46 protein-coding genes (1 of these 46 only partly in view) are annotated in these 52,316 nt (G+C 69.9%); 21 read left to right on the top strand and 25 right to left on the bottom strand.

Annotation, left to right across the window (positions count from 1 at the left end):
* A protein-coding gene (locus Vqi01_RS15040; protein WP_204035410.1) for a glycosyltransferase crosses the window boundary here: on the top strand, positions 1–618 show its 3' portion. It extends 1,785 nt beyond the left edge of the window; the window shows 618 of its 2,403 coding nt (coding positions 1,786–2,403); its start codon lies off the left edge, out of view; its stop codon occupies positions 616–618.
* Between the two features lie 11 nt (positions 619–629).
* Here Vqi01_RS15040 and Vqi01_RS15045 read toward each other — a convergent pair whose 3' ends face one another.
* From Vqi01_RS15045 to Vqi01_RS15055, 3 genes are read right to left on the bottom strand one after another with little or no spacing between them, the layout of a single operon-like run.
* Positions 630–1,547: a dTDP-4-dehydrorhamnose reductase family protein gene (locus Vqi01_RS15045; protein WP_204035411.1), complete on the bottom strand. Its 918-nt coding sequence runs from the start codon at positions 1,545–1,547 to the stop codon at positions 630–632.
* A complete protein-coding gene (locus tag Vqi01_RS15050) occupies positions 1,544–2,836 on the bottom strand; it encodes a glycosyltransferase family 4 protein (RefSeq protein ID WP_204035412.1) in 1,293 nt (430 codons plus the stop codon). The genes Vqi01_RS15045 and Vqi01_RS15050 overlap by 4 nt, the downstream gene beginning before the upstream one ends.
* A complete protein-coding gene (locus tag Vqi01_RS15055; RefSeq protein ID WP_275408811.1) occupies positions 2,833–3,873 on the bottom strand; it encodes an SDR family NAD(P)-dependent oxidoreductase in 1,041 nt (346 codons plus the stop codon). The genes Vqi01_RS15050 and Vqi01_RS15055 overlap by 4 nt, the downstream gene beginning before the upstream one ends.
* A 227-nt stretch (positions 3,874–4,100) precedes the next feature.
* On the opposite strand from Vqi01_RS15055, the gene wecB reads away from it, so the two are divergent.
* Positions 4,101–5,225: a non-hydrolyzing UDP-N-acetylglucosamine 2-epimerase gene (wecB, locus tag Vqi01_RS15060; protein WP_204035413.1), complete on the top strand. Its 1,125-nt coding sequence runs from the start codon at positions 4,101–4,103 to the stop codon at positions 5,223–5,225.
* Positions 5,226–5,294: 69 nt separating this feature from the next.
* Here wecB and Vqi01_RS15065 read toward each other — a convergent pair whose 3' ends face one another.
* The 5 genes from Vqi01_RS15065 to Vqi01_RS15085 form a co-directional block, all read right to left on the bottom strand.
* Positions 5,295–5,966, bottom strand: coding sequence for a NeuD/PglB/VioB family sugar acetyltransferase (locus tag Vqi01_RS15065; protein ID WP_204035414.1), 672 nt, complete (start codon positions 5,964–5,966; stop codon positions 5,295–5,297).
* Positions 5,967–6,112: 146 nt separating this feature from the next.
* Positions 6,113–7,330, bottom strand: coding sequence for a GNAT family N-acetyltransferase (locus Vqi01_RS15070; protein WP_204035415.1), 1,218 nt, complete (start codon positions 7,328–7,330; stop codon positions 6,113–6,115).
* A gap of 228 nt (positions 7,331–7,558) precedes the next feature.
* On the bottom strand, positions 7,559–8,698 hold the full coding sequence (locus tag Vqi01_RS15075) for a DegT/DnrJ/EryC1/StrS family aminotransferase (RefSeq protein ID WP_204035416.1): 1,140 nt from the start codon (positions 8,696–8,698) through the stop codon (positions 7,559–7,561).
* Positions 8,699–8,847: 149 nt separating this feature from the next.
* Complete coding sequence (locus tag Vqi01_RS15080) at positions 8,848–9,276, bottom strand: hypothetical protein (RefSeq protein WP_204035417.1); 429 nt, start codon at positions 9,274–9,276, stop codon at positions 8,848–8,850.
* 89 nt (positions 9,277–9,365) lie between these two features.
* Entirely contained in the window at positions 9,366–11,783 is a 2,418-nt protein-coding gene (locus tag Vqi01_RS15085) for a Tex family protein (protein ID WP_204035418.1), read from the bottom strand.
* Between the two features lie 62 nt (positions 11,784–11,845).
* On the opposite strand from Vqi01_RS15085, the gene Vqi01_RS15090 reads away from it, so the two are divergent.
* Complete coding sequence (locus Vqi01_RS15090) at positions 11,846–13,357, top strand: deoxyguanosinetriphosphate triphosphohydrolase family protein (RefSeq protein ID WP_204035419.1); 1,512 nt, start codon at positions 11,846–11,848, stop codon at positions 13,355–13,357.
* A gap of 94 nt (positions 13,358–13,451) precedes the next feature.
* Here the strand turns inward: Vqi01_RS15090 and Vqi01_RS15095 are convergent, their stop codons facing one another.
* The 8 genes from Vqi01_RS15095 to Vqi01_RS15130 all read right to left on the bottom strand — a co-directional run bounded on the left by Vqi01_RS15095 (position 13,452) and on the right by Vqi01_RS15130 (position 22,134).
* Entirely contained in the window at positions 13,452–14,036 is a 585-nt protein-coding gene (locus Vqi01_RS15095) for a sugar transferase (RefSeq protein WP_504740170.1), read from the bottom strand.
* A 186-nt stretch (positions 14,037–14,222) separates the two neighbouring features.
* Positions 14,223–14,867 (bottom strand): NeuD/PglB/VioB family sugar acetyltransferase, encoded by a 645-nt coding sequence (locus Vqi01_RS15100; protein ID WP_204035421.1) that lies wholly within the window; start codon positions 14,865–14,867, stop codon positions 14,223–14,225.
* A 161-nt stretch (positions 14,868–15,028) separates the two neighbouring features.
* Positions 15,029–16,189, bottom strand: coding sequence for an MBL fold metallo-hydrolase (locus tag Vqi01_RS15105; protein WP_204035422.1), 1,161 nt, complete (start codon positions 16,187–16,189; stop codon positions 15,029–15,031).
* A gap of 39 nt (positions 16,190–16,228) precedes the next feature.
* Positions 16,229–17,290, bottom strand: coding sequence for a serine hydrolase (locus tag Vqi01_RS15110; RefSeq protein ID WP_239098412.1), 1,062 nt, complete (start codon positions 17,288–17,290; stop codon positions 16,229–16,231).
* A gap of 81 nt (positions 17,291–17,371) precedes the next feature.
* A complete protein-coding gene (locus Vqi01_RS15115) occupies positions 17,372–18,556 on the bottom strand; it encodes a zinc-dependent alcohol dehydrogenase (protein WP_204035423.1) in 1,185 nt (394 codons plus the stop codon).
* 187 nt (positions 18,557–18,743) lie between these two features.
* Entirely contained in the window at positions 18,744–19,505 is a 762-nt protein-coding gene (locus tag Vqi01_RS15120; RefSeq protein WP_204035424.1) for a succinate dehydrogenase/fumarate reductase iron-sulfur subunit, read from the bottom strand.
* Complete coding sequence (locus tag Vqi01_RS15125; RefSeq protein ID WP_204035425.1) at positions 19,502–21,439, bottom strand: fumarate reductase/succinate dehydrogenase flavoprotein subunit; 1,938 nt, start codon at positions 21,437–21,439, stop codon at positions 19,502–19,504. Before Vqi01_RS15125 ends, Vqi01_RS15120 begins: the two co-directional genes overlap by 4 nt.
* Before the next feature lie 2 nt (positions 21,440–21,441).
* Complete coding sequence (locus Vqi01_RS15130; RefSeq protein WP_275408812.1) at positions 21,442–22,134, bottom strand: succinate dehydrogenase cytochrome b subunit; 693 nt, start codon at positions 22,132–22,134, stop codon at positions 21,442–21,444.
* Positions 22,135–22,211: 77 nt separating this feature from the next.
* Between Vqi01_RS15130 and Vqi01_RS15135 the strand changes: the two genes are divergently transcribed.
* The gene (locus tag Vqi01_RS15135; RefSeq protein ID WP_204035426.1) at positions 22,212–23,156 is read left to right on the top strand and encodes a LysR family transcriptional regulator; all 945 of its coding nucleotides are present in this window, start codon (positions 22,212–22,214) and stop codon (positions 23,154–23,156) included.
* Positions 23,157–23,363: 207 nt separating this feature from the next.
* Positions 23,364–24,410, top strand: coding sequence for a dTDP-glucose 4,6-dehydratase (gene rfbB / locus Vqi01_RS15140; RefSeq protein WP_204035427.1), 1,047 nt, complete (start codon positions 23,364–23,366; stop codon positions 24,408–24,410).
* A 79-nt stretch (positions 24,411–24,489) separates the two neighbouring features.
* Here rfbB and hrpA read toward each other — a convergent pair whose 3' ends face one another.
* Entirely contained in the window at positions 24,490–28,533 is a 4,044-nt protein-coding gene (gene hrpA, locus Vqi01_RS15145) for an ATP-dependent RNA helicase HrpA (protein ID WP_204035428.1), read from the bottom strand.
* 109 nt (positions 28,534–28,642) lie between these two features.
* Between hrpA and Vqi01_RS15150 the strand changes: the two genes are divergently transcribed.
* A complete protein-coding gene (locus Vqi01_RS15150) occupies positions 28,643–29,059 on the top strand; it encodes a cytidine/deoxycytidylate deaminase family protein (RefSeq protein WP_204035429.1) in 417 nt (138 codons plus the stop codon).
* A 112-nt stretch (positions 29,060–29,171) separates the two neighbouring features.
* Here Vqi01_RS15150 and Vqi01_RS15155 read toward each other — a convergent pair whose 3' ends face one another.
* Positions 29,172–29,657 (bottom strand): MerR family transcriptional regulator, encoded by a 486-nt coding sequence (locus Vqi01_RS15155; protein ID WP_239098416.1) that lies wholly within the window; start codon positions 29,655–29,657, stop codon positions 29,172–29,174.
* On the opposite strand from Vqi01_RS15155, the gene Vqi01_RS15160 reads away from it, so the two are divergent.
* From Vqi01_RS15160 to Vqi01_RS15205, 10 genes are all read left to right on the top strand, one after another.
* Entirely contained in the window at positions 29,616–30,371 is a 756-nt protein-coding gene (locus Vqi01_RS15160) for an alpha/beta fold hydrolase (RefSeq protein WP_275408813.1), read from the top strand. The two genes, Vqi01_RS15155 and Vqi01_RS15160, sit on opposite strands and share 42 nt — an antisense overlap.
* A gap of 3 nt (positions 30,372–30,374) precedes the next feature.
* The gene (locus tag Vqi01_RS15165; RefSeq protein ID WP_204035431.1) at positions 30,375–31,244 is read left to right on the top strand and encodes an NADP-dependent oxidoreductase; all 870 of its coding nucleotides are present in this window, start codon (positions 30,375–30,377) and stop codon (positions 31,242–31,244) included.
* A gap of 9 nt (positions 31,245–31,253) precedes the next feature.
* The gene (locus Vqi01_RS15170) at positions 31,254–32,438 is read left to right on the top strand and encodes an MFS transporter (RefSeq protein WP_204035432.1); all 1,185 of its coding nucleotides are present in this window, start codon (positions 31,254–31,256) and stop codon (positions 32,436–32,438) included.
* A gap of 249 nt (positions 32,439–32,687) precedes the next feature.
* Complete coding sequence (locus Vqi01_RS15175; protein ID WP_204035433.1) at positions 32,688–33,890, top strand: sedoheptulose 7-phosphate cyclase; 1,203 nt, start codon at positions 32,688–32,690, stop codon at positions 33,888–33,890.
* Positions 33,883–34,575, top strand: coding sequence for a cupin domain-containing protein (locus Vqi01_RS15180; RefSeq protein ID WP_204035434.1), 693 nt, complete (start codon positions 33,883–33,885; stop codon positions 34,573–34,575). Before Vqi01_RS15175 ends, Vqi01_RS15180 begins: the two co-directional genes overlap by 8 nt.
* Positions 34,572–35,960, top strand: a complete 1,389-nt coding sequence (locus tag Vqi01_RS15185; protein ID WP_204035435.1) for an alcohol dehydrogenase catalytic domain-containing protein — start codon at positions 34,572–34,574, stop codon at positions 35,958–35,960. The genes Vqi01_RS15180 and Vqi01_RS15185 overlap by 4 nt, the downstream gene beginning before the upstream one ends.
* A gap of 1 nt (position 35,961) precedes the next feature.
* Positions 35,962–36,747, top strand: a complete 786-nt coding sequence (locus Vqi01_RS15190) for an SDR family oxidoreductase (RefSeq protein ID WP_204035436.1) — start codon at positions 35,962–35,964, stop codon at positions 36,745–36,747.
* A gap of 12 nt (positions 36,748–36,759) precedes the next feature.
* Positions 36,760–37,677 (top strand): VOC family protein, encoded by a 918-nt coding sequence (locus Vqi01_RS15195; RefSeq protein ID WP_204035437.1) that lies wholly within the window; start codon positions 36,760–36,762, stop codon positions 37,675–37,677.
* Positions 37,677–38,678: a ketoacyl-ACP synthase III family protein gene (locus Vqi01_RS15200; protein ID WP_204035438.1), complete on the top strand. Its 1,002-nt coding sequence runs from the start codon at positions 37,677–37,679 to the stop codon at positions 38,676–38,678. The genes Vqi01_RS15195 and Vqi01_RS15200 overlap by 1 nt, the downstream gene beginning before the upstream one ends.
* A gap of 1 nt (position 38,679) precedes the next feature.
* Complete coding sequence (locus Vqi01_RS15205; protein ID WP_239098413.1) at positions 38,680–40,296, top strand: FAD-binding oxidoreductase; 1,617 nt, start codon at positions 38,680–38,682, stop codon at positions 40,294–40,296.
* A gap of 139 nt (positions 40,297–40,435) precedes the next feature.
* On the opposite strand, the gene Vqi01_RS15210 is transcribed toward Vqi01_RS15205, so the two are convergent.
* The 3 genes from Vqi01_RS15210 to trmB form a co-directional block, all read right to left on the bottom strand.
* Positions 40,436–41,077 carry a hypothetical protein gene (locus tag Vqi01_RS15210; protein ID WP_204035439.1) on the bottom strand — a complete coding sequence of 214 codons (642 nt, stop codon included), beginning with the start codon at positions 41,075–41,077 and terminating at the stop codon, positions 40,436–40,438.
* A gap of 139 nt (positions 41,078–41,216) precedes the next feature.
* A complete protein-coding gene (locus Vqi01_RS15215) occupies positions 41,217–43,721 on the bottom strand; it encodes a DEAD/DEAH box helicase (RefSeq protein WP_204035440.1) in 2,505 nt (834 codons plus the stop codon).
* 107 nt (positions 43,722–43,828) lie between these two features.
* Positions 43,829–44,452 carry a tRNA (guanosine(46)-N7)-methyltransferase TrmB gene (gene trmB, locus Vqi01_RS15220; protein WP_239098417.1) on the bottom strand — a complete coding sequence of 208 codons (624 nt, stop codon included), beginning with the start codon at positions 44,450–44,452 and terminating at the stop codon, positions 43,829–43,831.
* 217 nt (positions 44,453–44,669) lie between these two features.
* On the opposite strand from trmB, the gene Vqi01_RS15225 reads away from it, so the two are divergent.
* Entirely contained in the window at positions 44,670–45,269 is a 600-nt protein-coding gene (locus Vqi01_RS15225; protein WP_372444363.1) for a hypothetical protein, read from the top strand.
* Between the two features lie 121 nt (positions 45,270–45,390).
* A complete protein-coding gene (locus tag Vqi01_RS15230; protein WP_239098414.1) occupies positions 45,391–46,116 on the top strand; it encodes a class F sortase in 726 nt (241 codons plus the stop codon).
* A 67-nt stretch (positions 46,117–46,183) separates the two neighbouring features.
* Here the strand turns inward: Vqi01_RS15230 and Vqi01_RS15235 are convergent, their stop codons facing one another.
* From Vqi01_RS15235 to Vqi01_RS15250, 3 genes are all read right to left on the bottom strand, one after another.
* Positions 46,184–46,495 carry an antibiotic biosynthesis monooxygenase family protein gene (locus Vqi01_RS15235; RefSeq protein WP_204035443.1) on the bottom strand — a complete coding sequence of 104 codons (312 nt, stop codon included), beginning with the start codon at positions 46,493–46,495 and terminating at the stop codon, positions 46,184–46,186.
* 395 nt (positions 46,496–46,890) lie between these two features.
* Positions 46,891–47,688 (bottom strand): exodeoxyribonuclease III, encoded by a 798-nt coding sequence (locus Vqi01_RS15245; RefSeq protein WP_204035445.1) that lies wholly within the window; start codon positions 47,686–47,688, stop codon positions 46,891–46,893.
* A gap of 111 nt (positions 47,689–47,799) precedes the next feature.
* Positions 47,800–48,711: a proteasome assembly chaperone family protein gene (locus Vqi01_RS15250; RefSeq protein ID WP_204035446.1), complete on the bottom strand. Its 912-nt coding sequence runs from the start codon at positions 48,709–48,711 to the stop codon at positions 47,800–47,802.
* A gap of 246 nt (positions 48,712–48,957) precedes the next feature.
* Between Vqi01_RS15250 and Vqi01_RS15255 the strand changes: the two genes are divergently transcribed.
* A complete protein-coding gene (locus Vqi01_RS15255) occupies positions 48,958–49,599 on the top strand; it encodes an EcsC family protein (RefSeq protein WP_239098418.1) in 642 nt (213 codons plus the stop codon).
* Between the two features lie 3 nt (positions 49,600–49,602).
* Here Vqi01_RS15255 and Vqi01_RS15260 read toward each other — a convergent pair whose 3' ends face one another.
* Positions 49,603–50,451 (bottom strand): GDSL-type esterase/lipase family protein, encoded by an 849-nt coding sequence (locus Vqi01_RS15260; RefSeq protein WP_204035448.1) that lies wholly within the window; start codon positions 50,449–50,451, stop codon positions 49,603–49,605.
* Between the two features lie 126 nt (positions 50,452–50,577).
* Between Vqi01_RS15260 and Vqi01_RS15265 the strand changes: the two genes are divergently transcribed.
* Both Vqi01_RS15265 and Vqi01_RS15270 read left to right on the top strand, forming a co-directional pair.
* A complete protein-coding gene (locus Vqi01_RS15265) occupies positions 50,578–50,841 on the top strand; it encodes a DUF6343 family protein (protein ID WP_204035449.1) in 264 nt (87 codons plus the stop codon).
* 14 nt (positions 50,842–50,855) lie between these two features.
* Positions 50,856–52,268, top strand: coding sequence for an NADP-dependent succinic semialdehyde dehydrogenase (locus tag Vqi01_RS15270; RefSeq protein WP_204035450.1), 1,413 nt, complete (start codon positions 50,856–50,858; stop codon positions 52,266–52,268).
* Positions 52,269–52,316 lie beyond the last annotated feature (48 nt).

Consider the following 52,316-nt stretch of genomic DNA (forward strand, 5'->3'; position numbering starts at 1 on the left):
TTTCCGTGGGCCCGGGTGCTGGTCGTCGGCAACCACGTCGACACAGCCGAGCCGCTGCCCCCGACCGGGCCGAACCCTGGGCCGTTGCGCCTCGTGTTCATCAGCCGCATCTCGGCATCGAAGAACCTGGCGCTCGTCCTGGCGGCACTGAGAGACGTCACCCAACCGATCGACTTCGACGTCTTCGGTCCCTTGCAGGACGCCCGATACTGGGCCACGTGCCAGGACCTGATGCGGCAACTGCCGTCCCACGTCCGGGTCCGGTACCTCGGTGCCCTGCCGCCCTCGGCCGTCGCCCCGACCTTCAGCCGGTACGACGCGTTCGTGTTTCCCACGATCGGCGAGAATTTCGGGCACGTCATCATTCAGAGCCTCGCCGCTTCCTGCCCGGTCATCTGCTCGGACCACACGCCCTGGAGCGAATTGATCGAGCGGGCGCGCGGCCTCGTGGTCCGGCCGTTGACCGCGACCAGCTTGGCGGCGAGTCTCGACCAGTTGGCCGGCATGTCACCGCAGGACCGGTTCCAGGCGAGACAGGAAGCGGGCGAGGCGTACCGGAAATGGCGGCTGCAGAACGCCAACCGCAACGTCCTCGACGAGGCGCGGAACTTCTGCTGAGGTGCTGGCCCTCAGACCCGGACGTCCTGCCGGGCCAACCGAACCGCGTCGCCGGTCGAGCGGTCGCGTACCGCCCGCATCGCGCCTATCATCTCCGGCCAGTCCGGCGGGCGGTAGCCGGTCGACGCCGCCAACGCATCCGCGCGCAACGACCGGTCACAGGCGAACTCGTCGCATGGCACCAGCTCACCACGCCAGCCGTACACGTCGGCGACCAGGCGGAGCAGTTCGTACTTCGAGATGGGGCGGGCGGCCACGTGGTAGAGCCCGGTCAGGTCCTCCCGGGGGAGGACGACCTCTCGTAGCAGTCGGGCGAACTCGACGGTCGTCACTCCGCTGTAGATGGCTCTGGTCCAGCCCCGTACCAGCCCTGACTGGCTGAGGAACCAGTCGACCAGCGAGCGGTTGGAGCTGAGCTCGTGCCCGACGATGGACGTACGGAGAGTCAGCGCGGGAGCCGCAACGGTTTCCCCCAGCAACTTCGACCGTCCGTAGAAGTCCGCCGGATCAGGCAGGTCGGTCTCGACGTAGCTGCCCCGGCCACCGGAGAACACACAGTCGGTGCTGATGTGGATCAGACGGCTTCCGATTCGGGCGCAAGCCTCCGCCAACAGGTGGGGGAAGAGCGCATTGATCGTCGCTGTCTGTACGGCGTCCTGCACGTCGGGGCGTTGTTTGATCACGCCGATGCAGTTGACGACCGCGTGCGGCCGGATGCTGTCGAGGATCTGCTGTACCTGTTCGAACCGAGCGGCGTCGACTCCCGGGGTGATCCGCGTGAGCAACCGGGCCGGATAGTGGTGGGCGTGCAGGGCGAGGTCCCGCGCGGTGCCGTGGACTTCGAGCCGTTCATCACTGCTCAGCTCACGCAGGAGCGTGTGACCGAGCATCCCGGTGACCCCGAGAACGAGGACGCGTTGGATCATCATGGCCTCTTGTTCCGGCGGGAAGTCCTGCCCCGCCGTGCCGCCTCGGTGAGCAGATCCGCGAGGATCCGCTCGTTGCTCGCCTCACTCATATGGGTCAGGTAGTACTGGCGGCCTGCTTGCCCCATGGCCCGTAGCTGATGCCGGGGTGTCGCCCTCGCCGATCGGATCACCGCCGCCAGGCCCGCTGGGTCCTCAGGCGGCGCCGCGAAGCCGGCTCGGGCGTCGTGGGTGATTCGTGCCGCGTCACCGGGCGCGCAGACGAGCATCGGTTGACCGCAGGCGAGGATCGACTGAATCTTGCTGGGCAAGGTGATCCGGAACAGTGGTTCGTCCGCCAGAGACACCAGGTGCAGATCGGCGGCGGCCATGCGGGCGGCCATCCGGTCCGGGGGAATCGGGTCGAGAAAATGTATGTTGCCCGGCCGATCTCGCATCGCCCGAGCCGTCAGATTGTCCTTCTCGACTCCGTCACCCACCAACAGCAGATGTACGTCTGGGAGGTCACGCAGCCAGCTCATGGCGTCGATCACGACATCGAGTCGCTGCGCCGCGCCGAGGTTGCCGCCGTACATCAGCAGGAAGTGCTCGTCGGTCAGACCCAACCGGGATCGCAGTCCGGGTTCTGGCTCGGTCGGCTGCATGATCTTCTCGTCAGCCCAGTTGTAGATCACCGAGACCTTGTCGGCCGGTACGCCCCGATCGATGATGATGTCCCGTAGCCCCGGAGCGGGCACCGTCACATGGTCGGCCCAGCGGTAGGACTGGTCGGTGAAGCGGCCCAGCGCCGCTTCCGCGAGGCGCCGGGTGAGGCCCTCGGTGAGGAACCCGGTCGCGAACACGTTGTCCGGCCACAAATCGAGGACCATCGTCACGTACGGTGTTCCCCAGCGCAGCCGGGCCGTCATGGCCGCGGCGGTCGCGGTCACCGGCGAGGAGTACACCAGGGCCACGTCCGCGTCGCGTAGCACGCGCCCGCCGAGCAGCGCGGAGGACGCGGCCCAGCTCACGTAGTTCACGGTCCGACCGAAAGCGGACCGGTCGTGGCTGGGGTAGAGCGGTGTGCGTACGACACGCATCCCGTCGTGTTTCTCGACGGTCCTGCGCCGGGCCGAGTAGCCCTCGTACACGACACCGCGGGGATAGTTCGGAACGCCGGTGAGCACCTCGACGGCGAAGCCTTGCCGGCGCAGCGATCCGGTGAAGCGTTTCGTGAGGGACGCGGGCTCCGGGGGGAACCACTGGCTGACCAGTGCGACCCGGTCCGCTCGTTCGCTGGCGCCGGTGTTCACGCCAGGGCCCCGACCGTGTGTGCATCAAGTTGGGCTCGGACCTCCGGCAGGGTCAACAGCAGTGCTTCGATCTCCGCAACGGTGAGACGTCGAGCGTTGTGCGAGTTGAAATCCGCCTGATCGCTTCGGTCGACATCACCCTCCTCGAAGTAGAGGGCGTAGTTGAGATCCCGGCTGTCCACCGGAATCCGAAGAAAATCCCCGCGGTCTTCGGCACGGGACATGTCCTCACGGCCGGCGAGCGTCTCGTAGAGCTTCTCGCCGTGCCGGATACCGAGAATGTTGAACTTGGCCGGCACGCCGAACAGGTTGCACAGGGCCGTTGCCAGATCCCCGATCGTGCAGGCGTCCGCCTTGCGAACGAAGATGTCCCCCGGGCGGCCGTTGTGGAACGCGTGCTCGACCAACCCCACCGACTGCTCCAACGACATCAGGAATCGGGTCATCTTCGGTTCGGTCACGGTTATCGGCACGCCGCGCCGGATCTGTTCGATGAACAGCGGTATCACCGAGCCGCGCGAATACATGACGTTGCCGTAGCGCACGATGCAGACCCGGGTCCGGGCGGTGGGATTGTTGCGAGCGTGCGCCTGGGCCACCTTCTCCATCAACGCCTTCGCCATGCCCATCGCATTGATCGGGTAGACGGCTTTGTCGGTGCTCAGCACCACCAGCGACTCGACGCCGTTGCGCTCGCAGGCGTCCACCACGTTCGCGCTGCCGAGCACATTGGTGCGGACCGCCTCTAGCGGAAAGAACTCGCAGGAGGGCACCTGTTTGAGGGCGGCGGCGTGGAAGACGAACTGGGTGCCCCTGCTGGCCTTGGCCACCGAGTCGTATTCGCGTACGTCGCCGACGTAGTAGCGGACGCGGTCGTCGCGGAGCTGGTGTCGCATGGTCTCCTGCTTGGACTCGTCCCGACTGAGGACCCGTACCTCCGCGGCGCCCGCCTGAAGGAGTCGGGAGACCATCGTCCGCCCGAAGGACCCCGTGCCGCCGGTGATCAGAAAACGCCGGCCCATGAGCGTGGACGTCACGGTAACTCCTGTTCTCCCCCAACTGCAAGGGGTAAGTGCGATCTCATCAAGCCAGACGATACGTCCGCATACATCCGCCGATGACGGAAAACGGGAAAACGGCGATAACCGATAGGAATGCGATCAGTTTTCATGCCACGCGCCGTTACCGGCGTTGATCATCCTCGTTTGGTCATGAGACAGCGCCCGTCGTCAGGCGGCGTCGGCTGCGGTGAAGGGGGCGGGCAATGACGCGGGTTATGACGGTGGTGGGCACGCGTCCGGAGATAATCCGGCTGTCCAGGATCATGAATCGACTCGACCGGACCGTGGAGCATGTCCTGGTGCACACCGGGCAGAACTGGGACCACTCGCTGTCCGATGTCTTCTTCACCGAACTGCGGCTACGGGAACCGGATCGATTTCTCAAGGTCGACACCTCGTCGCTCGGGCGGGTTCTCGGTGGCGTTCTCGTCGGTGTGGAGGAGGCGATCCGGGACGTGCGGCCGGACGCCCTGCTCGTCCTGGGCGACACCAACAGCAGCGTGGCCGCGGTGATGGCCCGTCGGATGCGGGTGCCGGTCTACCACATGGAGGCCGGGAACCGGTGCTTCGACCTCAACGTGCCGGAGGAGACCAACCGCCGGCTGGTTGACCACGTGTCGGACTTCAACCTGGTCTATTCCGAGCACGCACGGCGAAACCTGTTGGCCGAGGGCCTGCATCCGCGCCGGATCCTGCACACCGGCTCGCCGATGCGCGAGGTGCTCGATTTCTATCGCACGGACATCGAGTCATCGCGAATCCTGGAGCGCCTTGAGCTTGCGCCACGCGGCTATTTCGTGGTCAGCGCGCATCGGGAGGAGAATGTCGACAGCGTTGAGCGGCTGCGTCGACTGCTCGACTGCCTGTCCGCAGTCCGGCGGATGTGGCAGCTGCCGGTGCTGGTATCCACCCACCCGCGTACCCGTAAGCGGCTCGAGTCGCTGACCGGTGGGATGCTCGACCTCGACGGGATCGCCTTCCATGAACCATTCGGCCTCTTCGACTACGTGCGGCTGCAGACCCAGGCGCGCTGCGTGCTCTCGGACAGCGGCACCATCAGCGAGGAGGCCGCGATCCTCGGCTTTCCTGCCGTCACGCTGCGGGACTCGATGGAGCGGCCGGAAGCGCTCGACGCGGGCGGCATCATCATGACGGGTCTCGATCCGGAAGGGGTGGTCGACGCCGTCCGAGTGACGATCGACCAGGTCGCGGCAACTGGCGTGCCCTGCCCGGCGGACTACCAGGTCCCCGATACCTCTCGTCGCGTCGTCGGCTTCATTCTCTCCACCGTGCGCCGGCATCACGACTGGGCCGGCATCCGCAGATGATCGACGCCGGCCGCCGGCGTGATCGATGCCAGCCGTCGGCTGCCGGCCTGGGGCCGGCGTGCCGACGTCTCACCGGGCTGGCACGCCCTTGACCACCGCACCAGGGGGGACGTCCCGGGTCACGCACGCAGCCGCGCCCACCACGGCACCGCTGCCGACCGTCAGTTTCGGCAGGACGACCGCTGCGGAGCCGACCATGGCAGCCTCCTCCAAGCGGCAGTAGCCGGAAATCGCAGCGAGCGGGTTCACGGACACGAAGTCATCGAGCCGGTTGTCGTGGCCGACGGCGCAGTTCTGGTTGAGGTGCACGTGCCGTCCGAGGACGACGTTCGTGGTGACGCGCGCGCCGCCGGCGGCGACCAACCCCTCGGCGAAGACACAGTCCGCCCCGATCTCCGCGTTCGGATGCACGAGGCTGGCGGCGGCCAGCCCGTATCCCCGGATCGCCTCGTCCGTGCGTCGCCGCCGGCGTGGATCGCCCACACCCAGCGCGATGTACGTGTCAGACGGCAACTCCGCCAGCAGTCGGATCGGACCGAGAAGCCGGGCGCCCAGCCGATGTACCAGCTTCAGGTTGCTGTCAACGGGGTGGTCATCGACGAAGCCGAGGACGTGCCAGAACGAGCTTTCGCCGCCCCGGGCGTTGATCGCTCGTACTATTCCGAAGATCTCTCGGGCCATGCCTCCGGTGCCGACGATCACCAGATCGCTCGGTCGGGTGGTGGCCTCAGCAGTGGTCATCGTCGCTCCGATCGGATTCACCCCCAGGTGCCCGTCGACCATCTGGTTCATCAGCCCGCCGGTGTGCCAGAGGGCGACGGGGGCAGACTCAGTCGGGCGCCCACCAGGGCCGCGGTGAGGCGTGGTTGGAATCGATAAGACGGTCGTCATCCGACGGGGACCCTCGCCGGTGGCACCCCAACCTTCGCTCGCAACAAGGCCGCGAAGCGGGCTCGGGACAACGCCATGGTCAGGCGATGGTCGTCGATCGTGACCTGCTGGAACCCCAACGATTCGTAGATCCGGCGCGCGGCACGGTTGTCCTGGTGCACCGTCAGCGTGATCTCGTCGAGCGCGAGTCGGTCGAACGCCCATCGACAGACCATCGTGCTGGCCGCCCGGCCGACGTCTCGCCCGTACTGTTCGGGGTCGACGAACAGGTAGAACTCGGCCGTGCCCGGACCGGTCGGAATGAGCCCGGTCATGCCGACCGGCCGGCGGCCGAGCCCTTCGATGACCACCAGGTCGTGACGATCAGGGTTCTGGCGGACCTGATCGAACCACGCGCTGGTCGACGCCGGGGTGACTTCCTCGATCCGGGTGTGCAGCCGCGTGCGGGGGTCATTCATCCAACTCACCCGGCGGTCGAGGTCGCTGGTCCGCAGCCGCCTCAGGGTCAGCCCGTCGAGCGTCGGATAGGTCCGCTCGGAGTCCAGGGGTTCTCCCAGTTCGTCGGGGATGACGACGACATCCCGACGACGGATGACCCGAACCAGCGTGCGCCAGAGGATGAGCAGATCGGTGCGAAGCGAGGCGTTGGTGACGTACTCGACGTCGACGCGGAGATGCTCATCCCATCCCAGGTGGTTGCGCCCGCTGACCTGGGCCAGCCCGGTGATGCCCGGCCGCGCGACGTGACGCAGCCGTTCGCTCTCCCGGTAGTGGGGCAGGTAGCGGGTGAACAGCGGTCGAGGTCCGACCAGGGACATGTCTCCACGTAGCACGTTGACCAGTTGGGGCAGCTCATCCAGGCTGGTGGTGCGCAGGAATCGGCCCAGCGGAGTGAGGCGCTGCCGGTCGTTGCGCCCTGCGGATGGTCCGTCCTCGGCCGGCCGCATGGTGCGGAACTTGAGCAGATCGAAGGAAGCCTCGCGGTGCCCCAGGCGGGACTGCCGGTAGATCGCCGGTCGCCCGTCGGACAGCCAGATCGCCATGGAGATCGCGACGAAGACCGGAACGGCCAACAGCAGCAGTACGCTGCCGCAGAAGAGGTCGACACACCGCTTGACGGCATTGAGACGCCGGATGCGTCGTTGCTCCGCAGTGGAGAGCCGGTCGCTCTCGATCTGCGCGAGCGGTCTGGCGGGAATATTGTGCCTAATCAAGGCCAGCCCCCGGAACCATCGTGTTCCGATATCCAGCCGACGTCAGTAGGATGTTCATGAAAGCATCTCCGCTCTGTGCCGCTGACGGGCGATCAGCCCATTGGCCGAATCGGCCGTTCGGTCCTGTCCGGCGGGCCGGAACCCTGTTCTAGCAGGCGAAACCTGTTTTTGTTTATCAAACGGACAGAAAGCGCGCAAAGTGCGCCGGGATTATTCCTCGGCCCACAGTCAGGACCGCTGCCGCAGGAAATTCTCGACCTCGTCGGTGATCCGGGCGATTTGCTGCTCGTTCAGCGACGTTCCGCTCGGCAGGGTGAGCCCTCGGGCGAAGAGTTGGTCCGCGGCACCGGTCAGCCGGGCCTCGGCACCGGCGAACAGGGGCTGCCGATGCATCGGTTTCCACGCCGGCCGCGTCTCGATGTCGGCCTGGGCGAGGTGGCTGGCCAGGTCCGCAGCCTGCCAGCCGCTGAGGTGCGGGTCGACGGTGATCACCGTGAGCCAGCAGTTGGTGCCCGGGTCGCTGTCGGCCAGCACCTCGACGCCGTTCACCGGGGCGAACAGCTTCGTGTAGTGCTCTCGAATTCGACGTCGACGCGCGAGCAACTCGTCCAGCCGGGCGAGTTGGGCACGGCCGACCGCCGCCAGGATGTTGCTGAGCCGGTAGTTGAAGCCCATCTCGTCGTGCTCGTGGTGGGCCGCCGGGATGCGGGCCTGGTTGGCCCGATGGCGGGCCCGGGCGATCAGTTGCGCGTCGTGTGACAGCAGCATCCCGCCGCCCGAAGTGGTGATCATCTTGTTGTGGCTGAAGGAGAGCACCCCCGCGTCGCCGAAGGAGCCGGCACAGCGTCCCCGGTACGTCGAGCCCAGGGCCTCCGCCGAGTCCTCGATCACGGCCAGATCCGCCTCCCGACACAGGGCCAGCAGGGGGTCGTAGTCGACACACGAGCCGAACATGTCGACCGGCATCACCGCACCGATCCGCCGTCCGGCCCGGTGCAGGTCGGCGATGACCTCGCCCAACAGGCCGACGTCGACATTGCCGGTGGCCGGGTCGCAGTCCACGAAATAGGGAGTGGCACCGGCGTGGAGCACGGCGTTGGCGGTCGCCACGAAGGTCACGGTGGGCACCAGCACCAGCTGCCCCGGCCCCACACCGCAGGAGAGCAGCCCCAGGTGCAGGGCGGCGGTGCCCGAGTTGAGGGCGAGAGCGTACGGCACGCCGACCCGTCGGGCGATCTCCTGTTCGAAGGCGTCCACCTCCGGACCGAACGGCGTCGCCCAGCCGCTGCGTAGCGCACGCAGGACCGCAGCCTCCTCGGCCGGTCCCACGTCGGGTGCGGACAGGTGGATGGGCGCGCGCACAGGCATGGAAACTCCTCGCAGCGAATCGGTCGCCTACGCAGCACTAAACGACCCGACCACCAGGGAGTTTCGCCATTTTCGCGAGCAGCTGTCCATTTTGTCAGTGTTGCTCGTCGGCTTGGCTGGTCATGTCGACCGGACCGCCACCGCGATCACTACCAGTCGTCTCCTGCGGCCAACCGGTTGCTGAGCAACGTCGCCATCGGCAAGCTCTCTCCGTCCCGACCGCCTCGACCGACCACCAGGGGCGGTGGTGACGGCTCGGGCCGAGCGCCGAACAGCCGGGCAGCCAGGCTGGCGGGCACGGTCAGCAGGAAGTAGCGGCCCGCGATGTCCACCGCGCGGGTGTGGGCGCGGTCGATGTACCAGCCGGTGAGGTGGGTGCGGTAGCGACGGTGCCCGTCGTAGGACACCGCCACGAGCCGCCTGGTGCGCAGACCTCGCCGAAGGGCCTGCTCCGCGAACCGGGCCACCAACTCCGCCGCCTCAGCCTGCTCGACCGCGCGCTGTCGCGCCTCGGCCGCGGCGTGCGCCCGAACCGCATGCTGCCGTCGTTCCCGCCATGCTGGGCCGTCGTCCGTCACATGTGCCACGGTACTGGCAACCACGCCGCCCGCTGTCCGGACCGGCGCGGCCCGGTCAGCTGCGTCGATCCGTCAGCGGGCGGAGCTTCTCAGGCCAGGCCGGCGCGGCGTAGGGCCTCGGCCATCGCGTCGTTGACCGGGGCGCGCTCACCCTGGCCCTGCCGTCGGGGCTGCCCACCGCGCGAAACCCGGTCCGTCCCGCGTCCGCCCCGCTCGGCGCGCTGCCCGCCACCGGCCTGGCCACGCTGTCCACCCCTCGTGCCGCCACCGGCGTCGCGGTCGCGCCGAGCACCCGTCTCGGGCGTTCGGCCGCCGGCCGGGGCGTCGTCGTCCAGCCGCAGGGTCAGCGAGATGCGCTTACGCGGTACGTCCACGTCCAGCACCTTGACCTTCACCACGTCGCCGGACTTCACCACCTCGTGCGGGTCCTTGACGAAGGTGCGCGACATCGCCGACACGTGCACCAGTCCGTCCTGGTGCACCCCGACATCCACGAACGCGCCGAACGCGGCGACGTTGGTGACCACGCCTTCGAGGATCATCCCGGGCGTGAGATCGCTGATCTTCTCGACGCCCTCGACGAAGGTCGCCGTCTTGAACTCCGGCCGCGGATCGCGGCCCGGCTTCTCCAACTCGGCGAGAATGTCGGTGACGGTGGGCAGGCCGAAGGTGTCGTCGACGAAGTCGGTCGCGCGCAGCCCGCGCAGGATGCTGCTCTTGCCGATGATCGACCGCAGGTCCTGGCCGGTCGAGGCGAGGATGCGGCGCACCACCGGGTACGCCTCCGGGTGCACGCTGGAGGAGTCCAGCGGGTCGTCGCCGCCGGGGATGCGCAGGAAGCCCGCACACTGCTCGAACGCCTTCGGCCCGAGCCGGGTCACCTTCCGCAGGTCGGCCCGGGTGCGGAACGGCCCGTTGGCGTCCCGGTGCAGCACGATGTTCTCGGCCAGGCCGGCGCCGATGCCGGAGACCCGGGTGAGCAGGGGAGCCGACGCGGTGTTGACGTCCACACCGACGGCGTTGACGCAGTCCTCCACCACGGCGTCCAGCGACCGCGACAGCTTCACCTCAGACAGGTCGTGCTGGTACTGCCCGACGCCGATCGAGCGCGGGTCGATCTTGACCAGTTCGGCGAGCGGGTCCTGGAGGCGGCGGGCGATGGAGACCGCGCCGCGCAGCGACACGTCCAGTCCGGGCAGCTCCTGCGCCGCGTACGCGGAGGCGGAGTAGACCGAGGCGCCGGCCTCGGAAACCACGATCTTGGTCAGCTTCAGCTCGGGGTGCCGCTTGATCAGGTCGCCGGCCAGCTTGTCGGTCTCCCGGCTGGCGGTGCCGTTGCCGATGGCGATCAGCTCGACGCCGTGCGCCGCGGCCAGCGTGGCGAGGGTGTGCAGGGAGGCGTCCCACTGCCGGCGCGGCTCGTGCGGGTAGATGGTGTCGGTGGCGACCACCTTGCCGGTGGCGTCCACCACGGCCACCTTCACCCCGGTACGCAGGCCCGGGTCCAGCCCCATGGTGGGCCGGGCGCCGGCCGGCGCGGCGAGCAGCAAATCCCGCAGGTTGGTGGCGAAGACCCGGACCGCCTCCTCCTCGGCCGCCTGCCACAGCCGCATCCGCAGGTCCGCACCGAGATGGATGAGGATGCGGGTACGCCACGCCCAGCGCACCGTATCGGCGAGCCACTTGTCGGCGGGCCGCCCGGCGTCGCTGACCCCGAACCGGCCGGCGATGGCGGCCTCGTACCGGGTCGGGCCGGTGACCGGCGCGTCAACGTCGCCGTCGGGCTCCGGATCCATGGTCAGGTCGAGCACGCCCTCCTTCTCGCCCCGGAACATGGCCAGGATCCGGTGCGAGGGCAGTCTCGGGTACGGCTCGGCGAAGTCGAAGTAGTCGGCGAACTTCGCGCCGGCGCTCTCCTGTCCCTCGCGTACCCGGGACACCAGCCGGCCCCGCGACCACATCTGTTCGCGCAGCGTGCCGATCAGGTCGGCGTCCTCGGCGAACCGCTCGATCAGGATGGCCCGCGCCCCGTCCAGCGCGGCGGCGACGTCGGCCACCCCCTTGTCGGCGTCGACGTAGCCGGCGGCTGTCTCGCGCGGGTCGCGCGTCGGGTCGCCGAGCAGCGTGTCGGCGAGGGGCTCCAAACCGGCCTCGCGGGCGATCTGTGCCCGGGTCCGCCGCTTCGGCTTGTACGGCAGGTAGATGTCCTCCAGGCGGGACTTGGAGTCGGCCGCCATGATCTGCGCTTCCAGGGCCTCGTCCAGCTTGCCCTGGGAACGGATCGACTCCAGCACCGCCGCCCGACGCTCGTCCAGCTCGCGCAGGTAGCGCAGGCGCTCCTCCAGGGTGCGCAGCTGGGTGTCGTCGAGCAGCCCGGTGGCCTCCTTGCGGTAGCGCGCGATGAACGGCACGGTGGCGCCGCCGTCGAGTAGCTCCACGGCCGCGTGTACCTGGCGCTCGGCGATGCCGAGTTCCTCGGCGATGCGCTGATGAACAGTGAGGGTCACGTCTTCGCTCCGCCTTCTGATGTGGGTTACGTGGTGCATTCTGCCGGGCTACCGTGGCGATCATGGAAGCACCTGTGGAGCCGCGGGCACGGCGGCTCTTCGGCGGCAGCGCTCGGACCCTCGGCGATCTCGCGACCAGCCCGTTCCGCGCCGACCGGGACCGCATCGTCGGCTCGCCGTTCTTCACCCGGCTGGGCGGCGTCACCCAGGTGGTCAGTCCGGGCGGGTCCGGGCTGCTGGTGCACAACCGGCTCACGCACAGCCTGAAGGTAGCCCAGGTGGCTCGGGCGATCGCCGAACGGCTCACCGCCGACGGGTCGCAGCGCGACCTGATGGAGAAGCTGGGCGGCTGCGACCCGGACGTGGTGGAGGCCGCCGCGCTCGCCCACGATCTCGGCCATCCACCCTTCGGGCACCTGGGGGAGCGGGTGCTGGATCGGCTCGCCCGGCACCGGCTCGGCCTGGCCGACGGGTTCGAGGGCAACGCCCAGTCGTACCGCATCGTCACCTCGACCGAGATCCGTGGCGCGGCCACCACCGGCCTGGACCTGACCGCGGCGGTGCGGGCGGCGATGCTGAAGTACCCCTGGACCCGACTCGACCATCCCGACCCGCATCCGCGCCTGATGGACCCGCCGCCGCGCGGAGCCACCGCGCCCTTCGACGACCCGGACAGCGGCTCAACGAAGTTCGGGGCGTACCGCACCGAGGTGGACGACCTGCGGCAGGCCCGGGCCCCGTTCGTCGGACGGGTCGCCGACTGGCAGCAGACCGTCGAGGCGTCGGTGATGGACACCGCCGACGACATCGCGTACGCGATCCACGACGTGGAGGACTTCTACCGGGTCGGAGTGCTCCAGCAGGGCGCGGTGGCCGCCGAGTTGATGGCCTGGCAGCGTGAGGGGGCGAGCCTACGCAGCATCACCGACGCGGCGCTGACCACCTCGGCCCGCCGGCCCGGCGCGGCGATCGAGCGGCTGCGCCGCCAACTGCACGGCAAGGACGGCTGGATCGCCGACGACGACGCGTTCGCCGCCGCCGTCGAGCATGTCCGCGGGGAACTGGTGGAGGGGCTGCTGGCGCTGCCGTTCGACGGCTCGATCGAGGCTGAGCAGTACGTGACCCGCTTCTCCGCCCGCTGGACCACCCGGTTCGTCGACGCGATCACCGTCGTGGAGCAGCCGTCGGTGCGCTCCGGGCACGTGCTGCTCGGCCCGGCGCAGTGGCACGAGGTGCAGGTGCTCAAGTTCGTGCACCACCGGTTCGTGCTGGCTCGCCCCGACCTGGCGCTGCACCAGCGCGGTCAGGCGCGGTTGCTCGGCACCCTGGTCGAGGCGCTGCTGGAGTGGCTGCTCGACCCGGAGGAGGAGTCCCGGCTGCCCCGGCGGCTGCACGACCTGGTGGAGTTGGCCGAGGCGGAGTTGCATCCGCGTACCCCGGACCGGATCGGCAAGGCCCGCGGCCGGGCCATCGTGGACTTCGTGGCCCAACTGACCGACGGCCAGGCGGTGGCGATGCTGGATTCGCTCTCCGGCCGCTCCGGCGCTCTCTGGACCGACGCGTTCGTGCTGTGACGACGTACCCCGGCACCAGCCGACGGTCGTCCGCTGGACCCGGCGCGGCCCGGTAACTGGGCACCCCACCATGGGTGCTTCGTCCTGATCGGAGTCAGCGCTGGCTCCCGAGAAACTCCGGTGCGGTCGCATGGCCCTCGGCGCAGATTCCGTCCCGGCGCAGCGTCGTACCGACGGTGGCGACCAGGATCGACAGGTCGAGTCGGAAGCTGCGGCGCTCCACGTACTCGACGTCAAGCGCGAGTCTGTCGTCCCAGTCGAGGCTGTTGCGCCCGCGCACCTGCGCCAGACCGGTGACACCCGGGCGAACTAGGTGCCGCCGCGCCTGAGTGGGCGAATAGCGACTGAGGTACTGGGGGAGCAGCGGCCGAGGCCCGACGAGGCTCATATCCCCGCGCAGGACATTCCAGAAAGTGGGCAACTCATCCAGGCTGGTGGCGCGCAGCCAACGACCGAGCGGGGTGAGTCGATCGGCGTCACTGATCAAATCGCCGTGTGGCTCGCGCATGGTGCGAAACTTGACCAGCTCGAATGGGCGTTCGTGTAGCCCGATGCGGCACTGCCGGAACAAGACTGGTCGCCCCAGCCCTACGGCGACTGCCGCCGCTACCACAACCATCACCGGTGCCGTCAGCAGCAGTAGCGCGGCCGCCAGGACCACGTCCACGAATCGCTTCACCTGATCATCCGGTTGGGCGTGTCGGGGCTGGCGTACGGGCGCAGCAGGCGAGGGTGTGGACAAGATCCGACCTCCGTCCAAGTCAAACGGTCATTCCTCACAGAAGGTTTGTATCAGGTGCAATGCTCGCGTACCGGGGAATATCGGCACACCGCCGGGAACCGGGGCGACTGCTTCGGGTGTGATTCAGCGAGCCGGCACGCCCTTGACCACAACGTTCGGCGGGACGTCGCGTACGACGCAGGCGCCGGCTCCTACCGTTGCCCCGGCACCGATCTGTAGCCGGGGCAGCACCACGGCGCCCGCTCCGATCAGCACGGAGGTGCCGAGGCGGCAGTCGCCGGAGACGGCGGCGAGCGGGTGCAGCGACACGTGGTCGCCGACAACGCAGTCGTGGGCGAGGGTAGCGTTCTGGTTGACGTGCAGGTGCCGCCCTGCAGTGACGTTGGTGGTGATTCGGGCGCCGGCAAACACCACCAGGCCCTCGGCTGCGTTGAGATCGGCACCCACGGTGGCGTCCGGGTGTACGAGACTGGCTGCGGGCAAGCCGAGCGCGTCGACCCGGGTGTCCACGGCTCGCCGGATGGTGGGATCGCCCAGTCCGAGCGTGACATGGGTCTGCGGCGGCAGGTCGTGAAGCACTGCCAGCGTGCCGAGGTACGGGCCTCCGGTCGCCTCGGCTCGCTTACGGTTGATCTCCGAGGGCGCGTCGTCAACGAAGCCGACCAGCCGCCAGGCCGGCCGGCCGCTCGCCTCGTTGACGGCCGCCACGAGTTGGGCGATCTCCCGACCGTGACCACCGCAGCCGATGATGACGAGGTCGATGGTCATCCTGATCTGTCACCTCGCAGGGCCCACCGGCGCGACCCAACCGCACCGCACTGCTCTGACAAGGAGGTCAACGAGGTGACCGTGAACGGGTGTCGCCCTGATGGAGGCAAACTCGCCCATTCACCTGGTTGTGCGTTGCTAGACCTGGTCGGCGAACTTCCTCAGGCGACCGCCTGCCACCAGCCGTCAACCGGCGGCGGATCGTCGACCACCACCCGCTCGCCGGGGCGCGGCACGGCCAGCCGGACGTCGCGCGCCTTGGCCTCGGCCCAGAGCCGGTCCACCGGCTCGGACCAGTCGTGCAGGGCGAGGTTGAACGTGGCCCAGTGCACCGGCAGGAACAGCCCGCCGCGCAGGTCCAGGTGGGCGGTGACCGCCTCCTCCGGGAACATGTGGATGCCCGGCCAGGCCCGGTCATAGGCGCCGATCTGCATCAGCGTCACGTCGAACGGGCCGTGCTCCGCGCCGATCTCGGCGTACCCCTCGAAGTAGCCGGAGTCGCCGGTGTAGTAGACCCGGCGCTGGCGCCCGGCCACCACCCAGGAGCTCCACAGGGTGCCGTTGCGGCGCAGGCCGCGGCCGGAGAAGTGCTGGGCGGCGGCGCAAGTGATCTCCAGGTCGGCCACCCGGTGGGTCTGCGACCAGTCCAGTTCGACGATCCGGTCGGCCGGCACGCCCCAGCGGTCGAGGTGGGCGCCGATACCGAGCGGCACCAGGAACGGCGCCGACTGCCGGGCTGTCAGCTCCCGCACCGTGGCCATGTCCAGGTGGTCGTAGTGGTCGTGTGAGATCAGAATCGCGTCGAGCCGGGGCAGTTCGTCGAGGCGTACCGGCGGCTCGTGCAACCGACGCGGGCCGACGGCCGCCGAGGGCGAACACCTATCGCTCCACACCGGGTCGAGCAGCACCCGCCGGCCCTCGATCTCGACCAGTGTGGTGGCGTGGCCGTACCAGACGACGTTGAGCTCGCGTGCCGGATCGACATCGGGCGCCGGGGTGGGCCGGACCAGCGGCACCGCGACGCTCGGCCGCCGCTTCTGCTTGCCGAAGATCAGTTCCCGGAGCAGGTTATGGTCGGCGGCCGGGGCCATCGCCCGGGTGGTCGCCCGGTTGTGGAACGTGCCGTCGCGGAACTGCGGTGACCGGGCGGCCCGTTCGGCCCGCGCGCCGGCCAGCCGGCCGCCGAGGGCAACCGGAATGTCCCGGGCCGCCCAGGCCAGGCCGGCCAGGCTGGCCAGGCCGGCCAACGCGGCCAGGCCGGCCAGCGACCCACTTATCCGTCGGCCGGTGGTCGGCCGCTCCGGCTCCCTCGGCGCCCGCATGATTCCCCCTCAGCTTCTTCCGGCACCACGTTAGTCGCCTCAGCCGCCGTTGCTGGGCCGGTAGGGGCGGGCGCGGTGCGTGGTGCCGGCGCCGCCGAGCCCGGCGGTCAGGTCCAGGAACCGCCGCCCCAGCCGGGCCCGGGCCTGCACGGCGGGGTGGGTGGCGCCGAAGTCGTCCGCGCCGGCCTGGCCGTCGGCGAAGAGGGCGTACGTCACCAGGGGCGCCCCGGCGGCGTCGAAGATCACTCCGGCCTCGTGCCGGGCGTCGGCGAACCAGCCCGCCTTGGTGGCGATCCGGGCCCGCTCGGCCGAGGACATGTCGCGCCGGATGCCGTCGGTGAACGCCACCGGTGAGCGCAGCATCCGCAGCACGACCTCCGTCGAGGCGGGGGAGAGCAGCGCGCCGCCGACGAGCGCCCGGAGCAGGTCATGGGTCTCCCGTGGCGTGCTGGTGCCCAGGAAGAACCGGTTCGGGTTGGCGACCGGCTGCACCTGGGTGTTGGGGAAGCCCTTGGCCACCAGGATCTGGTTGAGCTCGGCGGCCGGGCAGACCAGCCCGCACAGCCGTACGGCGGTGTCGTCGGAGACGGTCAGCAGGTTGGCCAGTACGTGCCCGAGGGTGACCGAACTGGGGTAGGCGCCGTCCAGGCTGAAGATGCCGTCGCCACTCGGCACGATGATCCCCGCCGTCACCTCCACCTGATGGTCGAGCGTGAGCAGGCCGCGGTCGACCTTGTCCAGCACCGCGACCGCCACGGCGATCTTGTTGACGCTGTACGCCTCGATCCGCCGGTCCGCCGACTCGCTCACCGCTTCCACCGGGTCACCGCCGGACGGGCCGGTGAGGCTGACGTACGCCTGCCAGTTTCCCCCGGCCCGGCCGCTCTCCCAGCGGTAGGCGGCCCCGATGCGTGCCGCGATCCGCTCAGGGTTGCCGCCGGCCTCCGCCCCGGCGGCCTCCGCCCCGGCGGCCTCCGCCCCGCCGGCCGGTGCGGCGCGGCCGGGGTCAGCGGCGGCCGGCACGGCCGTGCCGAACACGGTGCCGGCCGTGGCCACGGTGCCCAGACCGAGCGCGGTCCTGCGGTTCAACCGGATCGTCAACTGTCTCTCCCATCGGTCCTGACGGTGTCCTCGCAGACACCCTAGACCGACAGATCGAAAATTGTGCTCCCCTCGATGCGTTCACGGGGCGAGGACGACCTTGACGCAGCCGTCCTCCTTGCGCTGGAACATCTCGTACGCCTGCGGGGCCGCAGCCAGCGGCAGCCGGTGGGTACGCAGGTCCGCCACGCCGAGCGGGTCGGCGTCGTCGGCGAGCAGCGGGATGATCTCGTCGGTCCAGCGGCGGACGTGGCACTGGCCCATCCGCAGCTGGATGCCCCGGTCGAACATCTCCATCAGCGGCAGCGGGTCCACCTCACCGCCGTACACCCCCGAGACGGAGACCGTGCCGCCGCGTCGGACGGCCTTCATCGCGGCCTTGAGCACGACCAGCCGGTCCACCCCGATTTTGTCGATCATCGGTTGGGCGAGTTTGTCGGGCAGCAGTCCGGCGACGGTCTGGGCGGCCTTGCCCAGCGGCGCGCCGTGTGCCTCCATGCCGACCGCGTCGATCACCGCGTCCGGCCCGCGCCCGTCCACCAGGTCGATCAACGTGCCGGGCACGTCGTCGAGTTGGGAGACGTCGAGCACCTCCACGCCGTGCCGGCGGGCCATCGCCAGCCGTTCCGGCACGAGGTCCAACCCGATCACCCGCTCGGCGCCGAGGTGCCGGCCGACGCGGGCGCAGAACTGGCCGACCGGGCCGAGCCCGAAGACGGCCAGGGTCCCGCCGCGCCCAGTGTCGGCGTACTTCACGGCCTGCCAGGCGGTGGGAAGGATGTCGGAGAGGTAGAGCCACCGCTCGTCCGGGCCGTCGTCCGGCACCTTGACCGGGCCGAACTCGGCGTACGGCACCCGCAGGTACTCCGCCTGGCCGCCGGGTACGGCGCCGTACAGCGAGGTGTAGCCGAACAGGGCGGCGCCCTTGCCCTCGGCGGTGACCTGGGTGGTCTCGCACTGCGCGTACAGCTGCCGCTGACACATCCAGCAGCTGCCACAGGCGATGTTGAACGGCACCACCACCCGGTCGCCCGGCTTGATCCGGGTCACCCCCGGGCCGACCTCCTCGACGACGCCGATCGGCTCGTGGCCGAGCACGTCACCCGGCTTGAGGTACGGCCCGAGGACCTCGTAGAGATGCAGGTCCGAGCCGCAGATCGCGGTGGAGGTGATCCGGACGATCGCGTCGGTCGGCTCCTCGATGCGGGGATCGGGCACCTCTTCGACCCGTACGTCCCGCTTGCCCTGCCACGTGACTGCCCGCATGCCGTCCCCTCCTCCTCGATTCGGGTAAGGAACTGCTACCCGAGCCAAGGAGCTTCAACCGACCCGCTCGCGGGCACCTCGCTCCTCGATCGTTGACGCCTCAGCCACTCGACACGCCGAGTAGGCGACCGCGCAAGCGTCAACGATCAAGGGCACACGTTGTGCCGCCGGGGGCGGCGGCGTCGGGTCAGGTGCCGGGGGTGTCGCCGCGCTTCGTGGTGGCGGCCAGGTAGTCGCGGTTGAGGCGGCCGATGGTGCTCAGCGGGATGCCCTTCGGGCAGACCACGGTGCACTCGCCGGCGTTGGTGCAGCCGCCGAAGCCCGCCTCGTCGTGCGCGTCGACCATGCCGATCACCCGGGTGTAGCGCTCCGGCTGCCCCTGCGGCATCAGCGAGAGTTGGGTGACCTTGGCGGCGGTGAAGAGCAAGCCCGAGCCGTTCGGGCAGGCCGCCACGCAGGCACCGCAGCCGATGCAGGCGGCCGACTCGAACGCGGCGTCCGCGTTGGCCTTGGCCACTGGTACGGAGTGCGCCTCGGGCGCGCTGCCGGTGGGCGCGGTGATGTACCCGCCGGCAGCGATGATCTGGTCGAAGGCGCTGCGGTCGACCACCAGGTCCTTGATGACCGGGAAGGGGCGGGCCCGCCACGGCTCGATGTCGATCGTGTCGCCGTCTTTGAACTGCCGCATGTGCAGCTGGCAGGCGGTGGTGCCGCGCTGCGGCCCGTGCGCATTGCCGTTGATCATCAATCCGCACATGCCGCAGATGCCCTCGCGGCAGTCGTGGTCGAAGGCGACCGGCTCCTCGCCGTCGAGGATGAGCCGCTCGTTGAGGACGTCGAGCATCTCCAGGAACGACATGTCCGGGGAGACGTCGTCGACCTGGTAGGTCACCATCCGACCCTTGTCCTGTGGGCCGGACTGGCGCCAGATGCGCAGGGTCAGGTTCACTTGTAGCTCCGCTGCGTGGGGTGGACGTATTCGAAGTTGAGGTCTTCCTTGTGCAGCACCGAGGGCTGGCCGGTCGCGGTGAACTCCCAGGCCGCCACGTAGGCGAAGTTGTCGTCGTCGCGCTCGGCCTCGCCGTCGGCGGTCTGGTGTTCGGCCCGGAAGTGGCCGCCGCAGGACTCCTCGCGGTGCAGGGCGTCGATGCACATCAGCTCGGCCAGCTCGAAGAAGTCGGCCACCCGGCCGGCCTTCTCCAGCGACTGGTTGAGCCCCTCGCCGTCGCCGGGCACCCGCACCCGCTGCCAGAACTGGTCGCGCAGGGCGCGGATCTCGTCGATCGCCTTACGCAGCCCGGCCTCGGAGCGCTCCATGCCGCAGTGCTCCCACATGATCTGGCCCAGCTCCCGGTGGAACGAGTCAACCGTCCGGTCGCCGTTGATCGCGAGCAGCCGCTGGATGCGGTCCTCCACGTCCCGCCGCGCCTCGACCGCCGCCGGGTGGCTGGCGTCGACCTTCTCGAACGGGCCGGCGGCCAGGTAGTTGGCGATCGTGTTCGGCAGCACGAAGTACCCGTCGGCCAGGCCCTGCATCAGCGCCGAGGCGCCGAGCCGGTTCGCGCCGTGGTCGGAGAAGTTCGCCTCGCCGATCACGAACAGGCCGGGAATGGTGGACTGGAGGTCGTAGTCGACCCAGAGGCCGCCCATCGTGTAGTGCACGGCCGGGTAGATCCGCATCGGGACCTCGTACGGGTCCTCGCCGGTGATCCGCTCGTACATCTCGAACAGGTTGCCGTACTTGGCCTCGATGGCCTTGCGGCCGAGCCGGTCGATGGCGTCGGCGAAGTCCAGGTAGACGCCGAGCTTCGTCGGGCCCACACCGCGCCCCTCGTCGCAGACGTTCTTGGCGGCCCGGGAGGCGATGTCCCGGGGCACCAGGTTGCCGAAGGAGGGGTAGATGCGCTCCAGGTAGTAGTCCCGCTCGTCCTCGGGGATGTCCCGCGGGCTGCGGTCGTCGCCCTTGACCTTCGGCACCCAGACCCGGCCGTCGTTGCGCAGCGACTCGCTCATCAGGGTCAGCTTCGACTGGTGATCGCCGGAGACCGGGATGCAGGTCGGGTGGATCTGCGTGTAGCAGGGGTTGGCGAAGTACGCGCCCTTGCGGTGCGCCCGCCAGGTGGCGGTGACGTTGCAGCCCTTGGCGTTGGTGGAGAGGTAGAAGACGTTGCCGTATCCGCCGGAGGCGAGTACGACGGCGTCGGCGAACTCGCAGGTGATCTCGCCGGTGACCATGTCCCGGACCACGATGCCCCGGGCCTTGCCGTCGACGACGATCAGCTCCAGCATCTCGTGCCGGGCGTTCATCTCCACGTTGCCCAGGCCGATCTGCCGCTCCAGGGCCTGGTACGCGCCGAGCAGCAGCTGCTGGCCCGTCTGGCCCCGGGCGTAGAAGGTGCGCTGCACCTGGGCGCCGCCGAAGGAGCGGGTGTCGAGCAGGCCGCCGTACTCGCGGGCGAACGGCACGCCCTGGGCGACGCACTGGTCGATGATGTTGACCGAGACCTCGGCCAGCCGGTGCACGTTCGATTCCCGGGAGCGGAAGTCGCCGCCCTTGACGGTGTCGTAGAAGAGCCGGTGCACCGAGTCGCCGTCGTTGCGGTAGTTTTTGGCGGCGTTGATGCCGCCCTGCGCGGCGATCGAGTGGGCCCGCCGCGGGCTGTCCTGGTAGCAGTACGACTTGACCCGGTAGCCCTGCTCGGCGAGCGTGGCCGCGGCGGAGCCGCCGGCCAGGCCGGTGCCGACCACGATCACCGTCATCTTGCGGCGGTTGGCCGGGTTGACCAGCTTGGCCTCGAAGCGGCGGCGTTCCCAGCGGGTTTCGATCGGGCCGTCGGGAGCCCTGGTGTCGGCGATCGGGTCGCCCTCGATGAAGAGATCCATGGTCAGGACACCAATCCGGTGAGTACGGCGAACGGGACCAGGAGGTAGCCGACGCAGAGCGCGACGGCGAAGACCAGGGCCACCGCCCTGGCCCGCTGCTCGCCGCGCGGGGTCTGCTGGCCGAGGCTGCGCAGCGCGCTGAACACGCCGTGTCGCAGGTGGAAGCCGAGGGCGACGATCGCCAGGGTGTAGAACAGGGTGACGTACCAGCGTCCCGGGGCGAAGTCGGCGACGACGTTGGCGTACGGCCGGGTCGAGTCGCCGACCGGGTTCAGCGTGCCGGTGGTCAGGTCCAGGATGTGGTAGACGACGAAGAGCAGGATGATCACACCGCCCCAGCGCATGGTGCGGGCCGCGTAGCTGCCCTGGATCTTCTTGCGGTGGGCGTAGCGCACCGGGCGGGCGGCGCGGGCGCGCAGCGCGAGCACCGTGGCAGCCCAGATGTGCAGGAGCACGGCCACCAGCAGCCCGACCCGCTGGAGCCACAGGAACCCGGTGCTGGGCAGCAGCGGGGCACCGATCTCGCGCAGCCACCCGGCGTAGTGGTTGAACGCCGTGGCACCCGTGAAGATCTTCAGATTGCCCAGCATGTGTGCGATGAGGAACAGCACCAGGAGGATGCCCGTCACCGCCATGACGGCCTTGAGGCCGACGTTGGATCGGATGGGCGACCGGGTTCTTGTCGTGACTACCACGCGATCGACGCTAGGAGCACTTTGATCAGTCGTCCAATGCATCGACACCGCAGTCTTGATAGCCATAAGCTATGTAGATGCAACTCCATCAGCTGAGGTACTTCGTTGCGGTGGCCGAAGTGCGACATTTCACCCAGGCGGCCGACATCGTCGGCATAACTCAGCCCTCGTTGAGTAAGCAAATTCACGCCCTGGAGGGTGCCCTCGGTGCCCCGCTGTTCGAGCGGGTAAGGGGCAACATCACCCTCACCGCCGCCGGAGAGGTGCTGCTGCCGCTGGCCAAGCGGATCCTCGCCGACGTCGAGACCGCGACCCGTGAGGTGCAGGAGTTGGTCGGCCTGCGGCGCGGCCGGGTCCGACTCGGTGCCACCCCCAGCCTGGCCACCTCGCTCGCGCCGCCGGTGCTGCGCCGGTTCCGCGACGCCCACCCCAGCGTAGATCTGCGGGTGGAAGAGGGCGGCTCCCAGGATCTGGTCCGTGACCTGCTCCGGGGAGATCTGGACCTGGCGCTGATCATAATGCCCGCGCAGGGCACCGATCCGGGGCTGCGCGTCGACCCGATCCTGACCGAGAGCCTGGTCGTCGCCTCGGTCGACCCGCTGCCGACCGCCTCGGCCAGCGGCGAACTGCGGATCACGGACCTGCGCGACCAGCCGCTGGTGATGTTCCGCGAGGGCTACGACCTGCGCGACGCCACGCTCCAGGCGTGCCGGGAGGCCGGATTCGAGCCGCGTCTGTCGGTCGACGGCGGCGAAATGGACGCCGTGCTCAGCTTCGTCGAGGCAGGGCTGGGCGTCGCCCTGGTCCCCGGCTTCGTGGTCGCCCGCCGGCCCGGCATCCGGGTCACCCGGCTCGCCTCGCCCGGCGTACGCCGGACCATCGCGGTGGCCCGTCGCCGCGACGTGGTGCCCACCCACGCCGGCCGCGAACTGCGCCGGATCCTGCTCGAGTACGTCCGGACTGCGATCGAGATCGACGGTTGGGAGCGCGGCCTCCCGTCCGGTTATCGACCCGATGCTTAATTCGTCCTTAAGATGCCGATATCCGCTCCAGCGGCACCCATGTCACATATCGTGAGGTCTTGCACGAGGGCTAGCACCCTCATTTGCCTCTTTTCGAGGCCATACCGGCTGTGCGGTGGTGGGTTCGCGGTGACGACCCATCGGCCACGCAGGTGGCGGCGGGAGAGACGATGATGCGCGGATTCGCGTGGCAGGGAGGCCACATACATGAGGATCCTGGTGACCGGTGGTGCTGGCTTTATCGGGTCGCACTTCACCCGGTGCCTACTGGACGGGCGTTACCTTGGCTTCGAAGGCAGTGCCGTGACAGTGCTGGACAAACTCACGTACGCCAGTGACCGCAGGAGTTTGCCCGCCACGCATCCGCGGTTGACCTTCGTCCGGGGTGACGTCGCCGATGTGTCGTTGCTCCGTGAGGTGGTGCCCGGCCACGACGTCGTGGTGCACTTCGCCGCCGAGTCGCACGTCGACCGGTCGATCGACGATCCCGCGCCGTTCTTCGAAAGCAACGTGATGGGTTCGCACCGACTGATGGCCGAATGCGTACGCAGCGGGGTGAGCCGGGTCGTGCACGTCTCCACCGACGAGGTGTACGGCTCCATCACCGAGGGCTCCTGGGACGAGCGCTGCCCGATGGAGCCCAACTCACCGTACGCGGCCTCCAAGGCCGCGAGTGACTGCGTGGTCCGCTCCTACTGGCGAACCTACGACCTGGACGTGTCGATCACCAGATGCGCCAACAACTACGGGCCGTACCAGCACGTCGAGAAAGTCATTCCACGCTTCGTGACCAACCTGCTCACCGGTCGGGACATCACCCTGCACGGCGACGGCAGCGCGGTGCGGGAGTGGTTGCACGTCGACGACCACTGCCGGGCCATCGCCCTGGTGTTGGCCAAGGGACGCGCCGGTGAGGTCTACAACATCGGTGGCGACGTCGAGCTGACCAACCGGGCCCTGGCCGAGCGGATCCTGCTGTTGGCCGGCGCCGACTGGGACCGGGTGCGGCAGGTCGCCGACCGGAAGGTGCAGGACCAGCGGTACTCGCTCGACTACCGGAAGATCTCCGAAGAGTTGAACTACGAGCCGCGGATCAGATTCGCCGATGGGCTGGCCGAGGTCTTCCAGTGGTACCGGGAGCACCGCGACTGGTGGGCCCCGACGTGCCCGGAGCCCCGCCCGGCGGGCACCGGCCGGGGCCACGCGGTGCCGGAGCTGTCGGTCGGCTGGGAGTTGCCGGTACACGTCGGCTGAACCCTCGGCCCCGCCGGATGTCGCGGTGCGGCGCCGGCCAGCACGGTCTGGTCGGCGTCGCACGGCGAGCGCAGCGGGCTCACCGCCCCTCGGCGTCGTCCATGGCCCGGTAGATGCGCTGCTCGGAGACCGGGTACGGGGTGCCCAGCGCCTGGGCGAAGACGTTCACCCGCAACTCCTCGATCATCCAGCGGATCTGTCGTACGGCGGCGGAGTTCCGTCGCGACGCGGGCAGCGCGGCGAGCATCTCGTCGTACTCCCGCTGGACCACCGCAATGCGGTCCTGCTGAGACTTGTCCCGGGGCGGGTTGCCGGGCAACCGGTCCAGCCGTCGTTCGATCGCGGTCAGGTAGCGCAGCAGGTCAGGCAGGCGGGCGTAGCCGGCCTCGGTGATGAACCCGGCGTGCACCAGGCCGGTGAGCTGGTTGCGGATGTCGGCCAGGGCGGCCACCACGGCCAGGTTCCTCGTCGCGCCGAGCCGCTGCTGCACCGCGTACGCGGCGGCGAGCACCGCCCGGACCCGGTCCATCACCTCCACCACGGTGTCCACCAACCCGGCGCGGACCTTGTCGCGCAGCGCGGCGAAGCCCTCGGCGTCCCAGGCCGGGCCGCCCGCCTCGGCGATCAGCTTGTCGATCGCCGCGCCGGCCGCGTCCTCGATCAGCGCCTGCACCCCGCCGTGCGGGTTGCGCGACAGCGCCAACTTCGCCTCGTTGCTCAGCCTGCCCTGGAGGAACTTCGCCGGCGACGGCACGGTCAGCCGCAGCAGTCGCCGGGTGCCCGCCCAGTGCGCGGCCTCCTGCTCGTCCGCCGAGTCGAAAACCTTCACCCCGACCGTGGCGCCCTCGTCCGTCAGGGCCGGGTACGCGGTCACCGCGTACCCGGCGCGGACCTGTTCGATGGTGCGTGGCAGGGCACCGATGTCCCACGTCGTCAGGCCGGTGCGGGCCACGTCCGGCGCGGCGGCGGCCACCACCTGGCGTACCTCGGCCTTGAGCTGGCGTTGCAGGGCCGGCAGGTCCTTGCCCTCGGCGACCGGTTTGTCGTCCTCGCCGAGCACCCGGAAGGTGACCCGCAGATGCGGCGGCAGTTTGCTCGTGTCCCAGGCGTCCCGCGGCACGGTCACCCCGGTCATCCGGCGCAGCTGCCGGGTCAGCGCGTCCAGCAGCGGCTCCTCGCCGGGCGTGATCGCGGCCAGGGCGGCGCGGGCGTAGTCCGGCACCGGCACGAAGTTGCGCCGCACCGGCTTCGGTAGCGACCGGATCAACGCGACGACGAGTTCCTCGCGGAGCCCGGGCACCTGCCAGTCGAAGCTCTCCGCCGGCACCTGGTTGAGCAGCGGCAGCGGGATGTCCACTGTCACCCCGTCGGCCGGGGTGCCCGGCTCGAACGTGTACGTCACCGGCAGGGCGACCCCGTCGGCACGCCACTGATCCGGGTAGTCGGCCTCGTCGACCCCGCCGCGACCGGCGTTGACCAGCAGCTCCCGGGTGAAGGTGAGCAGCTCCGGCCGCTGGCGGCGGGTCTTCTTCCACCAGCTGTCGAAGTGCCGCCCGGAGACCACTTCGGCGGGAATCCGCTCGTCGTAGAACTGGAAGATCGTCTCGTCGTCGACCAGGATGTCCCGTCGCCGGGCCCGGTTCTCCAGCTCCGCCACCTCGTCCAGCAGCCGCTGGTTGTCCCGCCAGAACTGGTGGTGGGTGGACCAGTCGCCCTCGACCAGCGCGTGCCGGATGAACAGCTCCCGGCTCAGCGCCGGGTCGATCCGGCCGAAGTTCACCTTGCGGGCGGTGACCAGCGGCACGCCGTAGAGAGTGACCTTCTCGTACGCCATCACCGCCGCCTGCTTCTTCTCCCAGTGCGGCTCGCTGTAGCTGCGCTTGACCAGGTGCTGGGCCAGCGGTTCGACCCACTCCGGTTCGATCCGCCCGTTCACCCGGCCCCAGAGCCGGGAGGTCTCCACCAGCTCGGCGGCCATCACCCAGCGCGGTGGCTTCTTGAACAGCGCCGAGCCGGGGAAGATCGCGAATTTTGCCCCCCGGGCGCCGAGGTATTCGTGTTTCTGGGCGTCCTTGAGGCCGATGTGGGAGAGCAGGCCGGGCAGCAGCGACTGGTGCACCCGGGGGGTGTCGATCTCCTCGGGAAGGTCCGCGCCGGCGTGACGTCGTCCGCCGCCGTCGGCGTCGCGCGCCGGTCGTCCACCCCGGCCGGGCTCGGGCGTACGCAGCACCTGGCGCAGCTGGCTGACGATGTCCTGCCACTCGCGGACCCGCAGGTAGTTGAGGTACTCGGCCTTGCACATCCGCCGGAACGCGCTGGAGGACAGCTCCCGCTGCCGTTCGCGCAGGTACCGCCAGAGATTGAGGTACGCGACGAAGTCCGATTCCTTGTCGGCGAAGCGGGCGTGTGCCTGGTCGGCCTGGGCCTGCTTGTCCGCCGGCCGTTCCCGCGGATCCTGGATCGACAACGCGGCGGCGATCACCATCACCTCGGTCGCGCAGCCGTTGCGCTCGCCTTCCAGGACCATCCGGGCCAGGCGCGGGTCGACCGGAAGCTGGGCCAGCCGCCGACCGAGCTGGGTGAGCCGGCGTGCCGGGTCGGTCTGGGTCACATCGAGCGCGCCCAGCTCGTGCAGCAGGTTGACGCCGTCGGTGATGTTGCGGCGGTCCGGCGGGTCGATGAACGGGAAGGCGGCGATGTCGCCGAGACCGATGGCGGTCATCTGGAGGATGACCGAGGCCAGGTTGGTACGCAGGATCTCCGGGTCGGTGAACTCGGGGCGGGATTCGAAGTCCTGCTCGTCGTAGAGCCGGATGCAGATGCCGTCCGAGGTACGCCCACAGCGGCCCTTGCGCTGGTTGGCGCTGGCCTGCGAGACCGGCTCGATGGGCAATCGCTGCACCTTCAGCCGCTGGGAGTAGCGGGAGATGCGGGCGGTGCCGGGGTCCACCACGTACTTGATGCCGGGCACGGTCAGCGAGGTCTCCGCGACGTTGGTGGCCAGCACCACCCGGCGCCCGGAGTGCGGGGCGAAGACCCGGTGCTGTTCGGCGACGCTCAGCCGGGCGTACAGCGGCAGGATCTCGGTGTTTCGCAGCGCCGGACGATTGTCCACCAGCTTGCCGAGCGCCTCGGCGGTGTCCCGGATCTCCCGCTCGCCGCTGAGGAAGACCAGGATGTCGCCGGGACCCTCGGCGGCCAGTTCCTCGACGGCGTCGCCGATGGCCTGGATCTGGTCGCGGACGTTCTCCTCGTCCGCGTCCTCCTCGTCGGCCTCGACGACCTCGATCAGCGGTCGGTAGCGCACCTCGACCGGGTAGGTTCGCCCGGACACCTCGACGATCGGCGCCGGCTCGCCGTCGGGATGCTCGGCGGTCGCCGGACCGGCGAAGTGCTTCGCGAACCGGTCGGTTTCGATGGTCGCCGAGGTGATGATCACCTTGAGGTCGGGCCGGCGGGGAAGCAACTGCTTGAGGTAGCCGAGAATGAAGTCGATGTTCAGGCTGCGCTCGTGCGCCTCGTCGATGATCAACGTGTCGTACTGGTGCAGCATCCGGTCGGTCTGCAACTCGGCCAGCAGAATGCCGTCGGTCATCAGCTTGACCAGGCTCTGCTCGCTGACCTGGTCGGTGAAGCGCACCTTGTAGCCGACCACGTCGCCCAACTCGGTGCCCAGCTCCTCGGCGATCCGGTCGGCGACCGTACGGGCGGCCAGCCGGCGGGGTTGCGTGTGCCCGATCAGCCCCGTGATCCCGCGTCCCAGCTCCAGGCAGATCTTCGGCAGTTGGGTGGTCTTGCCCGAACCGGTCTCGCCGGCCACGATCACCACTTGGTGGTCGCGGATCGCGGCGGCGATGTCGTCCTTGCGTTCGCTGACCGGCAGGGCGGCCGGGTAGGTGATCGCCGGCACGGCAGCCCGGCGCCGCTCCAGCCGGCCCTCGGCCGCGGCCACCTCGGTGGCGATCTCGGTCAGCGCCGCCTCGCGCCGCTGCGGGTCGCGCAACCGGCGAAGTCCGTCGAGCCGTCGCCCCAATCGACGCTGGTCGCGGAACATCAGGCTCGGCAGGCGACGCTGCAGGTCGCGGGCGGTGTCGGACGCGGCGGAGGCGGGTGGATTCTGCATGTCGTCGCCAAGGATAGGCAGCCGGCCCTCGGGTCGCCTCCGGGTTACCCGCGGCAGTCCCCACCGGTCTATCGTTGCTCACCGACCAGGAACGAGCACGGGGACGCCGATGACCATGCGGGACACCGATCGGGCGCTGGTGCAGGCCGCCAGCGCGGTGGCCAAGCTGCGCTGCCGCAGCGCCGCCCACACCCGTGCCACGGCGGCCCGGACCACCGAGGGGCGGATCGTGTCCGGGGTCAACATCCTGCACCCCGCCGCGGGTGCGTGTGCCGAGGTGGTGGTGGTCGGGGCCGCGGTCACCCAGGGCGTGGGTGAGCTGGAGACGATCGTCACGGTCGGCGAACGGGGCCGGATCCTGGTGACTCCCTGCGATGCGTGCCGCCGGCTGCTGGCCGACCACTTCCCGGGACTGCGGATGATCATCGGCCCGGCCGATGATCCGCAGGTCGTGCCGGTGGCCGAGATGCCTGCCGCCATCGATGCCGCAAAGCCGACTGACGAGCCGGAGATCCGCGACCGTTAGCGCGAGCTTGTGCTCGATCCGGGATCGAGTGGCCTTTTTGGTGTCAGAGACCACTCGATCCCGGTTGTCGACTGGCGGGTGCCTCCGGCATGCGGGGGCGAGTGTGTTCCGGTCAGCTCCCGGCGGAGGCGCCGACCAATTCGTTTGCGCCGGAACGGTCCAGGATGTCCAGGATCAGTGTGCGGCAGCGGTCGATTTCGGCGGACGCCTCGTCGAGGCGGGTCACCTCCTTACGCAGCGTCGCCACGAGGTTCTCGCACGGGATGACGCGGGGGCTGGCGTCTACGACGCAAGGCAGCAACAGTTCAACGGTCCGCAAGGGCAGACCCACATTGAGCAGGGCTCTGATCCGGCGCACCCTCTCGACATCCTCCACGGCGTAGTGGCGGTACCCGTTCGCAGTGCGTACGGATCGGAGCAAGCCCTGCTGTTCGTAGTACCGAAGCAATCTGGTGCTGACGCCGGTCCGTTCCGACAATTCGCCGATAAGCAACGCAATCCCCCTCACACAATGCCGCTTGACCTTCACACTACTGTCAAGGCTTACGTTCGCCCCATGAATAGCTACGGTACTGGCCGTACGGCCGTTATCACGCATGGTGTCCAAAGTGTGGCTGATCACTGGGCCGAGGTGGCCGCCCGGCTGCCCGGTCGTACGCTCGTCCCGGATCGCCGGGGCCGTGGGGAAAGCGGGCCGATCGGCGACGACTACGACCTCGCCACCGAGGTGGCGGATCTCAACCAGGTGCTCGACGAGGCCGGTCCGGAGCCGGTGCTGATCGGGCACAGCTACGGCGGCGCGATTGCCCTGTTGACCGCCGCCGAGCGCGACGACCTCGCCGGTCTGGTGCTGTACGAGCCGACGATCCCGGTCGACGGACCGGTCACCGGTGAGGCGCTGGATGTGATCGGCGCGGCGCTCAAAGCGGGCGACCGCAGCACCGCGTTCGCCACGGTACTCACCCAGGTCGTCGGTGACGCTCCCGAGGACGTGGAGAGCTTCCGGACCGGTGACCCGGCCGGCTGGGCGGCGATGCTGGAGCTGATCGACAGCACCTACGCCGAACTCGCCGCGCTGGACCGGCTGGCCTACGACCCGTCGGTGCTGAAGAAGATCAAGGTGCCGACGCTGGTGATCCTCGGCGAGCGGAGCGACCGCGAGGGGTTGGTGTTTGGCCCGGCCGCTCGGGCGCTGGTCGACGGCCTCGACGACGCGGCCCTGGCGGTGCTGCCCGGTCAGGGGCACATCGCGCACGTGCTCGACCCCGAGGCTCTGGCCGACGCGATCAGGCCCGCGCTGAAGGGATTCTGAGCGATGCGGGCAGTGATGCTGTACGAGTACGGCGATCCGGCGCTCCTGCGGGTGGAGGACCGACCGGCGCCCACGGCCGGCCCGCAGCAGATCCTGGTCCGGGTCGCCGCAGCCGCGGTGAATCCGGTGGATCTGCAGGTGCGCTCCGGCGAGAATGCGGCGCACGTCCGTGTACCGTTCCCGATGATCCTCGGCTGGGACCTCGCCGGCACGGTTGTCGAGGTGGGTGCCGGGGTGTCGGCGTTCAAACCGGGCGACCGGGTGGTCGCGATGTCGGCGCAGATGGCGACCGGAGTCGGCACATATGCCGAACTGGTCGCGCTGGACGCGGCGCTGGCCGCCCCGGCGCCCGGTAGCGTACCGCTGGCGCACGCGGCGGCCCTGCCGTTGGCTGGTCTGACCGCCGAGCAGGCCTTGGACGCGCTGGACCTGCCGGCGGGCCGGACCATCCTGGTGACCGGGGCGGCGGGTTCGGTGGGTGGCTTTGTGGTGGAGTTGGCCCGGATGCGCAGCCTGGAGGTGATCGCGCACGGCCGGCCCGGTGACACCGGGACGGTCAGCGAGATCCCGACCGGCGTGGCGGACGGGTGGATTGACACCGCGGGCCTGCCTGAGGCGATCAAGGGAGTGCGGGACGGCGGCCGGGTCGTGTCCATCGTGCCGACCGCTGCACCGGTCGCCGAGCGCGGCATCGAGGTGCGGATGTCCTTCGTCGAACAGGACGGCCTCCGGCTCGCGCACCTCAGCAAGCTCGTCGACGAGGGCGTGCTCACGATCCGGGTGGGCGAGGTGTTCGACTTCGCCGAGGCCCCGGTGGCCCATGCCCGGCTTGCCGCCGGTGGCAGTCGGGGCAAACTGTTGCTCACTCCCTGAGGATCGATCATGCCGCTTCCCCTGTTCGCGTTGATGCTGTGCGTATTCAGCGTCGGCACCGCCGAGTCGGTGATCGCCGGGATCCTGCCGCAGATCGCGGGGGACCTGGGGGTTTCGGTGCCTGCGGTCGGGCTGCTGGTGTCCGGCTACGCCCTGACCGTCGTGGTGGGCGGTCCGTTCGTCACCCTGCTGACCGGGCGGATACCGCGAAAGACGCTGGTGGTCGGCCTGATCGGCGTCTTTGTGCTGGGAAATCTGATCGCGGCGGTCGCCGACGATTATTCGATGTTGCTGTTGGGGCGGGTGGTATCGGCACTCGCGCACTGCACGATGTTTGCCGTGTGCATCGTGATCGCCAATGGTCTGGTCGGCGCCGGCCGACAGGGATCGGCGGTGGCCAGGGTTGCGCTCGGTCTGAATCTTGCGACAGTCGCCGGCGTGCCGATCGGGACGGTGCTCGGGCAGGAGTTTGGCTGGCGTTCGACATTCTGGGCGGTCCTGCTGATGAGTGTTGTGTCGGCGCTGCTTGTTGTCCTATTCGTGCCGGCCGTACCGGGGCCGTCGAGCGCGGGCGCGATCGGTGAACTCGCTGTTCTGCGGGACCGGCGGGTGCGTTTGGCCATCATGATGACCGTTTTTGCCAGCGCCGGTGCTTTCGCGGCGTACACGTTTATCGCGCCATTGCTCACTGAGGTCGGCGGGTTTGGGCCGGTTGCGCTTACGGTGCTGTTGTTCGTGTTTGGCGGCGGGTCGATTGTCGGCAATCTCGTCGGCGGTCGACTCGTCGACCGGGCCCTGCTGCCCGCCCTGGTGTCGACGGTTGCGGCCTTGACGCTGTCCCTGCTGTTCCTGGCGGTGGCGGCTTCGGTGCGCCCACTGGCGGCGCTGGCGGTGCTGCTCTTCGGCGCCAGCTATTTCTCGATCATCCCAGCGTTGCAGGCCCGCATCATGACGGCGGCCGGTGCCCGGGCCCCGACTCTCGCGCTCGCCGTCAACATCTCGGCCTTCAACATCGGAATCGGCGGCGGGGCATGGCTCGGTGGCCGCGTCATCGACGCCGGACTCGGTTACCGGGTCGTGGTTCTGGTGGGTGCCGCAGTGGTCGTGGTCAGCGTGTTCATCGCGATCCGGGAATTGATGGCCGCGCGAAATCGGGACACATCGCCGGTGGCTCGGAAAACCGAGCTGGTTTAACACCTGCAGTAGGTTTGATTAACCTGGTTGCAATATTCGGTTCGGAAAGCTTGGGTAAGCCCTTTGGGTGGGCTTGCCCATCTTTCCGTGTCTTCACGATTTGGCCAGGGAAAAAGCTGTGAGCCAATGCACACAGTGTTGTAGGTGGCATTGCGGCATGTAAATATTGGCTCGCCCGAACGAAGAAACAATCCAGTTCGGATTCGATGTTCTGTCTGTCCTGTCAGTCATTCAAGCCTGGGGTGACTCATGTCTATCAACTTGGCGGACCGGGGGGTCGTAAGGTCCGAATCCGGACTTTACGTCTACAGCGAACAGGTCGACTCCTGGGTGGTTAGGACGCAGAAGCCGGTCAGCTACGAGATCCGGTTCGTCGACGACGTGCTCGACCCGCGCCGACGGGACCTGGTCGACTTCGGCGGCCGGACCGACGGCCGGCTGCGCCGGTTCGTGGTGGTCGACAGCAAGGTCGACCTACTGCACGGAGACCGGATCCGCGCCTACTTCGATCAGCACGGCGCCGAGTGCGCACTGTCGGTCGTGCCGGCCGACGAGACGGTGAAGGACTTCGAGACCGCCGCCCGAATCGTGCGGGAGATCGACGAGTTCGGCATCAACCGGCGGACCGAGCCGATCATCGTCTTCGGCGGCGGCGTCCTGATGGACATCGTCGGCCTGGTAGGCAGCCTCTACCGGCGGGGTACCCCGTTCGTCCGGGTGCCCACCACGCTGATCGGCCTGGTCGACGCCGGTGTCGGGGCGAAGACCGGGGTGAACTTCAACGGTCACAAGAACCGCCTGGGCACCTATTTCCCGGCCGACCTGACCCTCCTGGACCGGTCGTTCCTCGGCACGGTCGACCGCCGGCACATCGGTAACGGCCTCGCCGAGATTCTGAAGATCGCCCTGATCAAGGATCTGCGGTTGTTCGAGCTTCTCGAGGAGCACGGCCCGGAACTGCTCGGCAACAAGTTCCAGGGCCACAACCGCGCCGGTGACATCGTGCTGCGCCGCGCCATCCACGGAATGCTGGAAGAGCTGCAGCCCAACCTCTGGGAGGCCACCCTGGAGCGTTGTGTCGACTACGGACACACGTTCAGCCCGACCGTCGAGATGCACGCGCTTCCCGCGTTGCTGCACGGTGAGGCGGTATGCGTCGACATGGCGCTGACCACCGTCATGGCCACCCGACGCGGCCTGATGACCGAGGCGGAATGCCACCGGGTGTTCGAGGTCATGCGCCGGCTGGAGCTGCCGAGCTGGGACCCGCACCTGCGTTCCGACCTGCTGGTGAAGGCACTGCAGGACACCGTCCGACACCGCGACGGCCTGCAGCGGCTGCCGCTGCCGGTGGGTATCGGAGACGTCACGTTCGTCAACGACGTCACCGCCGAGGAGATCGCCGCCGCGGTCGAGAACCAGCGCGTGATCGGCACCGCCCGCAATGTCTGACCAGCTCATCGTCACGGACGTCGAAGGTGTCACCGACATCTTCGGCGTCCATGGCGCCACCGGAGTGAGTCACTGGAAGTGCCTGGCCAGCCGGCGTCACCTGCACGGCGACTGGGAGGCGGTGGAGCTGGCCCGGGTGCCACCGGGCGGGTTGTCCGGCGAACACCGGCACACCCGGACCGAGGAGATCTACTACGTCGTCGCCGGTGAGGGCGAGATGTTGCTCGACGGCACCGGCCACCGCGTCGGTGCCGGATCGGTGGTGCTGACCGGCTTGGGCACGATTCACGGGCTGCGCAACACCGGCACCACCGACCTGGACTGGATCACCGTCGAGGTGCGCGTCCCGCACCCCGTGAGCCCCTTGGAGGAGAAGGTGAACGCACGCATCCACGACCTGAAGGCGGAGGGTGAGCTGGACACCACCGCGTTCTTCACCGGGCCGCTGCGGCAGGTGGCGGTACGGACGATGGCCGCCGACACCGAGCTTTCCCTGCACGCCGTCGGGGTGGAACACGCGGTATTCGTGCTCGCTGGCTCCGGCAAGGCCGACGCCGTCGAGTTGCGCCCCGGGGTCGCGGTGACCCTGCCGCTGGGCACCGGCGCGCAGGTCTCCGCCGGCCCGGAGGGGCTGGAGTTCTTCCACGTGGTACTGGTCGCGCCCCGGTCGAGGAGCCAGCGATGATCGTCAACCACTGGGACGTTCCGGGCCGGGTGGGCGACTCCATGACCTGGCGCTGCCTGGCCCGGCGCGGGATGCTGCACAGCGAGACCGAGTCGTTCGACCAGCTTCGGCTGCGCCCGGGAACGGAGCTGGTGCACGACCCGGCCGACGCGGTCGAGGAACTGCTGTATGTCGTCTCCGGCTCCGGGCGTGCCGAGGACCGGCCACTGACGCCGGGGTCCGTCGTACTCGCGCCCCACGACCGCCGAGTCGTCGTCACCGCCGCCGCCGACGACGAGCTGGAGCTGCTCGTGGTCCGGACGATGCCGGCCGAGGTGAGCGACGCGCTGCCGGCCAGGGTGCCGCAACTGCCCGACTGGCCGGTCGGCACGATGCGGGCGGCGGCGATCCTGGGGCAGCACGAGGTGTCGGTGATCGACGCGCCGATCCCGGCGCCGCGGCCGGGACAGGTGCTCGTCGCGCCGCTCGTCGTCGGACTCTGCGGCACGGACCTCGAACTGCTGCACGGCACGGCCACCTACGTCCGCGACGGCCGCACCACTTTCCCGCACGTGTTCGGCCACGAGTGGGTCGGGCGGGTGGTGGCGGTGGCGGACGGCGCCAACCCGAGGATCAAGCCGGGCGATCGGGTGGTCGGGCACACGATGCTGCCGTGCGGGCAATGCCGGTCCTGTCAGCGTGGCGTGCGCAACGGCTGCGCGGCGCTGCGCGAGGTCGGCCTGTACGACCAGCAGGGTGCCGCGGCCGAGTACATCAGCATGCCCGCGCACGAGCTCACCCTGGTGCCGCACGAGGTCGGCGACCGGGCTGCGGCGCTGGTCGAGCCCGCGGTGACGGTACTGGGTGGCTTCGAGCGGGCCCACGTCACGCCGGGGGACCGGGTACTGGTGCTCGGCACCGGCACGATCGGGTTGCTGGCGGTGCAGCTGGCCGCGCGCACCGCCGGGGTGGTCGACGTGGTCGGCGTTGCCGACGGCGGCCTGGAGCTGGCCCGGGCGTACGGTGCGCGCCGTGCCTTCCGGCCCGGGCAGGCGCCCTCAGGCGGGTACGACGTGGTGGTCGAGGCGTCCGGAGCGAGCCCGGCGTTCGCCGAGGCGCTGCGGGCGGTCGACATCGGCGGCCGGGTCTGCGCCATCGGGGTGCCGGCCGCGCCGGTCGACCGGGTGGACGCCGCCGACCTGGTGTTGCGTGGCATCAGCGTGCACGGCATCCGGCACGGTCTGGACCACTACGAGCGGGCGCTGGCGCTGTTCGCAGGTGGTGTGCTGACCGAGGCCGGCATGATCACGGATCCGTTCCCGTTGGCCGACGTGGCCCGGGCGTTCACCGAGCTGGAGAACGCCGATCGCAAATACCCCAAGGTCGCTCTGGTTGTGGAGGATTAAGATGTCGCGTTCCATTGCCGTCGTCACCGGCGCCAGCTCGGGCATCGGTGCACAGATCGCGAAGGCGCTCGGCGCGGCCGGGCACGACGTACTGCTGGGCTACGGCACGAACGCCGCCGCAGCGAAGAGTCTCGCCGACCGGATCGCCGCCGACCACGGGGTGCGTACCGGCCTGGTGGCTCTGGATCTGACCGATCCGGCGCTGGCCGGCGACCAGTTCACCTCGGCCGTCGACACGTTCGGCGGGATTGACGTGCTGGTCAACAACGCCGGTGTGAACCGGCGGGCCGAGGCCGTCGACGAGACGATCGAGGACTGGCGGCGGGTGCTGGAGGTCAACCTCACCAGCCCGTTCGTGCTGGCGAAGCTGGCCGCCCAGCGAATGCTCGCGCAGGGACGGGGCGGCCGGATCATCAACGTCACCAGCTGCCACGAGCACTACCCGATCAGCGGAGGGTCGACGTACTGCGTGAGCAAGGCCGGGCTCGGCATGCTCACCAAGGTGATGGCGCTGGAACTCGCCGGCGCCGGCATCACCGTCAACGCGGTGGCTCCCGGCGAGACGGCCACCCCGATGAACGGCGTCCCCGACGGGATGGACGCCACCGACATCCACCGGCCCGCCATCCCGGCCGGCCGTCCGGGCCGCCCGGCCGAGGTAGCGGCGCTGGTCGCGCACCTCGCGTCGCCGTCGGCCGCCTACACCACCGGAAGCTCAGTGATCATCGACGGTGGGCTCGGGCTCACCGCCGCCGAGGCCAACGCCCAGCGGGCGGGCCAGATCTGAGGAGGAGTAGCCATGCCCGGTATCCCCACCGCCCGCAACGTCGACCACATTGCCTACACCGTCCCCGACCTCGACCAGGCCGACAAGTTCTTCACCGACGTCCTCGGTGCGCAGGTGCTGTACCGGCTGGGCCCGGTCCAGGAGCCGGACACCGACTGGATGGCCGTCCAGCTCGACGTGCATCCCCGGGCCAGCGCCCAGATCAGCCTGCTGCGGTTGGGCGAGGTGACCAACCTGGAGCTGTTCGAGTACACCGCACCGGACCAGCAGACCGTCCCGCCGGAGAGCACCGACGTCGGCGGGTACCACATCATCTTCGACGTGGCGTCCCTGGACGACGCGGCGGCCCACCTCGCCCGCCACGGCGTTGCCACCAGCCGCCGGGGAGACTCACTGTTCTTCACCTCGCCCTGGGGCATGGCGTTCGAGGCGCGACTCGCGCCGCAGGTCGACGGGCTGTTCCGGCCCGGCGGCTCGTGGAACGTCAGCCAGGTCCGGTACACCGTCGCCGATCTCGCCACCTGCGTCGGCTACTTCACTGAGCACCTCGGGGCTCGGCTGCTGCAGCGGGACCCGGACAGGGCGCTGCTGCGGCTCGGCCCGGTGACGAATCTGGAACTGCGACAGTGCCCGCCCGGGGCACGCACCCGACGTCCGCGCAACAGCGACATCGGTGGACACCACCTGGCGTTCCACGCCGAGGACGTGGACGCGGCCGCCGCCTACCTGCGTGGCCTGCCCGGCTTCCGGGTGCTCGGCGACGTGCAGCTGATCGAGGACGGTGGCCCGATCCACGGCGACCGCTGGTTCTACTTCACCGCTCCCGACGGCTTCCAACTTGAGGTGCTGAACATGCCGCCGGGCATGCCGTACGAGCAGTTCACCAGCGCACGGCGGTTCGGCCCCGCAGCGGAGTGGACGAACGACTGATGCGCTGGACGGATCTGTACCTCAACGCCGCCTCGGTGGTCGTCGAGCGGCAGGTGACCGTCGACGAGGCGGTGGCGGCCGGTTGGTACGACGCGGAGGAGGCCGAGCGGACCCGGCAGCGGGCCGTCGCGGTGGCCGACTCGTCCGGCCCGGACCTCGGGGTGGCCGCCGGTCGGGCCGCGCTGCGGGCCAGCGGCCTCCCACCGGCCGATGTGGGCCTGCTGATCCACGCGAGCTGCTACTTCCAGGGCGTGGAGTTCTGGAACGCCGGGGCGTACGTGCAGCACCACGTGCTCGGCCACGGCGACGCCACCGCCTTCGAACTGCGCCAGATGTCCAACGGCGGCATGTGCGCCCTGGACCTGGCAGCCGGACAGCTCGCCGCGCGGTCCACCGTGGCAGCGGCGTTGCTGACCACCGGGGACCGCTTCTGCGAACCGGGCTTCCCGCGCTGGCGTACCGACCGGGGGCTGGTGTTCGGCGACGCCGGCACCGCTGTGGTGCTCAGCCGCCGGCCCGGGCCGCTGCGGCTGGTCGCCACAGCGTCGTACGCGGCGCCGGAGCTGGAAGGGCTGCACCGTGCGCCGTTCGCCGTCGGTTTCCACGAGGCCGGCCCGGTGGACCTGATGGACCGCAAGCAGCGGTTCTTGAAGACGATGCCGGTCAGCGAGGTGACGGCCCGCAACGAGGCGGGCATGCTCACCGCGATCAAACGGTGCCTAGAGGATGCCGAAGCCAGCATCGACGACATGACGACGGTCGTGGTGCCGTTCTTCGGCGCGGATCTCAGCGCCAAGCAGTGCTTCCGTCCCATCGGTCTGCGTGCGGAGCAGACCCTGCTGGAGTGGGGACTGGAGATCGGTCACCTTGGCTCCGGCGACCAGTTCGCCGGGCTCGCCCACCTGCTGGACACCCGTGCCCTCACCCGGGGCCAACGGGTCCTGCTGGTCGGCGTCGGGGCCGGATTCACCTGGACATGCGCGATAGTGGAAAAGGAGTGACGTGACTTCCAACTGGGGGGGACGGCTGTCCCGGCGGGGCCTGATCGGCGGGATGGCGGCAGTGGGTGCGGTGGCGGCGGTGCCGCCACCGCCGGCCACGGCGGCGCCGGCGCCGCCGTGGGCGCCATCGGCGCCGACCGAGCCGGCCGCGGTGGTGGTCCGACGGGGCGACGACCGGTACGGCGACCTGGTCCGGGGCACCAACGCCCGGTGGGTGGGCCAGCCCGACAGTGTGGTGCTGGCCCGCACGACAGGCCAGGTCGTGGCGGCGGTGCAGACCGCCGTCGACGCCGGCAAGCAGATCTCGGTACGCAGCGGCGGCCACTGCTACGAGGGGTTCGTGTCGAATCCCGAAGTCAAGGTGATCATCGATCTGTCTGAGATGAACCGGGTGGGTTACGACCCCGGGCGGCGGGCGTTCGAGATCGAGCCGGGCGCGATGCTGTCCGAGGTGTACGAACGGCTCTACAAGTTCTGGGGCGTCACGATCCCGGGCGGATCCTGCCCGTCGGTCGGGGCGGGCGGACACATCGTCGGCGGCGGCTACGGCGCGTTGTCGCGGATGTACGGTCTGACCGTCGATCACCTGTACGGCGTCGAGGTGGTCACGGTCGACCGCACCGGAACCGCCCGGGTGGTGGTCGCGACACGGGAGCCGGGCGACCCCAACCGTGAGTTGTGGTGGGCGCACACCGGCGGGGGCGGCGGCAACTTCGGCATCGTGACCAGGTACTGGCTGCGCTCACCGAACGCGACCGGCAGTGATCCGTCCGGGCTGCTGCCACGTCCGCCGACCGAAATGGTGGTGGTCAACGCGACGTGGTCCTGGTCGTCGTTGACCGAGGAGCGGTTCGCCCGCCTGGTGACGAACTTCGGCCGCTGGCACGAGCGGAACTCGGCACCCGGTTCGCCTGCCACGAGGCTGTTCAGTCAGCTGAAGCTGTTTCACCGCAGCGGCGGCAACGTCGTGCTGGTGGCCCAGGTCGACGCGAGCGTGGCGGGCCTGCTCTCGACGTTCCTCGCCGAGATCGACGGTGGGGTGGGCGGGATGACCATCACCGAGCGACGCCAGGTGAACTGGCTGCACTCCACCGGCTGGCCGGGTTTCGCCGGCATCGACCCGACGCTGCGGTTCAAGGACAAGTCGGCGTACCTGCGTCGGACGTTCACCCCAGCGCAGGTCGCGGCGATCCACCGGAACCTGACCAACGCGTACCCGAACGGGGCGGCGCTGCTGCTGCTGGCCGGGTACGGAGGCCAGGTCAACACAGTGGCGCCCGACGCCACGGCCGTCCCGCAGCGGGACTCGATCCTGAAGTTGCAGTACCTCAACTTCTGGAGCGATCCCGCGGAGGACGAGCGGCACCTGAGCTGGGTGCGGGAGTTCTACCGGGATGTCTACGCAGACACCGGTGGGGTGCCGACGCCGAACCAGGTCAACGACGGCTGCTTCGTCAACTACGCGGACGTGGACCTCAGTGACCGTACGCTGAACCGTTCCGCGACGCCCTGGCACACCCTCTACTACAAGGACAGCTATCCGCGTCTGCAGCGGGCCAAAGCACGTTGGGACCCGACCAATGTGTTCCGGCACGCCCAGTCGATCCAGTTGCCCTGAACCTGAAGTATTCGTGATAACCGTGCCCCCGACCGGCGGCTGGCGTCGACCCAGCGCCGGTCGGGGAGGCGTGCCGGCCAGGCATACCAGGTGAGCGCCGCCCGGCCGACTGCTCGTGCTCGACGCCTGAGGCTGGTGGTCAGGCGGCGGACCAGATGGCGCGGAAGGCGGCAGCCTCGCCGGCGAGCCAGCGCTCGATCTCGTCGGGCTTGGCACCCTCGGGCATCCGGTGGGTGGTGCCCCGGCGTACGTCGACCAGGACCGGCTCGGCGTGCGGCAGGACCGCGTCCATGTGGCGGGCCGTCAGGTGCAGGGTCGCCAGGACGGCCTCCTCGCTCGGCGGCGCTTCGTCGAAGTGCAGCCGCACCGCCTCGGCGCGGCCGTCCGCGTACCGGACCCCGAAGTGTGGGTTGATCTTGACGGGCAGGTCGCCGAGCATGGCCAGGGCGTCGCGGGTCTGCGCCAGGTCGACGCCGGCCGGCTCGCCGAGCGAGTGCAGCCAGGCCGTCGCGCCGGGAACCAGGGCCTGGTAGAGCGGGCGCCACCGGGGCTTGACCACGTCGACCACCTGGGCCAGGTGTGTGCCGCCGGTGTGGAAGGCGATGTCGGCCTTCAGCGCCTTGACGAACTGACCGTGCGGGTTGAAGCCGGACCGGCTGGCCCGCTGCCGGCGCAGGCCCCCGACGAAGCTGGCCTTGGTGGGGCCGGTGCGGTCGACGTACCGGGTGAAGCCGAGGAGGGTGGCATAGGGCGTGAGAGGGGTGAAGGTGGGCGCGGTCACGAGCATCCTCCCAGGTCAGGAACTCGATTAGTACATACATTCTAATCGACGGCCCTGACATCGCCCAGGGAAGATAAGGGGCCACCCGGACACTCCGGATGGCCCCTGAAAAAGGAATTTTTCCTGGCGTCGGCCGGCGTCAGAGCTGCCCGACGTCGGTGATGCGGACGACCGCGGCGCCCGCCTCGTCGGAAGCGGCCAGGTCCACCTCGGCGCTGATGCCCCAGTCGTGGTCACCCTCGGGATCGTCGAGGATCTGCCGGACCGTCCAGCGCTCCCGGCCCTGCTCGATCATCAGCAGCGCCGGGCCCCGGGCGTCCGGCCCGGTCCCGATCGCGTCGTACGACTCGAAGTACGGTTCCAGCGCGTCGGCCCACGCGTCGGCGTCCCAACCGGCGTCGGAGTCCAACTCGCCGAGGGCGTCCCAGCGCCGCAGCGCGGCCAGCTCCACCCGGCGGAACAGGGCGTTGCGGACCAGCACCCGGAACGCCCGCGCGTTGCGGGTCACCGCGGCCGGGCGGTCGTCCAGGGCAGCGGCCACCTCCGGCAGGTCGCTCGGGTTGCGCAGCCGCTCCCACTCGTCGATCAGGCTGGAGTCGACCTGCCGCACCAACTCGCCGAGCCACTCGATCAGGTCGACCAGTTCCTCGGTCTTGGCCTCCTCGGGCACGGTCTGCCGCAGCGTCTTGTACGCGTCGGCCAGGTAGCGCAGGACCAGGCCCTCCGAGCGGGACAGCCCGTAGAACTGCACGTACTCGGTGAAGGTCATCGCCCGCTCGTACATGTCCCGCACGACCGACTTGGGGGAGAGCTCGTGGTCGGCGACCCACGGGTGCCCCTGCCGGTACATCTCGTACGCGTTCTCCAGCAGCTCCGCGAGAGGCTTGGGCCAGGTCACCTCGTCGAGCAGTTCGAGGCGGGCTTCGTACTCGATGCCCTCGGCCTTCATCGCGGCGACCGCCTCGCCGCGGGCCTTGAACTGCTGCGCGGAGAGCACCTGGCGCGGGTCGTCGAGGATCGACTCGATCACCGACAGCACGTCCAGGGCGTACGACGGGGACTCGGCGTCCAGCAGCTCGATGGCGGCCAGCGCGAGGGGGGACAGCGGCTGGTTGAGCGCGAAGTTGAGCTGGAGGTCGACGGTGAGCCGGACCCGCCGGCCGGTCTCGTCCGGCTCGGGGAGTTCCTCCACCACGCCGCCGGCCTTCAACGCCCGGTAGATGGCGATGGCCCGGCGGATGTGCCGGCGCTGGGCGGCGGCGTCCTCGTGGTTGTCGGTGAGCAGGTGCCGCATGGCGGCGAACGCGTCGCCGGGACGGCCGATGACGTTGAGCAGCATCGAGTGGCTGACCTGGAAGCTGGAGGTCAGCGGCTCCGGTTCGGCCTCGACGAGGCGATCGAAGGTGGGCTTGCCCCAGCCGATCGACCCCTCCGGCGGCTTCTTCCGCACCACCTTGCGTCGCTTCTTCGGATCGTCGCCGGCCTTGGCGAGGGCCTTCTCGTTCTCGATGACGTGTTCGGGCGCCTGCACGACGACCCGGCCGAGGGTGTCGAAGCCGGCCCGCCCGGCCCGCCCCGCGATCTGGTGGAACTCGCGGGCCTTGAGCAGCCGGGTGCGCGTGCCGTCGTACTTTGACAGGCCGGTGAACAGCACCGTACGGATCGGCACGTTGATGCCGACGCCGAGGGTGTCCGTACCGCAGATGACCTTGAGCAGACCGGCCTGGGCCAGGGTCTCCACCAGCCGGCGGTACTTGGGCAGCATCCCGGCGTGGTGCACCCCGATGCCGTGTCGGACCAGCCGGGACAGGGTCTTGCCGAAGCCGGAGGTGAACCGGAAACCGCCGATCGCAGACGCGATCATGTCCTTCTCGGCGCGGGTGCTGACGTTGACGCTCATCAGCGCCTGGGCGCGTTCCAGGGCGGCGGCCTGGGTGAAGTGCACGACGTAGACCGGGGCCTGTTTGGTCTCCAGCAGTTCCTCGAGGGTCTCGTGCAGCGGCGTCATCGCGTACGAAAAGAGCAGCGGGACCGGCCGCTCGGCCGAGCGGACGACGGCGGTCGCCCGCCCGGTGCGCCGGGTCAGGTCCTCGACGAACCGGGTGGTGTCGCCCAACGTGGCCGACATCAGGATGAACTGCGCCTGGGGTAGCTCGATCAGCGGCACCTGCCAGGCCCAGCCACGGTCGGGCTCGGCGTAGAAGTGGAACTCGTCCATAATCACCTGGCCGACGTCGGCCCGGGCGCCCTCGCGCAGCGCCAGGTTGGCCAGGATCTCCGCGGTGCAGCAGATCACCGGGGCGTCGGCGTTGACGCTCGCGTCACCGGTGAGCATGCCGACGTTCTCGGCGCCGAAGACCTCGCAGAGCGCGAAGAACTTCTCCGACACCAGGGCCTTGATCGGGGCGGTGTAGAAGGTGGTCCGGTCGTCGGCCAGGGCGGCGAAGTGCGCGGCGATCGCGACCAGGCTCTTGCCGGAGCCGGTCGGCGTATTCATGATCACGTTCGCGCCGGAGACGATCTCGATGACCGCCTCCTCCTGGTGGGGGTAGAGGTCGAGACCGCGCTCGGAGGCCCAGCCGGCGAACGCGTCGTAGAGGGTGTCGGGGTCGGCGGTCTTCGGCAGCGCGGCGGTGAGTGTCATGGCCGGTCCATGGTGCCTGGATCATGCCCTCGGACGCCAACCCGGTGGGGGTTTCTTGTTAGGAAGGGACCCTTTTAATGCACCAGGCGTTAATAAGGTGCCCTTCCTTACGCCTTCCGGTAGAGCAGGTCGGCGATCGGGCGACCGGCGGCCAGGGCGCGTCGCTCGAACCGGGTCACCGGCCGGTGCGCCGGCCGGGGCGCGTAGCCGCCGTGCGGGTTGACCAGGCCAGGGTCACCGTCGAGGGTCACCCGCATCGACTCGGCGTACTCCGCCCAGTCGGTGGCGCAGTGCAGCGTGCCGCCGGCTGCCAGCCGGGAGCGCAGCAGGGCGACGTGCGCCGGCTGGATCAGCCGGCGCTTGTGGTGCCGGGACTTCGGCCACGGATCCGGAAAGAAGATGTGCACCGCGTCCAGCGAGTCGGGCGGCAGCAGCTCGACCAGGTCCAGCGCATCGCCCTCGGCGACCCGGACATTGCTCAGACCACGTCGGTCGAGGAGGTCCAGCAGGTTCGCAATTCCCGGCGTGTGCACCTCGACTGCCAGATAGTCTCGATCCGGGTCGACGGCGGCCATCTCGGCAGTCGTGTCGCCCATGCCCGAACCGATCTCGAGCACCAGGGGAGCGCGGCGGCCGAACAGGCCGACGGGATCGAACGGTGCGGCATCGGCGACCCGCAGGCCGTACGCCGGCCAGAGCTGCTCCAACGCCGCCGTCTGCCGGCTGCTCATCCGGCCGCGGCGGGGGTGGAAAGTGCGGATCGTCCGCGCCGGGTGCGGCGCGGCGACGGCGGGGAACGGTTCGGTCGTGGTCACAGCGCACCGAGCCTACGCGAGCTTCGCGGCGAATCGGATGTGATGTACGACCAGGGGTGAGACCATCATCCCGTACGGCAGACCGGGTGCCCGGCGGCGCCCGGCGACTGCTTCGGCGCGCCGGGAGGGGGGCATCGTGCCAGTGACCCGCACACGTCCGGCGCTGTCGGGCGCAACGTTCGCCGCCCCGCTGCTCGCCCTCGCGACCGTCGCTCCGCTGCTCGCCGCGCCGCTGGTCCCGGCGACACCCGCCCGAGCCGCCGCCGTCCCGGTCGCGGTGCACCACGCCGGTAGAGGCCTGGTCGCGGCACCGCAGCCGCCCGGCCCGAACGTTTTCATCGAGGTGAGCCCGGGCACCGTGGAGGCAGGGCACCTGGTCGGCTTGCGCGCCAGCTGCCAGGACAACTCGGTGGGTGCCATCGTCGTCTCGGACGCCTTCGGCCGGGTCGCCGTACAGCCACAGCGTGGGCTGTTGACCGGGACGGCCCAGGTGAAGGACCGGGTGCTGCCCGGCAGCTACCGGGTGAAGCTGGAGTGCCGGGGCGGCGAGACCGCGTCGACCATGCTTCAGGTGGTACGCCAGATGAAGCCCAGCCGGGGACCGGCGACCGGATTCGGCGGCGGTGCCGGCGGTGTCACCTCCGGTCTGCTGCTCCCCGGCGGGCTCGCGCTGATCGTCACCGGTGTCGTCGTGTGGGTGGTGGCGACCCGCCGTCGCAGCGCACGCCAGTGAGCCGGCCATGCCCGCAGCCCGTGCACTCCGACCGAACGGCTCCGCCCGTATGCCGCAAGCCGGCTCCGCTCGCGCGGTACGCCCTGCCGGCAGCCCGCCCCGGCCCACACCTCACCCAGAGATGTTCGTTCCGCCCGCCGGCGGATCCGTGCGACGTCCGGCCGGCACTGCCCGCTCGGCCGGTCCGCGTGCTGCCGGCGGCCGTGCTCGGCGCGAGGAGCGATCCGGCCGCAGCCCATGGTCATTACCGCTGGCGGTGGTACTGGTGCTGGTCGGTGTCTTCGTCACCGGTGCCGGACTGGGGCGTACGGTCGGCGACCCGCTGGAGTGGGCCACCGCCGCCGGTGGCGGGCAGGAGGCGGCCGGCACGACCCTCGCGCGCACGGCCGCCCGGCCGGTGAGCCTCTCCGTCTCGTCGATCGACGTCTCCGCTCCGGTGAAACCGGTCGGCGACGCGCCGGACGGCACGATCGCCGTACCGCCGCTGAGCCGGCACGAGGAGACCGGTTGGTACGACCGGGGCCCGATCCCGGGCGAGCCCGGTCCCGCCGTCATCGTCGGGCACGTGGACACCAAGAATGGGCCATCGGTCTTCTACAACCTGGGCAAACTCCGGGTGGGCGACACGGTCGAGGTGGCCCGGGCGGACGGCTCGGTGGCGGTCTTCACCGTGGACTCGGTCGAGCACTTCGCCAAGGACCGGTTGCCGGCCGACCGCGTCTACGGCCACGACGGGCCGCCGAGCCTGCGACTGATCACCTGCGGCGGCCAGTGGGTCGGCGGCCGGACCGGCTACGCCGACAACGTGATCGCCTTCGCCACCCTCACCACCACCCGCCCCGCCTGATCGACGGTGCCCAAGTTGCTGGCCGGCGAGAGCGCGGCGGTGATGTTCCAGGGGCGACGAGGTTTCCTCAGGGGACCTGCTGGACGACCTCGAACTCGAGGAGGGTGGCGCCGGAGGCGACGGGTGGGCGCTGTTCGGCACCGGGCGGGGCGGCGTGCGCGGCTCGGGCCGGACCGCTGGCCCATGCCTGGTAGGCCTCCTCGCTCTCCCAGCGGGTGTAAACGAAGTAGCGGCTCTCGCCAGCCACCGGGCGCAGGAGTTCGAAGCCGAGGAAACCGGGGGAGTTCTCCACGGCGCGGGCCCGGGCGGCGAACCGCTTCTCCAACTCCTCGCCGGCACCAGGCGGGACGTCGATCGCGTTGATCTTCACGACTGCCATGCCCTCACCCTAGGACAAGCCGCCATCGGCGTTCGCCACAGCTGTTCTTCCACGTCATAACGGAGGTGGGCGGATGCCACGGGAGGTGCTCAGCAGCTTTTCCGAGGCGCAGCGGCCCAAATGGCGGTAGCCCTCGCCCTGAGCATGCATGGATGTGGGCTATCCGCTGTTTCAGGGCATGCCTCTTCCGGAGCTTGCTGACAAGTACGACTGCGCCATCGGCACTGTGCGTAGGGCTATCGAGTACCTACAGATCACCGGGGAGCTCCAAGGCCGCCAAGGCAAGGGCACGTATGTGACTGGCAAGTTGCCTCCGGAGTAGGCAGCTTCCCTGTAGTACCGACGAGCACGCTCCCGGCGCTGGTCGCACTTGGTGCCGGTCTGAGCTCGCGTGATCAGAACGACTCGACGGCCGGGACCAGGTCGGCGTCGACCACGATCGGGGCGTGGTCGGAGGGACCCTTGCCCTTACGGGCCTCCCGGTCCACGTATGCCGAGCGGACCGCGCGGGCGAACGGGGCCGAGGCGTACACCAGGTCGATCCGCATGCCCTTGTTCTGGTGGAACATTCCGGCGCGGTAGTCCCAGTAGGTGAAGGGGCGCGGCCCCTTCATCGGGGTGGGCACCACGTCGACGAGGCCGAGATCGCGCAACGCGGCGAGAGCGGCCCGCTCGGCCGGGGTGACGTGGGTGGAGGTCGCGAACAGCGCGGGATCCCAGACGTCGTCGTCGGTCGGGGCCACGTTGAAGTCGCCGCAGACCGCGAGGGCCGTGGCAGCGGTCAACTCGGCGTCCAGCGCATCGCGCAGCGCCGCCAGCCACGCCAGTTTGTACGCGTAGTGCGGGTCGTCGGGAGTGCGGCCGTTCGGCACGTACACCGACCAGACCCGCAGCCCGCCGCAGGTGGCCGCGATGGCGCGGGCCTCCGGCTCGGGGAACCCGGGCTCGTTGGGGAACCCGACGGTGACGTCGGCGAGGCCGACCCGGGACAGGATGGCGACCCCGTTCCAGCGTCCGTCGCTGTGGCTGGCCACGGTGTATCCCAGCTCGCCCACCTCGGCCGCCGGAAAGGCGCCGTCGGGGCACTTGGTCTCCTGCAGGCAGACCACGTCCGGCCCGGTGCCGGCCAGCCAGTCCAGCAGCCGGGGCAGGCGGGCCTTGACCGAGTTCACGTTCCAGGTGGCCAGGCGCATGGTGTCAGCCTGCCGCATTCCCGGCCGACGCGCCCGGCAGGAGGCCGGCCGGGAATGCGTGTTAAAAGGGGGCCCTTCCTATGCACGAGGCGTTAAAAGGGTGCCCTTCCTTTACTGCTCGTTGTTCGGGTGGGTCTGTTCGGCGAGGAAGCGTTCCAGTTCGGCGCCGAGTTCCTCCGCCGTGGGCAGCGGCCCGCTCTCCATGGCGAGCAGGTTCTCACCACGCCCCCGGGCGAACGCATCGTACTGCTCCTCGAGGGCCTGGACCAGGGTGGTCGCTTCGTCGCTCTGTGCCACCTGCCGGTCGATCTCCACCCGGACCACCTCGGCGGCCGAGCGCAGCCCGTCACGGGGCAACAGCAGGCCGGTGCTGCGCGACACCGACGCCAGCAGCACCTCGGCGGCGGCAGGGTACTCCGCCTGCGCCACGTAGTGCGGCACATGTGCGGCGAAGCCCAGCGCGTCCCGGCCGGCCTCGCCGAGGCGGAACTCCAGCAGGTGCCCCACGCTGCCGGGCACCTGGACCCGTTGCAGCCACGGCTCGTAGCCGACGATCAGCTCCCGTCGGGTCGCGTGCGCGGTCACGCCGGTCGGACGGGTGTGCGGCACCGCCATCGGGATCGAGTTCAGCCCGACGGTGAGGCGTACGTCGAGCCGGGCGGCGAGCCCGGCGACGGCCGCGATGAACCGTTCCCACTGCAGATCCGGCTCCGGCCCGGTGAGCAGCAGGAACGGTGTCTCGTCGTCGTCGTGGAGCAGGTGCAGCACCAGCTCCGGCGCGTCGTAGCTCTCCCAGTGGTCTTCGACGAAGGTCATCACCGGGCGGCGGGAGCGGTAGTCGAAGAGCTGGTCCAGGTCGAAGCGGGCGATCGGGCGGGACTCCAGCGAGGTGAGCAGTTGCTCGCGGGCGAGCCGGCCGGCGTTGCCAGCGTCGACGAATCCTGTGAGAGCCTGGATCAGGACCGGCTGACCAAGGTCGGGCAGGTCGTCGGCGAGTTCGTAGAGCTCGTGTGGGTCGAGCACCGGTGCGGCCTCCCTCGATGCGGGTAACGGGTCGCCGATCGGCGGCATCCCCGATCGCCAGAACGTAACCGCTATCCTGGCGCATTCCTGTTTCGCCGGTCTGGCCGGGCCGCCTGGGTTCGTCCCGGCCCGGGGCGCCGTTGACGCGCCGGGGTAAATATGGATGAGCGCGATCGAAGGGAGAGGCGATTGAGTGATCCCGCCGCCGACGCGACCGAAGCCCCGCCGGCCACCCTCTGGGACCGGATGCGCCAGGATCCGCAGTACGCCCCCGAGCACCTCGCCCTCGAGGCGGTCCGTCGCCTCGGGCCGGAGGCGGCGGCGTGGATTCGGCAGGCTCGCGCCGAACAGCCGGGCGACAGCGCCGAGACCCTCGCGGAGCAGGCGGTGCGCCGATTCGTCAACCGGGCCCGATTCTCCGGTGCGGTCTCCGGGGCCGCCGGGCTGCCCGGCGCGGTGATCGACGTGGGAGTGCTCGCCTGGACCCAGGCCCGCATGGTGCTGCACATCGCCGCCGCGTACGGGGTGGACCCGACCCACCCGGACCGGGCCGCCGATCTGCTGGTCCTGCAGAGGGTGCACAAGGCGGCCGCAGGTGCTCGACTGGCGCTGGGGGTGGCGGCCGGCCGGGAGCGGGCCGGGGCGCTCTTCGGCGGCGGTGAGCGGGCGCCCCTCGGTCGGGTGATGCTGCGGCTCGGCGTACGGCTCGCGCAGATGGCCGGCGTACGCGCGGCGAAACGCGTCTTCGCCAAGGTGGTTCCCGGCGCGGCGATCGTCCTCGGCACCTGGGCGAATTCCTCGGCCACCAAGAATCTCGCCGACCGTTCCCGGACCCTGTACCGCCACTATGGCGGCCCGCACCCGCCATCGCCCCGTCACGGACTGTGAGCCTCAGTCGGCGTACCCGGAGGAGCGCCAGGTCGCGTCCGCGAGGCGGGACTGACCAGCCGCGTTCGGGTGGAAGTAGTCCAGGGCGTTGACCAGGTCCAGGTCGAACCGGATCCGGTGCACGGCGCCCCCGTCGTAGCGGCAGCGGGAACCGTACGCCCGGCAGGCCGCGGAGAGCTGGTCGTTGTAGGCGGCGACGCGTGCCCGGAACGCCGCCCGACGTTGCCGGTCGGCGGCTGCGGTCGAGGTCGGCTCGGCCAGCAGGGCGGGGCAGATTCCCCGTCGCCAGGCCCGCACGGCGCGCTGGTCGTCGTGGCCGACCTCCCAGAGCCGGTAGAGATTCGGAATGCTGACGACCAGGACCCGGGCCTTCGGACGGCCTTCGCGCAGCACCCGCAGCCCTCGGTCGACCTCGGCCCGGAAGTCGGCCACCGAAGTCATCGCATCGATCGTGCCCCGGCAGGCGTCGTTGGCGCCGATCAGGACGGTCACGTAGTCGGCGCGGTCGCGTACCGCCGCCTCCGCCTGGCCGGCCAGCGCCGCGGCCCGGGCCCCCGGTTTGGCGTGGTTGTATCCCTTGCCGCGCAATCCCGGATTGCGGTCGAGCAGCCGACGGTAGTGGCTGTCGACCCGCAGCCCGTCCCCGGTCGACCAGGAGTTGCGTTCGCACGAGGTCAGCACCAGGCAGGAGCCGAATCCGGTGGTGATGGAGTCGCCGAGCGCGGCGACCGCCTTGGGTGAGCCGGGCTGGGCCGTCACGGTCGGCCGGGGTGACGCCTCCCCGCCGCCCTCGCAGGCCAACGCGACCAGCGCGAGCAGACAGACGGCGGCAGTGGTCCAGCGTCCAAGCATGACTTCCCCAGCCTCACAGCTCACAGCTCACAGCGATGGCATGGTGACTGTACGTGGGAGGCGCCCGGGTTGGAAAGCAGGTGCGGCGCGACGGTTAGCTTCGGCGGTGTGGGGTAGGTGGGGGAGATGACGAGATCACAACCCCGGCGTGCCCGCGGCACGGTCGGCCACGCGTACAGCGCTCTGAATCTGAGGCTCGTGCTGGCCAGCTTCGGGCTCGTCACCATGACTGTGTTCGCGGTGTTGGCCTTCCGCGCCGACCTGGCCTGGCTGGGCGTCGTCTGCGCCGTCTTCGCGGTGGTCGCCGTCGTCGACCTGGCCATCATTCAACGCCGCCGTGCCGCTCGCCGCCGGGAGGAGCCGGGGGTGCGGCACTCGCTCTTCGAGTGACTGGAGTAGCCCTGATGCCCATCGCCACCACCAATCCCGCCACCGGCCAGGTGCTCAAGACGTACGGTGCGATCTCCGACGAGCAGGTCGACGAGGCGATCGAACGGACCGACCTGGCTCACCGGCAGTTGCTCGACACCACGATCGAGCAGCGGGGACGCTGGCTCACCGCAGCGGCGGAGCTGCTCGAGGCGGAGGGGGACGACATCGCGCGGCTGATGACCACCGAGATGGGCAAGACGCTCGCCGCCGCGAAGGCCGAGGTCACCAAATGTGCCAGCGCCTGCCGCTTCTACGCCCACCACGCGGCCGAGTTCCTCGCCGACGTGCCGGCCGACGCCGCTGCGGTCTCCGCCAACCGGGCGTTCGTCCGGTACCAGCCGATCGGGCCGGTGCTCGCGGTCATGCCGTGGAACTTCCCGCTCTGGCAGGTCATGCGCTTCGCCGCACCGGCGCTGATGGCCGGCAACACCGGGCTGCTCAAACACGCCTCCAACGTGCCGCAGACCGCGCTGCTGCTGGAGGATCTGTTCCGCCGCGCCGGTTTCCCCGAGGGCGCGTTCACCACCCTGCTGGTCGGCTCCGAGGCGGTGGAGCGGATCCTGCGTGACCGCCGGGTGCGGGCCGCCACGCTGACCGGCAGCGAGCCCGCTGGCCGGTCGATCGCCCAGATCGCCGGTCGGGAACTCAAGAAGACCGTGCTGGAACTGGGCGGCAGCGACCCGTTCGTGGTGATGCCCTCGGCCGACGTGGAACTGGCCGCCGAGGTGGCGACCACCGCCCGCTGCCAGAACAACGGCCAGTCCTGCATCGCGGCCAAGCGCTTCATCGTGCACGCTGACATCTACGACGCCTTCGCCGAAGCGTTCGCGCACCGGATGTCGGCGCTGCGGGTGGGTGACCCGACCGACGAGGGCACCGACGTCGGCCCGTTGGCCACCGAGCGGGGCCGCGACGAGGTCGACGCCCAGGTGCGCGACGCGGTCGACAAGGGAGCCACCGTGCTCTGCGGCGGGGAGAAGCCGGACGGTGCTGGCTGGTTCTATCCGCCGACGGTGGTGACCGACCTGGACCCGGGGATGCGGATGTGGACCGAGGAGGTGTTCGGGCCGGTCGCCGGGCTGTACCAGGTGTCGTCGTACGCCGAGGCGATCGAGGTGGCCAACGGCACCGCCTTCGGCCTCGGATCGAACGCCTGGACACGGGACCCGGAGGAACAGGAGCGCTTCGCCACCGACCTGGCGGCCGGTGCCGTCTTCATCAACGGCATGACCACGTCCTATCCGGAGTTGCCGTTCGGTGGGGTGAAGAACTCCGGCTACGGCCGGGAGCTGTCGGCCCAGGGGATGCACGAGTTCTGCAACGTCAAGACCGTCTGGATCGGTGAGGGCACGGCCGGTGCCGGTGCCGGCGCCCACGCCGAATGACCCGGCGTTGGAGAAGGGGCCCCTTCCTGTACCGCAGTGGTTAATCAA

The organism is Micromonospora qiuiae (genome assembly GCF_016863555.1).
Classification (GTDB): Bacteria; Actinomycetota; Actinomycetes; order Mycobacteriales; family Micromonosporaceae; genus Micromonospora; species Micromonospora qiuiae.

Excerpts from the sequence above, each read along its gene's own strand:
- trmB (WP_239098417.1), bottom strand. The coding sequence starts at position 44,452 with ATGAGCAGCCGGCAGACGGCGGCGTTGGAGCAGCTCTGGCCGGCGTAC.
- Vqi01_RS15265 (WP_204035449.1), top strand. The coding sequence starts at position 50,578 with ATGACGAGATCACAACCCCGGCGTGCCCGCGGCACGGTCGGCCACGCG.
- rfbB (WP_204035427.1), top strand. The coding sequence starts at position 23,364 with ATGAGGATCCTGGTGACCGGTGGTGCTGGCTTTATCGGGTCGCACTTC.
- Vqi01_RS15150 (WP_204035429.1), top strand. The coding sequence starts at position 28,643 with ATGACCATGCGGGACACCGATCGGGCGCTGGTGCAGGCCGCCAGCGCG.
- Vqi01_RS15105 (WP_204035422.1), bottom strand. The coding sequence starts at position 16,189 with ATGCGGGCGCCGAGGGAGCCGGAGCGGCCGACCACCGGCCGACGGATA.
- Vqi01_RS15090 (WP_204035419.1), top strand. The coding sequence starts at position 11,846 with ATGGAAGCACCTGTGGAGCCGCGGGCACGGCGGCTCTTCGGCGGCAGC.
- hrpA (WP_204035428.1), bottom strand. The coding sequence starts at position 28,533 with ATGCAGAATCCACCCGCCTCCGCCGCGTCCGACACCGCCCGCGACCTG.
- Vqi01_RS15170 (WP_204035432.1), top strand. The coding sequence starts at position 31,254 with ATGCCGCTTCCCCTGTTCGCGTTGATGCTGTGCGTATTCAGCGTCGGC.
- Vqi01_RS15185 (WP_204035435.1), top strand. The coding sequence starts at position 34,572 with ATGATCGTCAACCACTGGGACGTTCCGGGCCGGGTGGGCGACTCCATG.
- Vqi01_RS15165 (WP_204035431.1), top strand. The coding sequence starts at position 30,375 with ATGCGGGCAGTGATGCTGTACGAGTACGGCGATCCGGCGCTCCTGCGG.
- Vqi01_RS15195 (WP_204035437.1), top strand. The coding sequence starts at position 36,760 with ATGCCCGGTATCCCCACCGCCCGCAACGTCGACCACATTGCCTACACC.
- Vqi01_RS15100 (WP_204035421.1), bottom strand. The coding sequence starts at position 14,867 with ATGACCATCGACCTCGTCATCATCGGCTGCGGTGGTCACGGTCGGGAG.
- Vqi01_RS15155 (WP_239098416.1), bottom strand. The coding sequence starts at position 29,657 with ATGCGTGATAACGGCCGTACGGCCAGTACCGTAGCTATTCATGGGGCG.
- Vqi01_RS15065 (WP_204035414.1), bottom strand. The coding sequence starts at position 5,966 with ATGACCACTGCTGAGGCCACCACCCGACCGAGCGATCTGGTGATCGTC.
- Vqi01_RS15235 (WP_204035443.1), bottom strand. The coding sequence starts at position 46,495 with ATGGCAGTCGTGAAGATCAACGCGATCGACGTCCCGCCTGGTGCCGGC.
- Vqi01_RS15075 (WP_204035416.1), bottom strand. The coding sequence starts at position 8,698 with ATGCCTGTGCGCGCGCCCATCCACCTGTCCGCACCCGACGTGGGACCG.
- Vqi01_RS15270 (WP_204035450.1), top strand. The coding sequence starts at position 50,856 with ATGCCCATCGCCACCACCAATCCCGCCACCGGCCAGGTGCTCAAGACG.
- Vqi01_RS15175 (WP_204035433.1), top strand. The coding sequence starts at position 32,688 with ATGTCTATCAACTTGGCGGACCGGGGGGTCGTAAGGTCCGAATCCGGA.
- Vqi01_RS15115 (WP_204035423.1), bottom strand. The coding sequence starts at position 18,556 with ATGCGGGCAGTCACGTGGCAGGGCAAGCGGGACGTACGGGTCGAAGAG.
- Vqi01_RS15200 (WP_204035438.1), top strand. The coding sequence starts at position 37,677 with ATGCGCTGGACGGATCTGTACCTCAACGCCGCCTCGGTGGTCGTCGAG.
- Vqi01_RS15045 (WP_204035411.1), bottom strand. The coding sequence starts at position 1,547 with ATGATGATCCAACGCGTCCTCGTTCTCGGGGTCACCGGGATGCTCGGT.
- Vqi01_RS15180 (WP_204035434.1), top strand. The coding sequence starts at position 33,883 with ATGTCTGACCAGCTCATCGTCACGGACGTCGAAGGTGTCACCGACATC.
- Vqi01_RS15260 (WP_204035448.1), bottom strand. The coding sequence starts at position 50,451 with ATGCTTGGACGCTGGACCACTGCCGCCGTCTGTCTGCTCGCGCTGGTC.
- Vqi01_RS15255 (WP_239098418.1), top strand. The coding sequence starts at position 48,958 with ATGCGCCAGGATCCGCAGTACGCCCCCGAGCACCTCGCCCTCGAGGCG.
- Vqi01_RS15135 (WP_204035426.1), top strand. The coding sequence starts at position 22,212 with ATGCAACTCCATCAGCTGAGGTACTTCGTTGCGGTGGCCGAAGTGCGA.
- Vqi01_RS15245 (WP_204035445.1), bottom strand. The coding sequence starts at position 47,688 with ATGCGCCTGGCCACCTGGAACGTGAACTCGGTCAAGGCCCGCCTGCCC.
- Vqi01_RS15125 (WP_204035425.1), bottom strand. The coding sequence starts at position 21,439 with ATGGATCTCTTCATCGAGGGCGACCCGATCGCCGACACCAGGGCTCCC.
- Vqi01_RS15160 (WP_275408813.1), top strand. The coding sequence starts at position 29,616 with ATGAATAGCTACGGTACTGGCCGTACGGCCGTTATCACGCATGGTGTC.
- Vqi01_RS15215 (WP_204035440.1), bottom strand. The coding sequence starts at position 43,721 with ATGACACTCACCGCCGCGCTGCCGAAGACCGCCGACCCCGACACCCTC.
- Vqi01_RS15230 (WP_239098414.1), top strand. The coding sequence starts at position 45,391 with ATGTTCGTTCCGCCCGCCGGCGGATCCGTGCGACGTCCGGCCGGCACT.
- wecB (WP_204035413.1), top strand. The coding sequence starts at position 4,101 with ATGACGCGGGTTATGACGGTGGTGGGCACGCGTCCGGAGATAATCCGG.
- Vqi01_RS15190 (WP_204035436.1), top strand. The coding sequence starts at position 35,962 with ATGTCGCGTTCCATTGCCGTCGTCACCGGCGCCAGCTCGGGCATCGGT.